We start from the raw sequence: 57671 nt of genomic DNA, 5'->3' as shown, positions 1-57671 counted from the left end.
TCCCGCTGCTGCTGGCGGGCGGCCTGCGCGGCCTTGACCGCGGCCTCCTGCTCAGCCTTCAGCGCGGCGGCACGCGCCTCCGCGGCCGCCACCTCGATGTCGTGGGCACTCGCCGGCTTGGCGACCGGGGCCGCCGACTGCGGCGCACCGGGCACCGGACCCTTGGGCTTCGGTCCGGGTACCGGCGCGGCCGGCCGCCGAGGCGGCATCGGCTTGGCCGAGACCCGGGGCGCGCCCGGGGTCGGGGACGGCGACGGGGTCGGCGTCGAGGCCGGCGACGGCGCGGGCGCCGACGGGGCGGCCGGCGCCGGAGCACCGGCGGACGCGACGAATGCGTTCCTCAGCCGTCGGGCGACGGGCGCCTCGACCGTGCTGGACGCGGACTTGACGAACTCGCCCATCTCCTTGAGCTTGGCGAGAACGGTCTTACTCTCGACCCCGAGCTCTTTTGCAAGCTCGTGTACGCGGGCCTTGCCTGCCACTGCACTCCTCACTCCGAGGTCGTGCGGGCAGCACCCGCAGCGACCTCACTCGTGCACTTGAAGCCTGGTCATTTCAGGGACTTCATCGTGTGCTCATGTCGGTCGTCCTACCCTGCTAGCGACCCTCGCCCGGTCGGGCTGACCGGACGTAGTGGTTGGCGCATCGACGTGCTCTGCCAGCACACCGTGGTCGAGGACCTCGGTGATGCGCAGCGCTCGCCCGAAGGCGCGGCGCCGCACCGCCAGCGCGAAGCAGGCCGGATCCGGGTGCATGTTCGCTCCCCGACCCGGCAGCCTGCGGCGCGTATCAGGCCGAAGGCTGTGACCAGCCTCGTCCCTCATCGCGACGATCCGCAGCAATTCGCTGGCCGGCGCACGTTGCCGACAGCCCACACAGGTGCGCTCCGGCTGCGCGCGTCGTACCACTGGAAGAAGTCTACCCCTAGCTGCCCGAGATCGCGCCGCCCGGCTCCGGCACCTGATCCGCTGTCCCACGCGCCGCCGGGGCGGTCTGCTCCGCGTCGGACCGAATGTCGATCCGCCAACCGGTCAACCGGGCAGCAAGGCGGGCATTCTGCCCCTCACGGCCGATGGCGAGCGAAAGCTGGAAGTCGGGGACGGTCACCCGGGCGGCCCGACCGGCCAGGTCCACGACCTCGACCCGCAGCGCCTTGGCCGGCGACAACGCGTTCCCGACGAAGGTGGCCGGGTCATCCGACCAGTCGATGATGTCGATCTTTTCGCCATGCAGTTCGCTCATCACGGCCCGCACGCGCTGACCCATCGGGCCGATGCAGGCGCCCTTGGCGTTCACGCCGGGAGTGGTGGAGCGGACGGCGATCTTCGTACGGTGACCTGCCTCACGCGCGATCGCGCCGATCTCGACCGTGCCGTCGGCGATCTCCGGCACCTCCAGCGCGAACAGCTTCTTGACCAGCGCCGGGTGGGAGCGGGACAGGGTGATCTGCGGCCCGCGCATGCCCTTGGCCACGTGCACCACCACGCACCGGATGCGCTCGCCGTGCGCGTACCGCTCGCCGGGCACCTGCTCGGACTGCGGCAGGACGCCCTCCAGCTTGCCCAGGTCGACGCTGACGATGCCCTTCTCGATCCGCGTCTCGTGCGCCTGCACCACACCGGTGACCAGGTCGCCCTCGCGGCCCACGTACTCGCCGAAGTGCACCTCGTCGGTGGCCTCCCGCAGGCGCTGGAGGATCACCTGCTTGGCGGTCATGGCGGCGATCCGGCCGAAGTCGTGCGGGGTGTCGTCCCACTCCCGCACCAGCGAGCCGTCAGCGTCCATCTCCTGCGCGTACACCAGGGCCGCGCCGGACTTACGGTCGATCTCCACCCGGGCGTGCGGCTCGGCGCCGTCAGTGTGCCGGTAGGCGGTCAGCAACGCGGTCTCGATCGCCGCGAGGATCGTGTCGAACGGGATCTCCCGCTCGCGCTCGAGTGCGCGCAGCGCCGCGAGGTCGATGTTCACCTCTCCTCGTCCTCCACATCATCGTCGTCGTCGATGTCGTCTGCATCGTCGTACTCGTCGGTCTCGTCCGCGTCGTCGAACTCGTCCGGCTCACCCAGCTCGGCGAGGCGGGTGAACTCGACCTGCACCCGCCCCGGGCCCAGCTGCGCGTACGCCCATCGGGCCTCGCCGCCGTCGGTCTCCAGCCGTACGCCCTCGTCGTCGGCCCCGAGCACCCGACCGGTCACCTGGCGGTCCCCGGAGGGCTGCTCGCCGCGTTGGCCAGGCAGCGCCGCGGCGCCCCGGACGGTGACCTTGACCAGCCGACCCACGTTGCGTCGCCAGTGCCGGGGCAGGGTGAGCGGCCGGTCCACGCCGGGCGAGCTGACCTCGAGCTGGTACTCCCCGGCGACGATGTCACCGTCGGCCTCCTCGGCCGCGTCCAGCGCCTTGGAGACCGCGCGGGACACGTCCGCGACGGCGTCCAGGTCGATCCCGCCGTCCGCGTCCACGATCACCCGCACCACGTGCCGGCGTCCGGCTCGGGAGACCGACAGGTCCTCCAGGTCGTAGCCCACGCCGTTGACCACCGGCTCGATCACGGCCCGCAACCGGGTACGCCGGGCCGCGAGATCACCGCCGCCGCGTGGACCGCGGGGGCCCGCGCCGTCGCGGGGTCGACCCGTCGACCTGGTGGCACGGCCACGCTGCGTCATGTACGCACCCTTTCCCTGGTCGATCGGGACGTCGTCCCGCCATGCCGGCACGCCACCGGAGCGGACGCGCCGGCGGCTGCGCAGAGCGTAACGCGCCTGCCGGGCGGTGGACCGGGCGGCGCACCGACGCCGGTGACGCCCGGACCGGCACCGATGGTGTTGACTTGCCCGGTGGGGATCGGCAGAACGACTCAGCGCGACCAAGTATTCGGACATTCCCGTCGAAAGCTCCTGCGCGCCGGAGCACTCCTGGCACTCGGCGGCGCGGCAGCGCCGCTGACAGGCTGTGATCTTTTCGACCGGGACGACGAGCCGGCGCCGCCGCCGGACCCGCTGCGGTCGATGGTGGACGAGTCACTGAGCCTCGCCGCGGCGTACCGGACGAGCGCCGCCGCCCACCCGGACCTGGCCGACCGCCTCAATCCCATCGCCGAGGCGCACACCGCGCACGCCACCGAACTCGCCCGGGTCGTCGGCATCACCCTGCCGTCCGCACCCGCCGTCGATCCGAGCGCCACCGCGGCCACCGAGCCGGCGGACGCACTCGCCGACCTGCGCGCCCGGGAGAAGGCCGCCCAGCAGTCCGCCACCGCCGCCTGCGCCGCCGCACCCGCCGCACGGGCCGCGCTGCTCGGATCGATCGCCGCGGCGCGGGCCACCCACCAGGAGGCACTGAAGTGAAGCAGCCCACCGCCGAGGAGGCCCTCGCCGCCGCGCTCACCGCCGAGTACGCGGCCATCTACGCGTACGGGCGGATCGGCGTCCGACTCACCGGCGCGGTACGCGACGCCGCCCACCAGGCCGAGGCCGCGCACCGCCGCCGACGCGACGCGGTGGTCGTGCAGCTGAGCACCGGAGGGGCCACCGTTCCACCGGGTCGGGCCGGCTACGCCCTACCGTTCCCGGTCACCAACCGGGCGAGCGCCCTGCGGCTCGCCATCGAGGTGGAGGAACGCACCGCGGCGCACTGGCGGGCCGCGTTGGCGTCCACCACCGGCGCCGACCGTGACCAGGCGCTGGCCGCCCTCGTCGAGTACGCGGTACGGGCCACCCGGTGGCGCAAGGCCGCCGGGGTGACCCCGGCGACTGTCGCATTTCCCGGCCGCCCGACCTGAACCGATCCGCCCCGGTTGCGCAGCCCATACCAGGTATGCATACTCCGTTGCCATGTCCATCCGTCACGGGCTGCTCGCCCTCCTCGAACGCGGCCAGATGTACGGCTACCAGCTGCGCGCCGCATTCGAGGAGTCGACCGGCTCGACCTGGCCGCTGAACATCGGGCAGGTCTACACCACGCTCTCCCGGCTGGAACGGGACGGCCTGGTGCGCCCGCTGCCGGAGAGCGAGGCCGGTCAGCGCCCGTACGAGATCACCGACGCCGGTCGAGCGGACCTCGCGCTGTGGTTCGCCACCCCGATCAGCCGTACCGACCGGCCCCGCGACGAGCTGGCGATCAAACTGGCCCTGGCGCTCACCACCCCCGGGGTGGACGTCCGCTCGGTGGTGCAGGCCCAGCGCAGCGCGACGATGCGCGCGCTGCAGGAGTTGACCCGGTTGAAGTACGGCAGCGACCGACCGGAGGACCTGCCCTGGCGGCTGGTCCTGGACTCGATGGTGTTCCAGGCCGAGGCCGAGGTGCGCTGGTTGGACCACTGCGAGAGCAGCCTGGTCCGGCATCAGCCCGGCGCCCCGCCGTCGCACCCGCCCCGATCGGCCCCCGCTGAGGTGCCCGACGCGGCTCGGTGGGCCGACGAGGAGGCCCGACGGTGAGCGACTCGGACGACGCGGTGCTCGAGCTGCGCGCCGTCCACCGCACCCACGGGACCGGCCCGGCGGCGGTACACGCGTTGCGCGGTGTCAGCCTCGTCGTCCGACCGGGCGAACTGGTCGCCGTGATGGGACCGTCCGGTTCGGGGAAGTCGACGCTGCTGGCCCTCGCCGGCGGACTCGACCGGCCGACCCGGGGTGACGTCCGGGTGGAGGGGCAGCCGCTCGGCACCCTGGACCGTCGCGGGTTGGCGCAGCTACGCCGCCGCCGCATCGGCTACATCTTCCAGCACCTCAACCTGCTGGGCAGTCTGAGCGCGTTGGAGAACGTCGCGCTCCCGCTGGAACTCGACGGCATCGGCGGCCGACGGGCCCGGGCGGCTGCCCTGGCCGCGCTGACCGAGGTGGGCCTGCCGGCGCTGGGTGACCGTTTCCCCGACCAACTCTCCGGTGGACAGCAGCAGCGGGTGGCCATCGCCCGCGCGCTGGTCGGCGAACGACGGCTGGTGCTCGCCGACGAACCGACCGGCGCGCTCGACTCGCAGACCGGCGAGGCGGTGCTGCACCTGTTGCGCCGCCGGGTCGACGCGGGCGCCGCCGGCATCCTGGTCACCCACGAGGCGCGGCACGCCGGCTGGGCCGACCGGGTGGTGTTCCTGCGCGACGGCGTGCTGGTCGACACGACCGCGCCGCTGGGCAGCGTCGAGCAACTGCTCTCCGGTAGCGAGCGTTGACCCTGCGTCGGTCGCCGGTGATGCCCGGTCGTGGCGACACCCCGACCGGGCCGCCGCCCACGCCGCCCGAGCGGTGGCGACGGATCGCCCAACTGGCCGGCTCGTGGCGGGCGGCGCTGCGGATCGCCCGCCGGGAGTCGCGGCGGGCGCGGCGACGTACCGCCCTGGTGCTCGCGATGATCGCGCTTCCGGTGCTGGTGCTGGCCTTCCTGGCGGCGAGCTACGACATGGCCGAGCTGACACCGCGGGAACAGCTCGACCGCCGACTGGGCGTCGCCGACGCGGAGCTGCGCTGGTTCGCCGACACCCCGGTCGTCCAGGACGAGAGGGGCGACACCTGGTATCCCCGGGACGACGGCCGGTCGGCGCTCGGCCGTCCGACCACCGCCGACGAGGTGACCGCGTTGCTCGGCCCCGGCAGCCGGGTCACCGAGATCCGCGCCGGGAGCCCGGTGACGGTGCGGGGCCCGCGCGGCGACGAGACCCTCCAGGCCTGGGTCCTCGACCTCGACGATCCGCTGGCCCGCGGCCTGGTCCGGTTCCGCTCGGGGCGAGCGCCGCGGCAACCCGGAGAGGTCGCGCTGAGTCCGACAGCGCTGCGCCGGCTGGACGGACGCCTCGGCGAGACGGTGCTCACCGCCGACCGGACCAGGACGTACACGGTGGTCGGTGTCGTCGAGTTCCCCGACGACCTCGGTCCGGTGATCGCGCTGCACCCGGCGGCCGTCGGTCGGGTGGATGCGCAGCCGGACAGCAGGTGGCTGATCGACGTGCCCGGCACCGTCGACGCGGCGATGGTCGCCCGCCTCAACGAGCGCGGAGTGGTGGTCGCGCGTCGCCACGTGGTGGCGTCGACGACGCCTTCCCGGAGCTTCCCCGGGTACGTCGGCCCCGCCGGCGCCGGCGACCTGAGCACGATGGTGCTGATCGCCGGGCTGGGACTGCTGGAGGTCGTGCTTCTGGTCGGGCCGGCGTTCGCCGTGGGGGTACGCCGTCGACGCCGGGACCTGGCGCTGGTCGCGGTGGCCGGCGGTGATGCGGCCCAGCTGCGTCGGGTCGTGCTCGCCGACGGCGTGGTGCTGGGCGTGTTGGGCGCCGCGGCCGGGCTGCTGCTCGGTGTCGGCGCGGCGTTCGCCGGTCGTCCCGTCGTGGAGCAGTACGTCTTCGGCGCCCGCTTCGGCGGGTACCGCTGCTGGCCGCTGGCCCTGGTCGTGCTCGGCGGCGTCGCGGTGCTGGCCGGGGTGCTGGCCGCGCTGACGCCGGCCTGGACGGCCGCCCGGCAGGACGTCATGGCCGGGCTCGCCGGTCGACGGACCCCGCCCCCGCCCCGGGTCCGCGCCCTCAGCGTCGGGTTGGCGCTGGTCGTCGGCGGGGCGGCGCTCGCGGCGTTCGGGGCCACCCGGACCTCACCGACGGTGATCCTGGCCGGCCTGATCCTCGGCGAGTTGGGCCTGGTCTGTTGCACACCCACCCTGATCGGCGGCCTCGCCCGACTCGGTCGGGTGCTGCCGCTGGCGCCCCGGATCGCCCTGCGCGACGCGAGCCGGAACCGGGCCGCCGCCGCGCCGGCGATCTGCGCCGTGATGGCGGCGGTGGCCGGCAGCGTCGCGCTCGGCGGCTACCTGGCCAGCGACGCGGTCCGCGACGCCCGCACCTATCAACCGCTGCTGCCCACCGGTCACGTCCTGGTCAACCGCGATGACCCGGCCCTGCGGCCGGAACCGACGTTGGAGCAGGTCAGCATCGCCGCCCGGGAACACCTCGGTGCCCGCGCCGTCGCCCTGGTGCAGGCCACGGCCTGCCCGTCGGCCGGCGGTCCGGCCAGCTACTGCTCCGTCGTACCGGAAGTCCCGCCGGATCGTGTCTGCCCCTTCCAGCCCGGGGACGACATGTCGACGACCCAACGTCGGCAGGCGCTGGCGGACCCGCGCTGCCGGGACCGCGCGGAGGACTACTTCGGGACCTACGTGCAGACGCTCGTGGACGACGGCAGCGCGCTGCCGCTCCTCACCGGCGCCGACCCGGCGACGACCACCGCCGCCACCGCCGTGCTGCACGCCGGCGGCGTGGTGGTGACCGATCCGCGCTACCTGCACGACGGGCTGGTGACCGTGCAGGTGAACGAGGTACGGGCCGGCCGGGACGAGGTGACCACCACGCGACGGGACCTGCCCGGGTACGCCCTGGCGCCGACGAACGGCCAGCCTCGCCTCCTGCTGTCCCCGACGGCGGCCCGGCAGATGGCCCTGAAGCCGGTTTCGAACGGCTGGGTGATCGACGCCTCGACGCCGCCCAGTCAACGTCGCCAGGACCGGTTCACCGCCGACCTGCGGGCCTTCGGAACGTTCTCCCTCCAGGTGGAGGAGGGCGCGGCCCCCCGGGACGACTCGCCGCTGCTGTTGCTGCTCGCGGCGGCGGCCGGAGTGATCACGGTGGGCGCGGCCGGGATCGCCACGGCGCTCGCCGCCGCCGAGGGCCGCGCGGAGCTGTCCACGCTCGCGGCGGTCGGCGCGGCCCCGGCCGTACGCCGGCTGCTGGCGATCTGTCAGGCCGGGGTGATCGCGGGTCTCGGTTCGGTGCTCGGCATCGTGGCCGGCCTCGGCACCGCGGCGATCGTGCTGTTCTCGGCCAACCGGGAGTACGCCACAGCCTGGCCGGCGCGGGAGCCGTATCCCTACCTGGTGCCGTGGCCGGCGCTGGGCGTCCTGGTGCTGGTGCCGGTGGTGGCGATGCTCGGCGCGGGCCTGTTCACCCGGGCCCGGCTGCCGATCGAACGCCGCCTGGACTGAGGTCGCCTCCGCCCGGCCGGAACCGGACCGTCCCGGGGGTGCCGCCGGGGCGGGGCAACCGGCAGACTGATCCGCGTGTCAGCGCTCGCTACCCTCACCCGCCGACTCGGCCACCACCGCTGGTTCGGGGCCGCCGCCCGCCTGCTGGTCCCGGCCGACCGGATCGTCGGCCGGCTCACCCGAGGGCGCGTGGTCGCGCTCGGTCTGCTGCCGTCCCTGGTGATCACCACGACCGGCCGCCGGTCCGGCAGACCGCGCAGCAACCCCCTGCTCTACGTGCCGGACGGCGACGCGTACGTGGTGATCGGCTCCAACTGGGGGCAGACCCACCAGCCCGGTTGGGCGATGAACCTGCTCGCCGACCCGGCCGCCGAGGTGGACGTGAAGGGCCGCCGACTCCCGGTGCGGGCCGAGCCGGCGTCCGGGGTCGAGCGGGACCGTCTGTGGGACCTGCTCGTCGCCGAGTGGCCGGCGTACCGCACCTACGTCGAGCGGGCCGGGGGCCGCGAAATCCGCATCTTCCGGCTGGTGCCGACCGGGCGCGGCGGCCCGGCCGGCCCGCCGTCGGCTGGCTAGGCTGAGGCCAGTCGCCCCAGGGGAGGTACCGCCCGTGCGCGCGATAGGTGACGACCGGCGGTGGTCGGTGGCTGAGCGGGTGGCCGAGGCGATCCAGCGGCGTTTCCCGGCCGATGTGCTGGCGATCGCGGTCCACGGGCCCCTGGCGCACGGCGACGACGACGGTGGCGGGGACGGCGAGGTCGGGATGCTGGTGGTCACCTACCGGCCGGGTGGCGGGCCGCCGCCGGCGACCCGGCGGGTGGACGGGGTGCTTGTCGACCTGACCGTGGCCGCCGCCGACGACTACCTCGGGCAGGCCCGGGTGCTCTCCCCGTTGTGGCCCCTGACCGCCGACCGGTACGTCACCACCCGATCGCTGTTCGACCCGACGGGCTGGCTGCGGACGTTGCGCGACGAGCACCTCGGCCGGCTCGCCCGGGCCCGACCGGCGGAGTTCAGCACGGCGGCGCGGCAGGCCTGGTACCGGGGCAGCGCCGCGCACGCGCGGGCAGCCCGGCTGGCCGAGTGGTACGAGACCGACCAGGCGCTGCTGATGCTCGGTGAGGCGCGATTGGCCGCGGCGACCGTGACCGGCCTGCTGGGCCGTACCTACTTCCGCGATCCGGGCGACGCGGTGCGGCGTACCGGTCTGGCCGGCGCGGACATGACCGAGGTCGGTGCCGTACTGGCCCGGCAGGCCGAGGATCTGGCGGCGCGCGGCCGCCCGGTCGACGGCACGATCGACGATCTGCTCGGCGGTTGACCGGGCGTCACAGCCCGCCCTGCACCCCGATCAGCGAACCGATGAGGTAGGTGGCCCCGGCCGCCGCGGCGCCCAGCACGAGTTGACGCAGGCCGCTGGTCCACCAGGGTCGGTTGGTGAACCGGGCCACCACCGCGCCGGCGGCGAACAGCCCGAGCCCGCCGACGGCGAGCGCCAGCCAGAGTTCGGTGGCGCCGAGCAGGTACGGCAGCAGGGGGATCAGCGCCCCCAGCGAGAAGAACACGAACGAGGAGATCGCCGCCGCCCACGGGCTCGGCTGGTCGTCAGGGTCGACGCCCAACTCCTCGCGGACGTGCACCCGCAGCGCCTCCTCCGGATCGCGCCGTACCGCCTCGGCGACCTGCATGGCGAGGTCCCGGGGCAGGCCCCGGGCCACCCAGGCGTCGGCCAGCTCGCGCGCCTCCGCCTCGGGGTGCCGTTCCAGCTCGCGCCGCTCCTTGGCGACCTCGGCGGCGACCTGCTCGTTGGCCGAGCGCACGCTGGTGTACTCGCCGAGCCCCATCGAGATCGCGCCGGCCACCAGGCCGGCGGTGCCGGTCAGCACGATGCTGTGCGGCGAGACGCCACCGCCGCCGACGCCGGCGATGAGGGCGATGTTGGTCACCAGGCCGTCCATCGCGCCGAAGACGGCCGGACGCAGCCAGCCACCGGAGACGTCCGCGTGGTGTGCCTCGCGCAGGGCGGCGGGGGTCTCGGTCACGGCAGGGTGAGGATCTCGTGGCCGTCGTCGGTGACGACGATGGTGTGCTCGAACTGGGCGGTCCACCTGCGGTCCTTGGTGACGACGGTCCACCCGTCGTCCCACATGTCGTACTGGTAGGTGCCGAGGGTGATCATCGGCTCGATGGTGAAGGTCATCCCCGGCTCCATGACGTCCGTCGGCCGAGGGCTGTCGTAGTGCGGCACGTAGAGACCGCTGTGGAACGTCTCGCCGATCCCGTGGCCGGTGAAGTCGCGGACCACGCCGTAGCCGAACCGCTTGGCGTACGACTCGATCACGCGGCCCACCACGTTGATCTGGCGGCCCGGCGCGACCGCGCGGATGCCTCGCATCATCGCCTCGTGGGTGCGCTCGACGAGGAGCCGGGCCTCCTCGCTGACCTCGCCGACGCAGAACGTGGCGTCCGTGTCACCGTGCACACCGCCGATGTACGCGGTGACGTCGACGTTGATGATGTCGCCGTCGGTCAGGACCGTGGAGTCCGGGATGCCGTGGCAGATGACCTCGTTGAGGCTGGTGCAGCAGGACTTGGGGTAGCCCCGGTAGCCGAGCGTCGACGGGTACGCGTCGTGGTCGCAGAGGAACTCGTGCACCACACGGTCGATCTCATCGGTGGTGACGCCGGGCTTGCAGTGCTCACCGGCGAGCTGCGTCGCCTGGGCGGCGAGCCGACTGGCGATCCGCATCTTCTCGATGGTCTCCGGCGTCTGCACGTGCGAGCCGCGCCACTGCTGCGGCGCCTTCTTGCCCACGTACTCCGGGCGGGGAATGTGGGCGGGCACCGGTCGCGTCGGGGACAGCGTGCCTGGGGTCAGCGGCGCACGGACGGTCATGCCGCCAAGCCTATCGTCGCCGACGCCGTGACCCGTGCCACGGCCGGTCGGGACCGGTTGTTGCCCTGCCTGGTCGGCTGTGCCATGGTGTCTGCGTGGATCAAGGGGGAGCACCACCCGTCTTCTCCGCCCGGGCGGAGATCGATGGGGAGCACCTCCACGTGGTGGTCACCGGCGAGGTCGACATGGCGACGGCCGACACGATGATCCAGACCGCCCTGCGCGAGCCCGCCAGCCGGCTCACCCTCGACCTGCGGGCGGTGACCTTCTTCGACTCGGCGGCCATCCACGCGGTCGTCCGGCTCGCCCAGCAGTTCTCCGGCACCCTGACCGTGCTGCCGTCCCGGCAGGTACGCCGCGTGCTGGAGATCTCCGGCCTGGGCGACCAGGCCTGGCTCGACCCGGTCTGAGCCCCGGCCCGCGCGCCCTCAGCCCTGCAACTGCCGGCGCAGCGTCACCTCGGTGCCACCGTCGGTACGCCGCACCATCAGGTCACCCAACGCCTTGATCAGCGACAGTCCGCGACCCCGGAAGCCGGAGTCGGTGGACTCCCGCCACTGCCCGGTGTCGCGCACGGTGACGATCACCGTGCGGTCCTCGATGGCCACCTCCACGCTGATCACCGCCTCGGTGGGTTGCACGGGGTGTTCGATGGCGTTCGCGGCGGCCTCCGAGACCGCCACGGTCAGGTCGAACAGGTCCGTCTCGCCGACGTTGTGCGCGACGAGGAAGTCCTCCAGCCGCTTGCGGAGCACACTCAGCCGGGTCGGGTCGGCCGGCAGCCGCAAGGCGAAGCGGTTCAGCTCCGCCGCCTCCACGGCGAGCACCGCCACGTCGTCGCGGCGCAGCCGTCCGGCGACCCGCTCGACCACCGTGTCGATCAGATCCGCCACGTGCTGGCCCGGGGCGGCGGCGTCGACCCGCAACTGTGCCAGCGCGGCGTCGATGCCGAGCTGACGGTCCTCGATCAGCCCGTCGGTGTAGAGCAGCAGTCGACTGCCCGCGGGCAGCTCGCCCTCGACGGTCCGGTAGGTGGCGCCGGGGATGGCGCCGACCGGCGGGCCGAGCGCACGGTCGTGCAGGAACGCCACGTCGTCTCCTCGGATCAGCAGGGGGGACGGGTGGCCGGCGCTGGCGAAGCGCAGGCGACCGGTACGAGGGCTGAACAGCAGGCAGACCACCGTCGCGAACGACGACTCCTCGGTGGACTGGACCAGCCGGTTGAGCCGGGTCAGCGACTCGCCCGGGTCGAAGCCCTCCAGCAGGTACGCCCGCAGCGCGTTGCGGAGCTGGCCCATGGCGGCGGCTGCCTGGACGCCCTTGCCGACCACGTCGCCGATGACCAGCACCAGGTTGTCGTCGTCGAGCGCGAGCGCGTCGTACCAGTCCCCACCGACCTCGACGTCGGCGCTGCCCGGCAGGTAGCGGCTCGCGACGACCGCGCCCGGCAGTTGGGGCAGCGACCTCGGCAGCAGACTGTGCTGCAACGTGGTGGCGATGTGGTGTTCGGCCTCGTAGAGCTGGGCGTTCTCCAGTCGGACGCCGACCAGCCGGGCCAGTTGGGTGAGCGCGGCGTCATCGGCCTGCGCGTCGTCGTCGGCGGCCCGCCAGACCCGCAGCTCGCCGAGCTGTTCCCGGGTGGTCCCGGTCAGCGGGGCCACGAAGGTCGGATCGGCGGCGGTGTCGCCGCCGCCGTCGGCCTCGAAGCGGGCGCCGGACGCGGTGACCACGACCCGGGCCGCCTCGGCGAGGCTGAGCGCGTGCCGGGCGGCGACCTGGAGCACGTCGCCGGTGGACCGGGCCGTGTTGACCGCCACCGCCGCGTCGGCCAGTGCCCGCAGACGACGGATGATCTGGCCGCGGAGCTGGCCCAGTTCGACGTTGGCCCGGACCCGGGCGATCAACTCCTGCCCGGAGAAGGGCTTGGTCAGGTAGTCGTCGGCGCCGACGGCCAGGCCGGCGACCGCCTCCGCGGAGCCGGCGCGGGCGGAGAGCAGCACGATCGGGACATCGCGGGTACGGGGGTCCGCGCGCAGCGCGCCGACCAGACCGAACCCGTCCAACCGGGGCATCATCACGTCGCTGAGCACCAGGTCGAACCCGCCCTCACGGGCCAGCGTCAGGGCCGCCAGACCGTCGCTCGCGGTGACCACCTCCCAGGTCGGCGAGAGCAACCGGGTGACGTGCTCACGCAGGTCGGCGTTGTCGTCGACGACCAGGATCCGACCGCTCGAGCCGACGTCGGTCGGCTGCTGGCCGGCCTCGCCGGTGGCGTCCTCGGCGGCCCACAGGGCGGTCTCCGCCACGAAGAGCCGGGCCTGCTCGGGCTCGCCCGTCGGCAGCGGCGCGAACGCGGCCACCCGGTCGGCGGGCAGATGCTCCGACCCGAACGGAATGGTCACCGTGAAGGTGCTGCCCTCGTTCACCTGGCTGGTCAGCCCGACCGTACCGCCGTGCATCTCGACCAGTTCGCGGACCAGTGCGAGCCCGATACCGGTGCCCTCGTGGGTACGGGCGCGTGCCCCGGGCACCCGGTGGAAACGCTCGAAGACGTGCGGCAGTTCGTCCGGGACGATCCCGACGCCGGTGTCGACGACATCCAGCCGGGCCACGCCGCCGTCGGCCCGGACCCGGACGCGGATCTCGCCGTCGAAGGTGAACTTCACGGCGTTCGACACCAGGTTGAGGACGATCTTCTCCCACATGTCCCGGTCGACGAAGACCGGCGCGGGCAGCGGCGGGCAGTCCACGACCAGCCGCAGGCCGACGCGCTGAGTGGCCGAGCGGAAGGTGCTGGCCAGTCGGGCGGTGTAGTCGGCCAGGTCGGTGGGCTGGTAGCGGGCCGCGAGCCGGCCGGACTCCAGCCGGGAGAAGTCGAGCACGGTGTTGACCAGCTTGAGCAGTCGCAGCGCGTTGCGGTGCATCACGACAAGACGGTCGGTGTACGTGGCGGGCAGCTCCGGGTCGGCCAGCATGTCCTCCAGCGGGCCGAGCACCAGCGTCAACGGGGTACGGAACTCGTGGCTGACGTTGGCGAAGAAGTTGGTCTTCGCCCGGTCCAGCGCGGCCAGCTCGGCGGCCCGCGCGCGCTCCTGCTCGTACGCCCGCTGGGTGCCGACCGCCCGGGAGACCTGCGCGGCCACCAGGTCGAGGAAGTCGCGGTACTCGTCGCCGAGCGGCAGCAGGCGGGCCACGCCGACGACCAGCGCGCCGACCGTCTCGTTGGTCGCCTTCACGGGCAGCACGAGCGCCACGTCGGAGGCGTCGGCCGGTCGCTGGGCGAGGAGATCGCGCACCTGCACGGTGGCGGAGGCGCCCTCCGCGACCAGTTCGGCGAACGTCGCCGGCGTGGCGCCGACCGCCGCCGGATCGACGCCGCTGGCCCCGGTCAGCTGGAACTCGCCGGTGTCGTCGGCGAGGTAGACGAGCGCGAAGGGTACGTCGGCGCAGTGTCGGCCGAGCACGTCGGCGGCGGTCCGGCCGAGCTCGCCGGCGCTGGTCAGATCGGCCAGCTCGGCGCCCAGTTCGGACAGCGCCCGCAGCCGACGTTCACCGACCACCCGGCCGGTGGTCTCGTTGACGATGCAGTAGACGCCGCTGACCGAACCGTCGGCGCCCCGGATCGGGTCGTACGAGACGTCGAAGTAGGTCTGCTCGACGAAACCGGAACGGTCCAGCAGGAAGGGGTGGTCCGCGCCACGGTAGGAGAGGCCGGTCCGGTGGACACCCTCGAGCAGCGGACCGAGGACGTCCCACGTCTCGGCCCAGTGGTGTCGGGCCGGCTGGCCGAGCACGTGCGGGTGCTTGCTGCCGATGGTCGGCCGGTACGCGTCGTTGTAGAAGGCGAGCTTGTCGTCGCCCCAGAACATGACGATCTGCGCGCTGGAGGAGAGCATCATGCCAACGGCGCTGGACAGCGCGGTCGGCCAGCGTGACGGGCCGCCCAGCGGGGCGGTGGACCAGTCGAAGGCGCGCAGGCGTTCGCCCAGCTCACCGCCGTTCGTGAAGGCGGCGGCCAACAGCGGGGGGATCTCCGGACCGTCCGCGAACGGACCCCCCGCGTCCGCGCCCCCCTGGGCCGAGCTCATACAGCCTCCCCGCCTCGGCCGGACCCCGCAGCCGTTGATCTTCAAGCGCCGTGCTCCGACTTGTACCCCGGCGGACCAGCAACGTAACGCATGACGCCCCGCGGACGCTGATTAGTGGCGCTCCGGTCGTCGGCGACCTGACAACGCGGGGCGGACGCGGCCCACCGACGAAGGCTGGGAGTGCCCTGAGCACTCAGAAAACCGGCAGGCCGTCGATGCTCGCGGCGTTCCTGGTGGCGCGATAGGTCACCAGATCATCGGCCGTACGACGGGAGTGTGAGGTGAGTAACAGGTCGCGTTCCGCGCGGTAGTCCATCAACGGCACCGCGTAGCCGCAGGAGTCACTGACGCGCTCCACGTCGACGGTGATGACGGCCCGTACGGCGTGCACGTCGGGCGGTGCGGGAAACTCGGCGAGCCGGTCGGCGAAGGTGGCCTCGGTCACCGGCACGCTCTGGCCCCTGCCGTGCAGGCGCACGATCTTCGGCGGTCCGTCGAAGGCGCAGAACATCAGGGTGATGCGGCCGTTGTCCCGCAGGTGAGCGATCGTCTCCGCCCCGCTGCCGTGATAGTCGAGGTAGGCGACCCGATGCGGGCCGAGCACCACGAAGGTGCCCGACATGCCCTTCGGCGAGACATTGACGTGCCCCTCGGGGCCGGACGGCGCGGTGGCCACGAAGAAGACCGGCTGGGCCGCGATGAACTCCCGCAGACGATCGTCGATCTCCGGATAGACCTTGCCCATGCGTCGATCCTCCCACCGCTCGACCCACGCGGCAGGGGCGACCTGCGTCACAGCACCGGTGACCCCGTCACGCGTACCCCCTCGTCGTGATCACCCACCGGCGGCCCGGAGCCCCGGGCGGCCCGGACCAGCGCCGCGATCGGAAGCGGGTCCGGCTCGTTCTCCGGATGCCACTGGACGCCCAGGACGAACGCACGGTCCGGATCCTCCACCGCCTCGATCACGCCGTCGCCGGCCCAGCCGGTGGCCGTGAGCCGCCCCGGGGTGGCGACCGCCTGATGGTGGTACGAGTTGACCTGCTCGACCCCGACCAGGGTCCGCGCCGCGAGGCTGCCCGGCGCGAACCGCACCGGATGGGTGCCGTAGACCCCCGGCGCCGGCCGGTGTGCCTCGGAGCCGAGCACGTCCGGCAGGTGCTGGTGCAGGGTGCCGCCGTAGGCGACGGTGAGCAACTGCATCCCCCGGCAGACGCCGAGCACGGGCAGGTCGGCGGCGAGGGCTGCCGCCAGCAGGGTCAGCTCACCGGCATCCCGGTCCGGTCGGTCCTCGGTCCGCGGGTGCGGCTGCTGGCCGTACCGCCCGGGGCCCACGTCGGCGCCCCCGGCCAGCAGCAGCCCGTCGAGAACCGCCACCACGTCGGCGTCGGCATCGTCCGGGGGCAGCACCACCGCCCGGCCACCGGCCGCCGTCACCGCCCGCACGTACGCCTCGGGCACCAGCACCGCCCGCACACCACGCCAGACGGCCCAGTCGACGGGCTCGGCGTACGCGCTGATCCCGATCAGGGGCCGCCTCATAGAGGTGTCACGTACGCGCCGGTGATACCGCCGTCGACCACGAACTGCGCGGCGGTCATGAACGAGGCGTCGTCGCTGGCCAGGAAGGCCACCGCGGCGGCGATCTCCTCCGGCTGCCCGAAGCGACCCATCGGCACGTGCACCAGCCGGCGGGCGGCCCGCTCCGGGTCGGCGGCGAACAGCTCCAGCAGCAACGGGGTGGCCACCGGGCCGGGGCAGAGCGCGTTGACCCGGATCCCCTCGCGGGCGAACTGCACGCCCAGCTCGCGAGTCATCGCCAACACTCCGCCCTTGCTCGCCGTGTACGCGATCTGCGACGTCGCCGCGCCCATCAACGCCACGAAGGAGGCCGTGTTGATGATCGACCCTTTGCCCTGCCGCCGCATGTGCGGGATCGCGTACTTGCAGCACAGGTAGACGCTCGTGGTGTTGACCCGTAGCACCCGCTCCCAGGCGTCCAGGCCGGTGTCCAGGATGGAGTCGTCGTCCGGCGGTGAGATACCGGCGTTGTTGAACGCGATGTCCACCCGGCCGTGCCGCTCGGCCACGCCGTCGAACAGGTCACGGACGGCCGACTCGTCCGCCACGTCGGTGGCCACGAACTCGCCGCCGCACTCCTGCGCGGCCCGCGTGCCGGCCTCCGCGTCGATGTCCACGCAGACGACCCGGGCCCCCTCGGCGGCGAACCGCCGGACGGTGGCCAACCCGATGCCGCTGCCCGCTCCGGTGACCACGGCCACCCGGTCCTGCAACCGACCCTGCACTGGTGTCACTCCTCGTCACTCCTTCGTCGCGATGAACACGTTCTTGACGTCGGTGAAGGAGTGCAGCGCGTCCGGGCCCAGCTCACGGCCGAGCCCGGAGCGCTTCATCCCGCCGAACGGGGTCCAGTAGCGCACCGAGGAGTGCGAGTTGACGCTGAGGTTGCCCGAGTCGACGGCACGCGCCATCCGCAGCGCCCGTCCGACGTCCCGCGTCCAGATCGAGCCGGAGAGGCCGTACTCGGTGTCGTTGGCGAGCCGCACCGCGTCGGCCTCGTCGTCGAACGGCAGCACCGAGACCACCGGCCCGAAGATCTCCTCCCGCCAGTGCCGGTCGGCCGGCGAGTCGGCCAGCAGCACGGTGGGCGCGTGCCAGAAGCCGGCGCCGTCCGGGCACGAGCCGGTGAAGGCGACCTTCGCGCCGGTCAGGTAACTGGCGACGCGGTCCCGTTGGGCGGCGGAGATCAGTGGACCCATCTCGGCGGTGTCGCGGGACGGGTCCTCGACCCGCACCGCCCGTACCGCTGGTTCGAGCAGCTCCAGGAACCTGTCGTAAACCGGTCGTTGGACCAGGATCCGCGACCGTGCGCAACAGTCCTGGCCGGCGTTGTCGAAGACCGCGCCGGGCGCGGTCGCGGCGGCGGTCTCCAGATCGGCGTCCGCGAACACGATGTTGGCGCTCTTGCCCCCCAGCTCCAGGGTGAGCCGCTTCACCTGGGCGGCGCAGCCGGCCATGATGCGCGTGCCGACCTCGGTGGAGCCCGTGAAGCAGATCTTGCGGACCGCCGGGTGGCTGACGAACCGCTCCCCCACCACCGCGCCCTCGCCCGGCAGCACGGTGAACACGTCCTCGGGCAGGCCGGCCTCGCGGGCCAGCTCGGCCAGGCGCAGGGCGGTGAGCGGGGTCAGCTCGGCGGGTTTGAGCACCACCGTGTTGCCGGCGGCGAGGGCCGGGGCGAACCCCCAGGCGGCGATCGGCATCGGGAAGTTCCACGGCACGATCACGCCGACCACGCCGAGCGGTTCGTGGAAGGTGACGTCGAGGCCGCCGGGCACCGGGATCTGTCGGCCGGTCAGCCGCTCCGGCGCACCGGCGTAGTAGTCGAGCACGTCGCGAACGTTGCCGGCCTCCCAGCGGGCGTTGCCGATGGTGTGCCCGGAGTTGCGCACCTCCAGCGCGGCCAGCTCGTCCAGGTGCGCGTCGACGACGGCGGCGAACCGCCGCAGCAACCGCCCCCGATCCCCCGGCGCAACGTCCCGCCACGTTTCAAAGGCCTCAGCAGCCCGCAAAATCGCGCCGTCAACATCAGCAAGAGACGCCGCCCGGACGTCCCGAAACCCCACCCCAGAAGCCGGATCAACAACTACTGTCACGCGCCCCACCCTCCGCCCATTCCCCGCGATCTTGCAGTTTCTGTGCCGACATATGCCATGAGCTATCCCAAATCAACGACACAAAGTGCAAGATCGCGGAGGACGGCGTAGCGCTCACAGGCGTTCGAAGCCACGGGTCAGCTCCCAGTCCGTCACCGCCGCGTCGTACGCCTTCAGCTCCACCCTCGCCTGGTTGGCGTAGTGGGCTACCACCTCGTCGCCGAAGGCGCTCCGGGCCACCTCGGACTCCTCCCACAGGGCCAGGGCGTCGCGCAACGTGGTGGGGACGCGCTCGGCCTCCGGGTCGTCGTACGCATTGCCCGTGCACTCCGCGCCCAGCTCCAGTTCCTGTTCGATGCCGTGCAGCGCGCCCGCGACCAGCCCGGCGATCGCCAGGTACGGGTTGACGTCGGCCCCGGGCACCCGGTTCTCCACGCGCATGCCCTGCCCGTGCCCGACCACCCGCAGCGCGCAGGTGCGGTTGTCGACACCCCAGCGCAACGCCGTCGGGGCGAACGAGCCCGGCTGGTAACGCTTGTAGGAGTTGATGTTCGGCGCGAACAGGAGGCTGAACTCCCGCATGGTGGCGAGCAGTCCGGCGAGCACCTGCTGCCCGGTGGACGACAGGTGCGCCGGCCCGTCCCCGAGCATGGCCGACGAGCCGGACGCGTCCCGGAGCGAGAAGTGGATGTGGCAGGAGTTGCCCTCCCGCTCGTTCGGCTTGGCCATGAAGGTGATCGACATGCCCTCCTGGGCGGCGATCTCCTTCGCGCCGTTCTTGTAGATGACGTGGTGGTCGGCGCAGGCCACCGCCTCGTCGTACCGGAAGGCGATCTCGTGCTGGCCGAGGTTGCACTCGCCCTTGGCGCTCTCCGGGGTGAGCCCGGCGCCGGCCATCTCGGTGCGGATGCGGCGCAGCAGCGGCTCCACCCGGGCGGTGCCGAGCAGGGAGTAGTCCACGTTGTACTGGTTGGCCGGAGTGAGGTCGCGGTAGCCGCGCCGCCAGGCGTCCTCGTACGAGTCGCGGAACAGCACGAACTCCAGCTCGGTGCCGGCGTACGCGGTCAGCCCGCGCTCGGCCAGCCGGTCCAGTTGCCGGCGCAGGATCTGCCGGGGCGAGGCGACCACGTCACCGGAACCGTCCAGCCAGGCGAGGTCGGCCAGCAGCATCGCCGAGCCGGGCTGCCACGGCATCCGGCGCAGGGTGGCGAAGTCCGGCACCATGGCGAAGTCGCCGTAGCCGCGCTCCCAGCTCGACATCGCGTACCCGTCGACGGTGTTCATGTCGACGTCCACCGCCAGCAGGTAGTTGCAGCCCTCGCTGCCGCCCTCGACGACCTGGTCGAGGAAGAAGGGCGCGTGGAATCGCTTGCCCTGCAACCGGCCCTGCATGTCGACCAGGGCCAGCACCACGGTGTCGATCTCGCCCTCACCGACGGCGACCCGCAGTTGTTCCAGCGTGAGCGGCGCATTCCTCATGAGCGGGCCTCCATCACCAAGGTCTACTGGCAAACCGGATCACCGTCAATGCCCCCGGTGACGCGGGTGGCAAACCCGACGGGACGGCCGCGCGGACCGTCCCGTCGGGCGCGAATCAGGCCGGGCCGTCGACGGGCGCCGGGTCGGCCGCCGCACGCTCCTCGACGGTACGGACGGGGCCGGTGAACCACTTGCGGGCCGAGGCGTACCACCAGACGGCCACCACCACCAGCACCCCGCCGACGGCGAGGGGCGCGTAGTTCACCGCCGACCAGGTGAACTCGTCGTTGCCGGGTACCCCGGCGGGCACGATCGGCAGCACGAAGTAGACGGCGATGACCGCGATCTCGATGACGGCAATCCAGCCGAGCAGCTTGTACCTGCGTCCCAGCGTCCACGGGCCGGGCACGAAACGGTCGCCCATGCGCAGCCGCAGCGCGATCGGGATGAGGAAGGACAGGTACAGGCCGAGCACCGCGACGGAGACCACCGCGTAGAAGGCGATCGGGATGCCGGCCGAGCTCTCGTAGAGCGCCGGCAGGGTGAGCACCAGACCGGCGATCGTGGCTCCGATGATCGCGTTGACCGGCGTGCCGTTGCGGTCGACCTTCGACCAGAGCCGCCAGCCCGGCACCGCCCGGTCCCGGCTGAACGCGTACGCCATGCGGCTCATCGACGTCACACAGCTCATGCCGCAGAAGAACTGCCCGATGGTGGAGATGATGATGACGATCTTGAAGAAGACCGGGGTCAACGCCGACTCGAAGATCGCGCCGGAGAAGCCGCCCGCGGCGTTGACCGCCTCGACGTCGGTGGCCGCGAACAGGAAGGCCAGCAGCAGGATCCAGCCACCGACCGCAGAGTAGAAGATCGACTGCCAGAGCCCCTTGGCGGCGGCCTGGGATGCGCCCCGGGTCTCCTCGGAGACGTGCGCGCAGGCGTCGAAGCCGGTGATCGTGTACTGGGTGAGCAGGAAGCCCAGCGGCAGCACGTAGAACCAGAACGTCAACCCGCCGGTGTCGCCGTCACCGAAGCCCGAGTTGTTGAACCGCTCGGTGAACACGAACTGGAAGCTCTGGTGGTTGTCCGGGACGAACACCAGGATGGCCACCACGACGGCGGCGCCGGCCACGTGCCACCAGACCGAGACGTTCTGGAGTACGTCGATGATCCGGTGCCCGTAGATGTTGATGAGGCCGTGCAGCGCCAGGATGATCACGAACAGGACGAACGCCTGCCGGAGCGTCCCGGCCCAGCCGTCGAAGAGCGCCGACAGGGTGAGGTTGAGGAAGGTCGCGCAGCCGTAGTCGACCGACGCGGTGACCGCGACCAGGCCGATCAGGTTCAACCAGCCGGTGAACCAGCCGTGCGCCGGGCGACCCATGGTCGCCGCCCACCAGTAGATGCCGCCCGCTGTCGGGTACGCCGACACCAGCTCGGCCATGCAGAAGCCGATGATCAGGATGAACAGTGAGATCAGCGGCCAGCCCCAGGAGATGGCGACCGGTCCGCCGTTGTTCCACGCCTGGCCGAACGTGGTGAAGCAGCCGGCCAGGATCGAGATGATGGAGAACGAGATGGCGAAGTTGGAGAAGCCGCTCCACTTGCGGCGCAGTTCCTGCTTGTAGCCGAGCTCGGCGAGTCGCCGGGCGTCGTCGTCCATGGGTTGCTCTGCGGTCGGAACGGGCGTCGTGGCCACTGCGCACCTCCCTGAGGTGGTTCCGTCAACGAGTGCGCAAAGTGTCGTCCCGTTGATCACGGCCGGTCAATACGTCACGGGGTTATTGCGTTGCCGCAGCGGCCCGTGCGGGGCATGCTCAACCATGACCGGGCCCCATCGGGAGGGGGCCGCCTACCGGGCGCTCGGCAACGCCCGGTCCGCGTCCGCGCGCGGCGTCCAACTTCTCTCTCACTGACGGCGATCCCGCCGCATCCCGGACGCCCGAGCCGCCGCCTTCCGCCGGCGGTACCGCCGGGCCGGCCCGCAAGGGCGGCCGGGCTCGTCGTCGACGAGCCCGGCCGCGCCACAGGAGCGTCAGCTGATCCGGTCGAAGCTGCCCCAACTCACACCGATTCGCGTCGGTGAGGACAGGACACGGTTGGTTGTGAAGGAACCCGTGCCGGGGTAGACCCAGAGAGTGCGGTCCGTGGTCTTTCGACCGACGATGTCCGACTTGCCGTCCCGGTTGAAGTCGCCAGTGGTCAACGCGTCCATGATGTTCCAACCGTGGCCCATCGCGATGGACGTGCCGACCACCCCGTCTGCGGTGAGCGATCCGGTGCCCGGGTAGAGCCACAAGATGCCTTCGCTCGGGCGCCGGGCGACGATGTCCGACTTACCGTCCTGGTTGAAGTCCCCAGCGGTGAAGGCATCGAAGCTGTTCCACATAATGCCGATGCGGGTCGAGGTCCGGACAACCCCGTCGGTGACGAGCGAACCCGTACCCGGGTACACCACCAGGCTGCCGTCGGAGGGTCGACGCGCGACGACGTCGGAGATGCCGTCCTGGTTGAAGTCACCGCTGAAGATCGCGTTGAACTGGTTCCAACCCGTGCCGACGCGCACCGGGGGGTAGTTCAGCACCCGGTCGGTGGTGAACGATCCGGTGCCGGAATAGACCCAGAGCGATCCATCGGCAGGCCGCCGGCCCACGATGTCCGACCGGCCGTCCCGGTTGAAGTCCCCACTGAAGATCAGATCGTACTGACCCCAGCCCGTGCCGATCCGGATCTTTGACCCGAGAACCGCGTCGGTCGTCAACGACCCGGTGCCTGGGTAGAGCCACAGCTCGCCGGTGCTGGCGCTCCGAGCGACGATGTCGTCCTTGTCGTCGCCGTTGAAGTCGCCGGAGACGCCGGAAGACGGGCCGGAGCTGGTGCTCTCAAGAATGTTGTCGTAACGGACCGGTGTGTAGTCGCTCGCCTTGCTGGCTGACCAGGCGTCCTCGACGGTGTTCTGGCTTCCGGTCTGCTCGATCACCCGAGGTTGGGTCTTGCCGGAGTCTTCCCACCGGAGGAACAGTGCGACGTGATTCTCGTCGGGGTCCCCCGTATGGCGAAGCAGCGCATCACCCGGCTTCAGATCGCTCCGCGCGATGGTGCGGGTCCTCGTGTCCAGGTTGCCCGTCCAGAAGGCGTCACCAGAGCCACCGAGGCCCCAGGCCATCGAGACGAAACCGGAGCAGTCGGTGCGATAGTCGCCGTACTGGTTCTCGTAACACCGCTCCTGGCTGTAGGGAATGCCTACGGCAAGCCAGGTGCGTGCACGGGTGATCGCCTCGTCGCGGGTGACGGACCTGTCCTCGCCGTTGTCGTCACACGGGAGGGGGGTGGTGGCCACCGCAGCCCGCGTTTCGACACGGTCGGCCAGACCCGAATAGTTTGGCAGCGCCGGATCACCCGGGTTCGCCGCGCTGGCGATGCCCGCCGCCCGTATCGGCGACGAATCAGCAGCCGCCGCCGGCGATGATGTCGCCGTGGCAACGCCGACCAGCAGGATCAGCGGTGGCAGCAGCCGAGCGGCAAGCCGCAAACGTGCTCGAGCGGAAGTTCGCATAGGTCTTCTCCCCGTGTCGGGCGGGCTTCGGCCCGCGTCGCAGAGAAGTGTGTGCAGCGGGGCTGGCAGCTCGCTGGTGGCTCGAATCCCGCACTCCGCCCGTACCCAGCGGAGCCTGCGCCTACGTCGTTGATGAGGGCCGACACGGATGTCGGCCGTCGCCTAGACTGCGAGCTCACCTCCTCGCCATGACGATTTCGGGGTCAGTTATGGGCGCTCGAGAGCATGTGAGTATCGGCCGTCTGATCAAGGACATGCGGGTGAGCCGTGGCCTGACACAGGCGGCCCTCGCCGGCCGGGCCGGGCTGGGTATCGGTACGGTCCGCGACATCGAGCAGGGGCGCTGCGGGCTCCCCAGGCCGCGCTCCCTCCGAGCGCTCGCCGAGGCCCTCGATCTGTCCCGCCACGACCGTGCCCGCCTCACCACACTTAGCCGCCGGGACGGGGTGGACCCACCCGAGCCCGAGGGACCGGCACACATCTCGGTCCTCGGGCCACTGATGGTCACCCGAGCGGAACGAGCGGTCGCCATCGGCAGCGGGCGACACCGCGTGGTCCTGGCCCGATTGGCGCTGACCCCTGGCCGTCCCGTCGGTCGAGACGAGCTGATCCAGCTGATCTGGGGAGACGACCCGCCGCCAGCTGCGCCCAATGTGGTGCAGACACATGTGAGCCGGCTGCGCCGAATCCTCGACCCGCAACCGCCCCGGCCGGGCCGGCCGCCGACCGTGACACTGATGCCCGGTGGCTACCAGTTGAACGTGGACCGCGTCCGACTCGATCTGCTCAGCTATCGGGCCCGACTGAGCGAGGCGCAGTCGGAGCGTGCGCCGCAACGAGCGTTCGATTTGATTATCGACGCCCTCGACCTGTGGCACGGCGACGATGTCGTCGAGGACGTGCCGGAGCTGAGCGGTGACCCGCTGGTGGTCGCACTGGCCCAGGAACGGGTCGAGGCCACCGTTCTGCTGGCCCGGCACGGCGAGGCGTTGCGGCGACAGCGACAGGTTCTACCGCTGCTGCGGCGGCTGGCTGAGCGGCACCCGTGGCACGAGTCCGTGCATGCCCGGCTGATCGTCGCACTCGCCGCTGCGGGGCAGCAGGCCGCCGCTCTCGAGGTGTTCGACAAGATTCGCCACCGACTGGTCGAGGAGTTGGGCATCGACCCCGGCGCCGAGCTGCGCGAAGCCCGACAGGCGTTGCTCGCGGGGCAGCCGGAACCGCGTAACCGGATTTCCACGACGAGCCGGCAGATCGTACGGCCCTGGCAGGCGCCGGCGCCACCGCCCGACTTCTGCGGCCGGACCGCCGAGCTGCGCAGCATCGAGCGCGCTCTGCGCTACCCCGCTGCGGCGCCGGGTGCTCGAACGAGGGTCGTCTGCGTGGTGTCGGGCATGGCCGGCGTCGGCAAGACCAGTTTTGCACTGAGCGTGGCCCAGGCAGTACGACGTGACTACCCGGACGGCCAGGTTTACCTCAACCTGCGAGGCGCCGAAGACCGACCTGTTCCAGTCGGGTACGCGCTCGCCCGGCTCCTACGAGCACTCGGCGTCCCGATGCGGGCGATTCCCGCCGACGAGGACGAGGCAGCCGCCCTCTACCGCAGCACACTCCATGATCGACGGGTACTGGTGCTCCTCGACAACGCGCACGACGCCCTTCAGGTCCGCCCGCTGTTGCCCGGTCCGGGCGACAGCGCCGTCGTGGTCACCAGCCGTAACAGGTGTGCGGGACTCGACGGCGCCGTCCTGACCGAGCTGCCCGTCCTCGCTCGGAGTGACGCCCTGACCCTGTTACGGGGGCACATCGGGACGGCTCGACTGGAGGCCGAACGCGAGAGCGCCGAAGCGGTCGTGGAGGCATGTGGGAGGTTGCCCCTCGCGCTGCGGCTCGTCGCCAGCCGACTGGCCGCGCATCGTCAGCTCACCATCGCCGACGCTCTCAGACGGCTCTCGGACGAACATTCACGGCACGAGCTGTTCAGCGACGGCCCGGAGAGTGTGATGCACAGTTTCGCGCTCAGCTGCCGCGACCTGCCACACCTCTCGGCTACGGTCTTCCGCGACGCCGCGCTGGTCCCCGGCGACACCGTCTCCGTCGCCGCGGTCGCCGCTCTGGTCGATGCCGAGCCGCGGCTCGTCGGTCAGGCCTTGGACAACCTCGTCGCCATGAACCTCCTGCAGCCCGCCGGACCGGGCCGCTACCAGTACCACGACCTGCTGCGCCTCTATGCGGTCCAATCCGGTTCGCGCGAACCGGCCAATCGACCCGCCGCGCTTCGCCGCCTGTACGACTGGTACCTGACCCGGACCGCAGCGGCGATGAAGCTCGTCTATGCCGACATGGTGCGGCTTCCGCTCGACGGCGACCTCGACGACGACGCATGTTTCCCGACCGCCGACGCCGCCCTCGAATGGTTGAACGAGGAGATCGGCAGCCTCGTCGCCGCGGTCGAGGCCGCCGCGCTCGACGGCGACCGAAACCGGTCATGGCAACTCGCGGATCAGCTTCGCGGATACTTCTTCGTCCGCGGGGACGTGCCGGCCTGGCAGGCGACGGGGCACGCCGGCCTTGCCGCCGCGGAGGCCGAGGCCGACATCCGGGCGCAGGCGGCCATGCACCAGACCATCGGCCAGGCACACTGGGCAGCCGGTCGGCACCAGCTGGCCGAGACGCACTACCGCCGCGGCATCGACGCCGCACGCCGGAGCGGCTGGTTGGTCGGTGAGGCGTACCTGTCGCACAATCTCGGCCTGGTGCGGGCCGAGCTGGGCCGAGTGGATGAGGCAGAGCTGCTCTACCAGCGCGCCTTGCATCTTGGGACGGAACCCGAATTCGACCACATCCGGGCGGTCACGCTCAACGACCTCGCCACGTTGTGTCATGAGCGTGGCCAGCTCATGGCGGCTGTCGATCACCTGCACGCCGCTCTTCGGTTGAACGATACGACTGCCCGCCACGCATCGGCCATGGTAAACCGGTCCAATCTGGGCATGGTTCTGCGGCAGTTCGGCGACCTCGACGCGGCGCGTACCCACTTCGACTTCGCGCTCGCCTACTACCGGCGCACCGGTGCCGTGATGAATGAGCTGTCCGTCCTCGACGAGCTGAGCCAGCTCAACCGCCAGCGCGGTGAGTGGCTGCCCGCGGTGAACGACGCCGCAGAGGCGTTGCGGCTCGCGCGGTCGCAGGGCAACCTACGGGCCGAGGCCGCCACCCTGAACACGCTGGGCTTCGCTCTGCTGGGCAGTCGTGCAGTCAACGACGCCGAGGCCCGGTTCGCCGAGGCACTGCTGATCAGCCGCGACAACGGCTACCGGTATTTCGAGGCGCAGGCGTGTATCGGCGTCGCAGAGGTGTTCCTGCTCGACGGAGCGGCGGATGAGGCATACCGGGCGGCAGGCGAGGCGCTGGACAAAGCCGCACCCAACGGGTATCGAGGGCTGCACGGCGACGCCCTGCTGGTGCAGGCCAAGGCGGCGATGACCTTGGGCGACCTGGCGACGGCCGACGCCCTCTCACGCGCGGCCGGCGCGCTGCTGCTCACCGTGAACCTGCCCGACCGGCTGCGCGAGCACGAAGCCGTTCGGGCCCAGCTGGAGAGCGAGATGCAACGAGCCCTCGCGGAGTTCAGGGGTTGAACCGTCCAACATGGTGGTGCGACGCGGGCTTGGGCGACCTGGACCGATGGCGGGCGGGGTCACGCGAGCAGGAGGCCGCCGACCCAGAGGGCGCCGATGGTCAGGCCGGCCAGGAACTCCACCAGCATGGACAGGCCGACCGCCTTGAGGGCCTGCACGGTGGACGGCCAGGCGAGCCGATTGCTGCCCAGCCGCAGCCGCTCGGCCGCCCACACCCCCAGGACGAAGCCCAGCAGGAGGCCGACCACGGGGATCACGAAGAACCCCACCAGCCCGAGCGCTCCCCCGGCCAGCAGGGACGACGTCGGCACACCGGTCCGCTTGAGGTTCCGCCCCGGCCAGAGATACTTCACGATCATGCCGCCGACCGCGACGAGCGTGGCGGCGGCGAACACCGCCCAACCCACGGGCCCGGCGCCGCCGAAGATCGCCCAGACCAGCACCCCGCCCCAGCACAGGGGCAGCGCCGGCAGGCCGGGCACCACCACACCCGCCAGTCCGGCAAGGATGGCCAGTGCGGCCACCACGGTCACCACCGTCTGCGAGTCGTTCAGGCTCACGCCGTCGCCTTCCGTCGGCACCTCACGGACCGGACCGGCCCGCCGTTTCCGCCTTCACCGTCCGTCGCCGGCCAGCCCGCGCGGCTCACGTCGTAGCCTGCCGGAGCCGAGCCGTGATGTCCTGTGCCGGGACCGGCGCGCCGAAGTACCGTCCCTGCCCGGTGTCACAGCGCAGGGCCCGTAGCCGCTCCGCCTGCACGCCGGTCTCCACCGCCTCGGCCGTGACCCACAGCTCCAACGCGTGCGCCAACCTGACCAACGCGTCGACGATCCGCTCGTCGCGGTGGTCAGCCGCCTCGTCCGTACCGTCGGCGCGGATGCCCTCGACGAACGGGCCGGCCAGCTTCAGGCAGTGGATCGGCAGCCGGCGCAGGTAGGCGAGGTTGGAGTAGCCGGTGCCGAAGTCGTCCACCGCCAGCCGGACGCCCAGCGCCGCGAGCCGGTGCAGGCTGCGCAGCGGCTCGCCCGCGCTGCCCATGACGGCGCTCTCGGTCAACTCCAGTTGCAGCAGCTCCGCCGGCAGACCGGTGGTGGCCAACGCGTCGGCCACCGTCGCGACGATCGCCGGGTCGTCGGCCTGCCGGGCGGCCAGATTGACGCTGACCACGACCCGTGCCTCGGGGAACTCCCGCCACCAGCGTTCGGCGTCGAGGCAGGCCTGCCGCAGCACCCACTCGCCGAGCCGGACGATCAGACCGGTCTCCTCGGCGAGGCCGATGAACCGGTCCGGGCCGATGAGACCGAGCTCCGGGTGCTCCCAGCGGACCAGCGCCTCCACGGCGAGCATCGTGCCCTCCAGCAGCGAGACGATCGGCTGGTAGTGCAGCACGAACTCACCCCGGTCCAGCGCGGCCGGCAGTCCGGCGACCAGCGCCGACCGGGCGAGGTCACGGGCGCTGCGCTCCGGGTCGTACACCGCCCACCGGCCCCGCCCGGCCGCCTTGGCCCAGTAGAGCGTGGTGTCGGCGGCCTTCATCAACTCCGAGGCGGTGGTCTCCGCGGCCGGGCAGTCCACGATCCCGACGCTGGCGGAGACCGCCAACTGCTTGTCGCCGACGTGCACGGGCGCGGCGACGGCGGCGAGCGCGGCCTCCGCCACGGCCACCGCGTCCTCGACGTCACCACCGCCGTCGACCAGGATGACGAACTCGTCGCCGCCCATCCGGGCGACCAGGTGACCCCGGTCGGCCACGCACTCGGCGAGCCGCCGGCCGATCGTCACCAACAGCCGGTCACCGAGGTCGTGGCCGAGGCTGTCGTTGATGGTCTTGAAGCCGTCCAGGTCGAGGAAGCACACCCCGACCCGGCGGCCGGGGCCGGCGGCGTCGAAGACCCGGCCCAGCGTCTCGAAGAACAGGGTGCGGTTGGGGAGCCCGGTGAGCGGATCGTGCAGCGCCTGGAAGCGCAGCCGCTGCTGGAGCTCGTACCGCTCGGTGATGTCCTCGATCATCGCGACGGTGAACCGCGGTCGGCCGTCGTCGTACCGGATCAGCGACACGGCCAGGTCCGTCCACACGACGCTGCCGTCCTTGCGGTGGTAGCGCTTCTCCACCCGGGCCGAGTCCTGCTTGCCCTCGATCAGCTCCTGGTACAGCTCCCACATGCCGGCGGCGTCATCGGCGTGGAACAGCGCCGCCACGTTCATCCGGCACAGCTCCTCGATCGAGTAGCCGAGCATGTCGGCGAACGCCGTGTTGACGTCGATGATCTGCCCGTCGACCCCGGCGATGCCGATCCCGATGGCGGCGCCCGTGAAGACCGCCCGGAACCGCGCCTCGCTGTCGCGCAGCGCCTGCTCGACCTCGTCCCGCGCCTGCCACGCCGAACGGGCGATGCGCTCCTGCTGGGCGAAGGTGCGGTCGCGCAGCGCACGGGCGAATCCGGCCGCCAGCGCGCCCTGCGCCGCCGCGATCCGGTCGCCCAGATCGGCCGGCCGGCCGCCGGCCAGCACCCGGTCGGGGAATTCGTCGCCGAGCGCGCGCAGCGACCACTCCAACGCCCGGGGCTCGGTCAGGTGCGCCTCCACCAGGGCCCGCCCGACCTCCTCAGCGGGACGGGCACTGAACGGCTCCGCGCGTACGACCTCCGCCAGCCGGACGGTGTGCAGCAGCAACAGCCGCTCGGTCTCGGCCGCGCTGAGCGGCACGAAACCGATGCGGCGTACGGCACGGGCCCAGTCAGCGGCGTACGCCTCGACACCGGTCCGGCCGACGTCGACCCCGGTGGGGTCCGGGACGGCGGCCATCGGGTCAGCCGGCGGGCTGGTCGTACCGGGCGACGCCACCGAAGGCGCCGAACCGCTCGGGGTGCTCGTCGACGTCCTCCGGCGAGTCGGGACGCCACAGTGGCATGTGCACGACGCCCGGTTCGAGGACCGTCCAGTCGCCGAAGAAGCCGGTGACCTGCGCGCGGGAACGCAGGGTGATCTCGGTGTCGGTCCGGGAGGAGAGGCGCTGGGCGTCCAGCATTTCCTGCGGCTGGTCCTCGAAGGTGGAGTGCGAGATGACCAGGAAGCTGCCCGGTGCGGCGGCGGCCCGCAGGGTCGCCAGGATGTCGTCGGGACGGTCGGCGTCCGGAACGAAGTGCACCACCCCGGCCAGCAGGATGCCCATGGGACGCCCGAAGTCGATCAACCCGAGCCGCCGGGTCTCGTCGAGAATGCGCTGCGGGTCGCGTAGGTCGGCGTGGATCACGCCGGTCAGGTCGTTGCCCGCGAGCAGTTCCCGGCTGTGCGCGACCGCCACCGGGTCGATGTCGACGTAGACGACCCGGGCCTTGGGGTTCGCCGCCTGGGCCACCTCGTGCACGTTGCCCACGGTCGGGATGCCGGAGCCGATGTCGAGGAACTGGTCGATGCCGGCGTCGAGCAGCGCCCGGACGGCCCGGCGCAGGAACTCGCGGCCGGAGCGCATGGTGGCGGCGAGGTTCGGGGTCATGCTGGCGATCTGCTCGGCCAACTGCCGGTCGATCTCGAAGTTGTGCGCCCCGCCCAGAAAGTAGTCGTACACCCGGGCCGCGCTCGGCCTGGTCAGATCAATCTCGGTCGGCAGTGCGTCCGGCATCGGTGTGCCCCCAGTTCGTCGCCGCGGCGCGAGGCGGCACCGGCGTCGACGGGCGTACGCGGCCGTCGGCCGACCCCGCGGGTCGTGTGGTGTGGACCACTCTAGGCCGCCGGCCACCGCGTACGGGAGATCCCCTCACGTAACTTTCCGCACTCAGGCGGCAGATTCCAGCAGCAGCGAGATGCCCTGCCCGACACCGATGCACATGGTGGCGAGAGCCCGGCGGCCGCCCCGGCGGCGCAGCTCCAGGGCTGCGGTCAGCGCCAGCCGCGCACCGCTCGCGCCCAGCGGATGCCCGAGCGCGATCGCGCCTCCGTTGGGGTTGACGTGCTCGGCGTCGACAGGCAGTCCCAGTTCGCGCAGCACCGCCACGGACTGCGCGGCGAACGCCTCGTTCAGCTCGACGACGTCCACCGCGGTCAGGTCGACGCCGGTCCGGTCGAGCAGCTTGCGGGTGGCCGGCACCGGGCCGATCCCCATGATCCGGGACGGCACGCCGGCGGCCGCCGCGCCGACGACGCGGGCCAGCGGGGTGAGGTCGTACCGCCGCACCGCGGCCTCACTGGCCACCAGCAGCGCGACCGCGCCGTCGTTGACGCCCGACGAGTTGCCGGCGGTCACCGTGCCGCCGTCGCGGAACGGGGTGGGCAGCGCGGCCAGCTTCTCCAGCGACGTCTCGCGCGGGTGCTCGTCGACCTCGACCAGTCGGGTCTCGCGACGGCCGGCAGGAACGGACACCGGGACGATCTCCTCGGCGAACCGGCCGTCTGCCTGCGCCCTGGCGGCGCGCTGCTGTGAGCGGTACGCGAAGGCGTCCTGCTCGGCGCGGTCGACTCCGTACTCGGCGGCCACGTTCTCCGCCGTCTCGGGCATCGAGTCGATCCCCCAACCGTCGCGCATCAGCGGGTTGACCAGCCGCCAGCCCAGGGTGGTGTCGTACATCTCGGCCGAGCGGGAGTACGCCGAGGTCGCCTTCGGCACGACGAAGGGCGCCCGGCTCATGCTCTCCACCCCGCCGGCGATCACCAGCTCGGCGTCCCCGGCCACGATGGCCCGGGCGGCGGTGGCGAGGGCGTCCAGACCGGAGCCGCAGAGCCGGTTGACCGTGCTGCCCGGCACCTCCTCGGGCAGCCCGGCGAGCAGCGCCGCCATCCGGGCCACGTTCCGGTTGTCCTCGCCGGCCTGGTTGGCGCAGCCGAGCACGACGTCGTCGACGCGGGCCCAGTCCACCGACGGGTGCCGGGCGACCAGCTCGCGGATGACGTGGGCGGCCAGATCGTCGGGGCGGACGCCGGCCAGCGCGCCCGCGTACCGGCCGATCGGGGTACGGACACCGGCCACCAGGTATGCCACGGTCATCGCGAGTCCTTCAGGGGTGCAGACGGCGGGGGTGGGGGCACACCCACCGGATCGCGGGGGCTGCCGGCCGCCAGGATATCCACGCCGGCAGCGGATAGGTTGACGGCATGGCCCGGGCCCAGTTCAGCGCAGAGACCAGCCGTGACGGCGCGTTCGTCCGTCAGCCCAACCGGTTCACCGGTCGGGTCACCGCCGACTCGACCTCACCCCCGGGCGGCGGTCCGGACGAGCAGGGCCGCTGGCCGCTGGAGGCGGGCCGGTACCGGCTCATCTGGTGCCGCGCGTGCCCGTGGGCACACCGGGCGAGGATCGTGCGTGGCCTGCTCGGGCTGGACGACGCGATCTCGCTGGGCACCGTCGACCCGATCCGGGACGAGCGGGGTTGGGCGTTCGCGCTCGACCCGGACGGCTTCGACCCGGTCCTCGGCGTCAGTTTCCTCTCCGAGGCGTACCTGGCCACCGACGAGGACTACACCGGTCGGGTGACCGTGCCGGCGCTCGTCGACACCCGGACCGGCCGGGTGGTCACCAACGACTACCCGCAGCTCACCCTCGACTTCTCCACCGAGTGGCGGCCACTGCACGCCCCCGACGCCCCGGATCTGTACCCGGTCGCGCTGCGCCCCGAGATGGACGCGCTGATGGCCGAGATCCACACCGACGTCAACAACGGCGTCTACCGGTGCGGCTTCGCGACCTCGCAGGAGGCGTACGACGAGGCGTTCCGGGCGCTCTTCGCCCGGCTGGACGCGCTCTCCGAGCGGCTGGCCGGGCAGCGTTACCTGATGGGGGACGCGATCACCGAGGCCGACGTGCGGCTGTTCACCACGCTGGTCCGCTTCGACGCGGCGTACCACGGGCACTTCAAGTGCAACCGGAACAAGCTGACCGAGATGCCGGTGCTCTGGGCGTACGCCCGGGACCTGTTCCAGACGCCGGGCTTCGGCGAGACGGTGGACTTCGACCACATCAAGCGGCACTACTACGGCACCCACCGGGAGATCAACCCGACCGGCATCGTGCCGTTGGGGCCCGACGAGTCCGGTTGGACGACGCCGCACGGACGTGGCTGAGCCGGGTCGGGCCGGCACCGCCACGAGACCCACCGGCCGCCCGAGCGTGGCCCGCCGGGTCGCCGGGTCGGCCGCCGCCGGCTGCGCGGTGGCCGGGGCGGTCGCGGTGACGGTCGCGGTGGTCGCCGGTCCCGGTCCGGGCCTCACCGGGTACGTGAGCGAGGCCGGTATCGCCGGCAGCGCGCACGCCGTGACGTACCGGATCGGGGTTCTGGCTCTTGCCGGCGCGTTGCTGCTGATCGCCGCGGCGCTGCCGCCCGGGGTCCGGGTCGCGCCGGCGCTGCTCGCCGCCGGCGCCGTGCTCACGGCGGTCTCCGGGGCGGTGACCTGCTCCGCCGGATGCCCGCTGCCACCGTTCGAGCGCACCACGGTGGCCGACCTGGTGCACGGTGGCGCGAGCATCGCGGCGACCGCGGCGGTGGTCCTCGCCATGGTCGCGTTGGCCGTGTCCGGGCCGGCCGGACCGGTGGTACGCCGTCTGGCGGCGGGGACGGCGGCGCTCGCCCTGCCGGTGTGCGCCACCATCGGCCTCGCCATGCTCGTGGTCGGCCGAGGCTCGCTGGTCGGCGTGGCGGAACGGGTGGTGCTCGCGCTGGCCGTGCTGTGGGGCGTGGCCACCGGCACGGCGCTGGCCCTGGCTTGCCATGAGCGAAGCCTGTAAGGAGCATCACGAGCATCACACCTTGCAGATCGAACTTATCGGCGTATCGTCGACCAACGATGACCAATGTCTGGTGCCTCACCGTCCGCCTGTACGTCGATCTCCGACTGCAGGCCAGCGGCATCTGTCCGGCGTAGCCGTCCTCCACACGCCTACTCCGACCAGATCACGACACTTGGACATCCCATGCCCTTCGGCCTGCGCAAAATTCCCTTCTCCGTGCAGATCCTGCTCGGCCTCGTGCTCGGCGTGGCGCTCGGCTTCCTGGCCCGCAGCAACGACCTGAGCTGGCTGACCAGCACCCTGCACACCGTCGGCTCCCTCTTCGTCCAGCTCCTCAAGCTGGCCGTACCGCCGCTGGTCTTCACCGCCATCGTGGTCAGCGTGGTCAGCCTGCGCGGCGTGACCAACGCGGCCCGGCTCGCCCTGAAGACCCTCATGTGGTTCGGCATCACCGCGCTGATCTCGGTGACCATCGGCATCGGCCTCGGCCTGCTCGTCGACCCCGGCCGGGGCGTGACCCTCGACCTGGGTGGCGCGACCGCGCCCAAGAAGACCGGCTCGTGGACGGACTTCCTGACCGGCATCGTGCCCACCAACCCGGTCGGCGCGTTCGTCGAGGGCAACGTCCTGCAGATCGTCTTCCTCGCCGTCGTCATCGGCGCGGCGGCCCTGCTGGTCGGCGAGGCCGCCGAGCCGTTCGTGGCACTGAACCGCTCGCTGCTGGAGATCGTGCAGAAGGCCCTCTGGTGGGTCATCCGACTCGCCCCGATCGGCACGCTCGGCCTGATCGGCAACGCCGTCGCCTCGTACGGCTGGGACCTGCTGGCACCGCTGGCCAAGTTCACCACCGCCGTCTACGTCGGCTGCGCCATCGTGCTGTTCGTGGTCTACCCGCTGGTGCTGATCCTCGCCGGCCGACTCAACCCGCTGCGCTTCTTCGCCGGAGCGTGGCCCGCGATCGAGCTGGCCTTCGTGTCCCGCTCCTCGGTGGGCACGATGCCGGTGACCCAGCGCTCCGTCGAGCGCCTCGGCGTCCCCCGCGAGTACGCCTCGTTCGCGGTGCCGTTCGGCGCTACCACGAAGATGGACGGCTGCGCCGCGATCTACCCGGCACTCGCCGCGATCTTCGTGGCCCAGGTGTTCGGCGTGCAGCTCGGCCTCACCGACTACCTGCTCATCGCCTTCGTCTCAGTGGTCGGCTCGGCGGCCACCGCCGGCCTGACCGGCGCGATCGTGATGCTCACCCTCACCCTGAGCACGCTGGGCCTGCCGCTGGCCGGGGCCGGCCTGCTGCTCGCCATCGACCCGATCCTGGACATGATGCGCACCGCCACCAACGTGGCCGGGCAGGCGCTGGTGCCGACCGTCGTCGCCGCCCGGGAGGGCACCCTCGACCGGGCCGCGTACGAGTCGGCCGGCCGACGTGACCTCACCGACCCGGAGACCGTGGCCGCCGACACCCGCCCGGAGCTGAACCCCGTACCCGCCTGACCCGTTTTTCCACGGCGACGGACCCCTCGACAGCGGGGTCCGTCGCCGTACCGAGAGGATGAGTACATGAGTTCCCTGTTCACGCCGCTGGCCCTGCGCGGGGTCACCCTGCCCAACCGGATCGCCATGGCACCGATGTGCCAGTACTCCGCCGGCCCGGACGGCCTGCCCACCGACTGGCACCTCGTCCACCTCGGCACCCGCGCGATCGGCGGGGCCGGGCTGGTGCTGACCGAGGCGACCGCCGTACTCCCCGAGGGTCGGATCTCCCCGCAGGACACCGGGCTGTGGTCCGACGCGCACGTGGACGCCTGGCGTCCGGTGACCGCGTTCGTCGCCGCGCACGGCGCGGTGCCGGCCGTCCAGCTCGCCCACGCCGGGTTCAAGGCCTCCACCTACCGGCCGTGGGACGCGGGCAACGGCGGAGTGCCGGACGCCGAGGGAGGTTGGACGCCGGTCGCCCCGAGCGCCGAGCCGTTCACCGCCAGCTACCGGACGCCGACCGCGCTCGACGCGGCGGGCATCGCGGGCGTCGTCGAGGCGTTCGCCGCCGCCGCCGAGCGGGCCCTCGCGGCCGGCTTCGCCGCCGTGGAGGTGCACGCCGCGCACGGGTACCTGCTCAACGAGTTCCTGTCGCCGCTGACCAACCACCGCACCGACGCGTACGGAGGCGACCGGGCCGGCCGGATGCGGCTCACCCTGGAGGTCGCCCGCGCGGTACGCGCCGCCGTCGGCGAGAGCGTGCCGGTCCTCACCCGGATCTCCGCCACCGACTGGGTCGAGGGCGGCTGGACCGTCGAGGACAGCGTGGTGCTCGCCGGCGAGCTGGCCGCCGTGGGCGTCGACCTGGTCGACACCTCCTCCGGTGGCGTCAGCACCGAGCAGCGCATCCCGCTGCTCGGCCCCGGCTACCAGGTGCCGCTGGCCGCCCAGATCCGCCGCGAGGCCGGCGTACCCACCGGCGCGGTCGGCCTGATCGTCGAGCCGGAGCACGCCGAGCAGATCATCGCCAACGGTGAGGCCGACCTGGTGCTGCTCGGCCGGGAACTGCTGCGCGACCCGTACTGGCCGCGCCGCGCCGCCGCGAAGCTCGGCGTCCCGTACAGCGGTCCCGCGCAGTACGCCCGCGCCTGATCCGAACCGGTACGGGCGGCTGCCGTTGTCGACAGCCGCCCGTACCGTTTCTCAGCCGGCGAGGTGCGACCAGTCGCCCTCCAGCTCCCGCCAGGTGCCCTGGGCCGCCACCGTGCCCGCCCGCAACACCACCACGTGGTCGGCGCGGACCAACGCGGCACGCTTGGCGGTGGACCCGACCACGGTCACCCCGTGCGCCCGCAATGCCTGCCACAGCGCCAGTTCCGTCGTGACGTCCAGCGCCGACGACACGTCGTCCGCGACGAGCAGTTCGGTACGCGGCGCCAGCGCCCGGGCCAGGGCCAGGCGCTGAAGCTGCCCACCGGAGAGCCGGGTGCCCTTGTGCCCGATGAGCAGGCCCAGCCCACCCCCGGCGGCAGCCAGGTCGTGGTCGAGCTGGGCGGTGCTGACCGCGTCCGCCGCGTCCACCTGGTGGCCGAGAGCGATGTTCTCGACCACCGTGCCGGAGAGCACCCGGGGTAGCTGACCGACGTAACCGACCTGGTTCGGGCGCAGGAACAGCTCGGGCTCGGTGACCGTGTCACCGTTCCACCGCAGCTCCCCGGTGTGGTGCACGATGCCCGCAAGCGCCCGCAGCAGCGAGGACTTGCCCGAACCCACCGGCCCGACGACCAGCACCAACTGCCCGCGCTGGACCGTCAGGTCCACGTCGCGCACGGCGACCGTGCCGTCGGAGTGCACCACCGAGAAGCCGCGCAGCTCCAACCGGCGCAGCGGGCGGCGGGGCGGCGGCGTCGGCGCGGGCGCGGTCCCGCCGGCCAGGTCGACCGCCGCCACCCCCACCGAGTACGCCCCCACTCCCGTCATCGCCACCGTCCGCCGGGTCCACACCCGCGCCGACGGCAGTTGGGAGATCAACGACGCGGTGGTCCAGGAGAACCACCGGGCCGCCCCCAACGTGGAGACCGCCACCAGCACCGCGCCGGCCGACAGTTCACCGCCCAGGTAGAGGGCCCACGCGCCGATAGGCAGCAGTCCGCTCGCCACCGCCGGCGTCGACCGGGACCACACCTGCACCGCGATCTCCCGTCGCTGCCGGTCGCTGCGCAGCACGTCCAGGTCCGCCAGGTGACGCAGCACCGCCGACGTCGCGCCGGCGAGCTTGACCGTCCGCGCCGCGGAGAGCGCGGAGACCAGCGCGGTGGCGAAGGCGGCGCGCGCCGCCACGGTCGCCCGCGCCGCGCGCTCCAGCTTCGGTCCGAACAACGTCGCGGCCAGCCCGGAGACCACCATCGTGCCGAGGAAGAACAGCCCGGGTACGACGCTGCCGGTGACCGCCGTCATCGCGACCACCAGCACCAACGCGACGGCCTGGTCCAGGACGTTGTCGGCGAGCTGCACCACCCGCTCGGTGTCGCCCCCCTGGGCCACCACCTCCGCCGGGGTGTGCGAGCTGACCCGACGAGGTCCGGTCTGGCCGTGCACCAGCCGAAGGCCGATCCGCAGCATCTGCCGCACCCACCAGTGCGGGAACCACACGTGCGTGTAGAACGGCAGCGGCAGGGTGACCAGCAACCCGGCCACGATGCCCAAGGCCGGCAGGTACGGACTGCCGGTCTCGTCGACCAGGTCGGCCCACAGCCACGGCAGCACCGGACCGTCGAGCCCGAGCAGGCTGAGCCCGAGGAAGAGCACGATCGCGGCCGCGCCGTACCGGGGATCGTTCGTGCAGAGCCGGATGATCTCCCGGAAGGTCCGCGCCGGCGGCGTCGGCGGCAACGGCGGCGGGTCGGTACGGGCCGCCGCCGGCCCGCCGTCCACCGCCGCGTCGACCGGCTCAGCGGCGTCCTGACCGGTGGTGTCCCGACCGGCGGCGTTCGGGCCGGCCGGACTGGGGTCGGTCAGCACGTCCGTGCCGGCCTTGCGCGGGCCGGTCAGCAGGTCGACGTCGGTGGTGTTCGGGCCGGTCAGGAGGTCGGTGCCGCCGCCGGTGCGGGACGCCGACGCCCCGCCGGCGTAGACGGCGGCGTGACTGGTCGCCAGCAACTCGGCGAACCGCGTCGACGTCTCCAGCGGACCGGCCTCGACCACCGCGCCGTCGGCGAGCACCACCACCTCGTCGCACCGGCGCACCGAGGAGAGTCGGTGCGCGATGACGATGCCGATCCGGTCGCGCAGCAGCCGCTCGGTGGCCCGCTGCACCCGAGCCTCGGTCACCGGGTCCAACCGGGCGGTGGCCTCGTCGAGGATCACCACGTGCGGGTCACGGACCAGGATCCGGGCGAACGCCACCAACTGCTCCTGGCCGGCGGAGAGCACGTGCCCGCCCTCCCCCAGCCGGGTCGCCAACCCGTCGGGCAGCTCGGCGATCCAGCCGGCCAGGCCCAGTTCGTCGAGCGCCCGGGCCGCGGCGTCCAGCAGCTCCGGGTCGTAGAGCGCGACGTTCTCGGCGAGCGTGCCGGCCACGATCTCGGTGCGCTGCGGCACCAGCGCCACCCAGCGGCGCAGCTCCTCGACGTCGAGGTCGCACAGGTCGGTGCCGCCGAGGAAGACGGTGCCCGGCGGCACGTCCACGGCCCGGGTGAGCACCTTCGCCAGGGTCGACTTGCCCGACCCGGTACGCCCGATCAGCGCGTACGAGCGCCCCCGAGCGAAGGTGAGGCTGAGCCCGCGCAGGGCCGGCCCCCGCCCACTCTCCGGGCCACTCACGTCGTACCCGAACGTCAGGTCCCGGATGCGCAGGTCACCCTCGACCGGGGTGGCCCCGCCGACCGGTTCCTGCCGAACCTTCTGGAGCAACTGCACACGGGCCCACGCGCCGAGGGCCTCCTGTAGCTCGGGCACCATCCGGCCGACGTGCTCGGCGGTGGCCCCGAAGGCCAGGGCGAGCAGCCAGATGGCGGTGAGCCGGGCGGCGTCGACCCGGCCGGTGGCCAGGGCCCAGGCCCCGCCGAGCACCACCGCGCCGACGCCGACCCGGATCGTGGCGGTGGCGATCGTCGCCACCTTGGCGGAGAGCACCCAGACCCGATGGCCACGGGACAGCACGGCGGCGGCCCGCCGGGCGTAGAGCCGCAGCACGTACGGCTGCGCCAGGCTGGTCCGCACGTCGTCCTGGCCGTGCACCGCCTCCTCCATGACGGCGGCCAGGTCGGACCAGGCCTCCTCCTCGATCATGCGGGCCGGGCCGATCTTTGCCGTGGGCCGGCGCAACCCCACCCCGAGCACCACCGTCAGCAGCAACATCGCGATGCCCGCCGGCCACCACACGGCGAGCGCGACGACCATCGACAGCAGACCGACGCAGAGCCCCTGGGCGAGCCGCGAACCCTGGTTACGAATCGCCGACGCCACCTGGTAGACATCCCCGTCGATGCGGTCCAGCAGCTCGCCCACCGGGGTGGTCTCGAGGCTCGGCAGGTCCTGCCCGAGCGCGACCCGACAGAGCCGCCTGCGGATGTCGGCGGACCAGTCGGCGGTCAGCCCGGCCATCACGAGGCTCACCACCAGGTCGCTGAGCACCACGGCGGCCAACGCGGCGGCAAGGACGGTGAAGGAAAAGGCCGACCGGTGTACGAGCACCGCGCCGGCGAGCGCGGACGCGCCCGCCTGACCGGCGGCGCCCAGCACGATCAGGACGGCGACGAGGGTCAGACGGCGTGGCGAGGTGCCCCACAGGTCACGGAGCAGGCGCATGGAAGTTCCTCCGGAACGTGGGTGGCGGAACACCCAGCGTGCCGGCAGCGACCCGGTCCCCTCAACCGATTTACCCGTCCTGAGCAGGTCATCCCCCGGTGCCCGGTCCGCCGGCAACGGGGACGCGAGACCCCCGCGCCCCGGGATCGACATGATCGACACGACGTCGCCGACCTGGGGGCATCGAGGCCGACCACGCCAGCAAATCGGCATGATCGACACGACTTCACCGACCCGGGGGCATCAACCCGCCCCGGATACCCCAACTTCGGCGACCTCGCGTGGATCACCACGCCGACCACGCCCGCCCGAACACCCCCGCCGACACGAGACGGGCACCATGCCCGGCCGACCACGCCAGCAAATCGGCATGATCGACACGACATCACCGACCCGGGGGCATCAACCCGCCCCGGACACCCCAACTTCGGCAACCTCGCGTGGATCACCACGCCGGTCGCGTGCCGCCCGAACATCCGCCGGCACGAGATGGGCACCATGCCCGGTCAAACCTCGCCAGGAATCGGCATGATCGACACGACTTCACCGACCCGGGGGCATCAACCCGCCCCGGATACCCCAACTTCGGCGACCTCGCGTGGATCACCACGCCGACCACGCCCGCCCGAACACCCCCGCCGACACGAGACGGGCACCATGCCCGGCCGACCACGCCAGCAAATCGGCATGATCGACACGACTTCACCGACCCGGGGGCATCAACCCGCCCCGGACACCCCAAGTTCGGCGACCTCGCGTCGATCACCACGCCGACCACGGTCGCGCCGAGCGGTATGTCCGCTTGTGGGGTCTTCGCGGGGTGACGGGATGCACTCTGGGGCCGGAATCATGGCCGGCCGGGGCTCGTCACACACCCCGGCGATCGCAGGAGCACGGGCCAGCCCGCCGGCTCGATGAGCGGATGGGAATCGGCCGCCCGGCCCGGTCGTTGTGCCTGCCTCGGACGACCGCAAGACCCCGGGAATGCCCCCCGGCCCCGGCTCGTTACACACCGACCGGCCGCCGCGAGGCATCCGCCCGCAGGCCGCCAGGCCCCGGGAATGGCCCCGGCCGCCAGGTGGTTACACCCGGACCGGCCGCCGCCGCGAGCGACACCTGCTCGCAGGCCGCGAGCCCCAGGAATGACCCCGGCCAGCCGGTCGTTACACCCAGACCGCCACGGGCCCCCCGCCTGCGGGAATGGCCCCCCAGGTCGTTACACCCGGCCCGGCCGCCGCGAGCGACACCTACTCGCAGGCCGCCAGGCCCCCGGGAATGAGCCCAGCCGGCCGGTCGTTACACACAGACCGCCACGGGCCGCCCGTCTGCGGGAATGGCCCCGGCCCCCGGGTCGTTGTACCCGGTCCGCGGCGCCCGAGCCCCCCGGGCTCGCAGGCCGCCGCCCCCTAAGACTTTGCACGCGCCGGACGAGGTGCGCACACCCCCGTCACCTGATCCCCCCGACGGTGACATCTGGGTGTTTCCTACCCCCGAAGGAGCAACCCCTCATGAACACGATCTTCCGTAAGAGCATGCTGTCCGTTGCTGGTCTCGCGTTCGCCGGTGGCGTCTTCGCCGGCCCGATCGCCGCCCACGCCAACCCGGCCGTCGACACCAAGCCCGCCACCGTGGCGGTGCAGGCCGCGGCGCCGAAGCCGCAGGGCGACCAGTCGCACATCACCCTCAACGACGAGCAGACCGCCAACGCCAAGGCCATCATCGCCGCCACCAAGAAGGCCGGCCTACCCGAGCGCGCCGCGGTCATCTCCATCGCCACCAGCCTGCAGGAGTCGAAGCTGGAGAACCTGGGCCACCTCGGCGACGCCAACGACCACGACTCCCTCGGCCTGTTCCAGCAGCGCCCGACCAGCGGCTGGGGCACCCCCGAGCAGATCACCAACCCCGAGTACTCCACCACCGCGTTCCTCAAGGGCCTGCGCCAGGTCGACGGCTGGCAGGACATGCCCCTGACCGACGCCGCGCAGACCGTGCAGGTCTCCGCCTACCCCGACGCGTACGCCCAGTGGGAGCAGCAGGCCGCCGACCTCGTCGCCCACCACTGGAACAGCTAAGAACCACCGATGGCCGGCACCCGACAACGGGCGCCGGCCATCGCCGTACCTCCAGATCTTGGACAGTTACCGTCCCGACCTGACGGTAACTGTCCAAGATCTGGAAGCGCGGGCCGTCTCAGAAGAGCACCGTCGCGAGGGTGCCGACCGGTTGGAAGCCGCAGCGTTCGTAGACGCGGCGGGCTGGAAGGTTGAAGTCGTTGACGTACAGGCTGACCGTGGGAGCGACCCGGGCCAGCGCGTCGCAGACCACGGCGGCCATCGCGGCGGCGGCGATGCCACGACCCCGCCACTCCGGCGCGACCCAGACGCCCTGGACCTGGGCGGTCCGCTTGGTCACGACGGCCAGCTCGGCCTTGAAGACGACCTTGCCGTCGACGAACCGGGCGTACGCGCGACCGGCCCGGACCAGGTCGTTGACCCGGCGTCGGTAGCTACGGCCGGCGTCCTCGGCGAGCGGGGAGACGCCCACCTCTTCGGTGTACATGGCGACGGCCGCCGGAAAGAGACGGTCGACCTCACCGGAACGGACGCGGCGTACCTCTGGATCGGCCGGCACCGCCGGCGTCGTGTCGGTGGCCAGCAGCGGCTGGTTGGGGCGGACGTCGCGGGCCGGGCCCCAGGTGTGGGAGAGCTGGTCCCAGAGGGGAAGGACGGCGTCCGCGCGACCGACGATCGAGGAGCAGAGCCGATCCTCCCCGGCGAGCAGCTCGGCGAAGGCGGACACGGCGGCGTCGCTGGCGAGCACGGGTGTCAGGTTGCCGCCGAGCCAGCACAGGGATTCGAGGTTGCGCCGGGCGCCGTACCCCAGGATCCGCCCTTCGGCCCGCCACCAGGACAGGCCGCGCGCGGCGATGCGCTCGGCGACCTGCGCGCCCGCGTACGGGTCACGGTCGAGCAGGCGCTCGACCGCGCGGCGCTCCGATTCCCCCAGTTGCCGTACCGGCACCGTCAGCACGACTACCAGCCTGCCAGATCGACCCCCCGCCTCGCCGGCCGAGTGGCGAGCCCGACCGCAAACGGCCGATTTGCTCGCCGCCACTTGTCGCCGATGCATTGCCGATATATCGTTGATGCATCAGCGACAGTACGCAGAGAAGGAGAACCCGATGAGGTTCCATCGACAGCACCACCCGATGCACGAGGCCCGGATGCGGGGCTTCGGCTTCCCGCCGGTCCCGCCCGGCCCGCACGAGCACGGCCACGAGCACGGCGGACGAGGCCGCGGTCGCGGGCACGGCCGCGGCCGGGGGCGACGTCCCAACGTCCGTGGCGCGGTGTTGGCCCTGCTCACCGAGCGGCCGATGCACGGCTACGAGATGATCCAGGAGATCGACTCCCGCACCGGCGGGGCCTGGCGGCCCAGCCCGGGTTCGATCTACCCCACCCTCCAGCTCCTGGAGGACGAGGGTGTGATCGCCGCCAGCACCGAGGAGTCCAGCGGCGGACGGAAGCGGTTCACCGTCACCGAGGCCGGTCAGGCCGAGGCCACCGCCGCCGCGCAGACGCCGCCCTGGGCGGACGTCGCCCAGGACACCGTGAGCAGTTGGCATGACATCCGCGACTCCGGCGCGCAGGCGATGAACGCCCTGCGGCAGGTGATGATGAACGGCACCGACGACCAGCGTGAACGGGCCGCCCAGGTCCTCGACGAGACGCGACGCAAGCTGTACGCGATCCTCGCCGAAGCCGACTGACCGGGCTCGGCCGCCGCGCCCGGCGTCGCCGCACACTCGGCGGACCGGCAGCCGCGCGGCCACCGACGCCGCCCCCTGACGTCGGGGCGCGCCAAGATCGCAGCAGAACGGAAGCGGGCCGCTCCCCGAGGGGAGCGGCCCGCATTCGTCGAAGCGACTCAGTGCACGGTGACCGTCGGGCCGGTGACCAGCCCGCGCAACTCCTCGGGCAGCTCGGCGCCCATCTCGTCAGCGATGCGCAGCGCCTCTTCGATCAGCGTCTCCACGATCTGCCCCTCGGGCACGGTCTTGACGACCTGCCCCTTGACGAAGATCTGGCCCTTGCCGTTGCCGGAGGCGACGCCGAGGTCGGCCTCGCGGGCCTCGCCCGGACCGTTGACGACGCAGCCCATGACGGCGACCCGCAGGGGCACCGGCAGCCCTTCCAGGCCGGCGGTGACCTCCTCGGCGAGCTTGTAGACGTCCACCTGGGCCCGCCCGCAGGACGGGCAGGAGACGATCTCCAGGCCTCGCTCGCGCAGGCCGAGCGACTCCAGGATCTGGTTGCCGACCTTAATCTCCTCGACCGGCGGCGCGGAGAGCGACACCCGGATGGTGTCGCCGATGCCCTCGGCCAGCAGCGCACCGAAGGCGACCGCCGACTTGATCGTGCCCTGGAAGGCCGGCCCGGCCTCGGTGACGCCGAGGTGCAGCGGGTAGTCGCACTGCTCGGCGAGCTGCCGGTACGCCCGGATCATCACGACCGGGTCGTTGTGCTTCACCGAGATCTTGATGTCGCGGAAGCCGTGCTCCTCGAACAGCGAGCACTCCCACAGCGCCGACTCGACGAGCGCCTCGGCGGTGGCCTTGCCGTACTTGGTCAGCAGCCGCTTGTCCAGTGAGCCCGCGTTGACGCCGATCCGGATCGGCACGCCGGCGTCCCCCGCCGCGCGCGCGATCTCCTTGACCTTGTCGTCGAACTGCCGGATGTTGCCCGGGTTGACCCGGACGGCCGCGCAGCCGGCGTCGATGGCGGCGAAGACGTACTTGGGCTGGAAGTGGATGTCGGCGATCACCGGGATCTGCGACTTCTTGGCGATGGCGGGCAGCGCCTCGACGTCGTCCTGGGACGGCACGGCCACCCGGACGATCTGGCAGCCGGACGCGGTCAGCTCGGCGATCTGCTGAAGGGTCGCGTTGACGTCGGAGGTGAGGGTCGTGGTCATCGACTGCACGGACACCGGCGCGCCGCCGCCGACCGGCACCGAGCCGACCATGATCTGGCGGCTGGCCCGGCGGGGCGCGAGCGGCGGGGGCGGCACAGCTGGCATGCCGAGACTGATAGCGGTCACTTCAGCACTCACCTTGGGAAGAGCGTGATCGGGTTGACGACGTCCGCGGTGATGGTCAGCAGCGTGAACACGCCACCGATGAGGATCACCGCGTACGTGAAGGGCATCAGCTTGAGGTAGTCCACCCGCCCCGGGTCGGCCCGACCGATCCGCGCGTAGAGCCAGGAGCGGGCCCGCTCGAACCAGGCGATGGCGATGTGGCCGCCGTCCAGGGGGAGCAGCGGGAGCAGGTTGAACACGCCGATGAAGAAGTTCAGCGAGATGAACAGCATCACGAACATCAGCCAGGCCTTGTTGGCGAACGCCTCGCCGCCGAGCCGGCTGGCCCCGACCACGCTGATCGGGGTGTCCACGTCACGTTCGCCGCCGGTGATGGCGGTCCACAGGGCGGGGACCTTCTGCGGCAGGCGCTGCAACGCCTGGACCGTGCCCACGGCCAGTTCGCGGGTGAAGTCGCCGGTGGCGCCGAACGCGGCGGCCGGCCCGTACGTCACCCGGTTCGGGGTGGTGATGGTGAGGCCGACGCCGAGCGCGGCGACCGGGCCGACGGTGCCCTTCGGGTTGTCCAGCGGCGGACGCTCCGTCTGCGCCAGCACGGTGCTGGTCTCGGCGGGCTGCCCGTCGCGGACGTACCCGATCTTCACGGTCTCGCCGGGCTTCAGCGCGCGCAGGCCGGTGAGCATCTCGCCGTAGTTGTTGACCGGCGTGCCGTTGAGCGAGGTGATCCGGTCGCCGTCGCGCAGCTGGGCCTGGGCCGCCGGGCTGGCCGGGTCACCCGGGGCGCAGGCGCGCTGATCGATCTTCGGCATCACGCAGTCGGACAGCGAGATCACCGCCGGCTCCTGCCGGACCTCCGCGTCGTTCGTGGGGAACTTGGGGTTGGGCAGGCCGAGGGTGACGGCCGCCAGCCAGATGGCGACGAGCGCCAGCCCGAAGTGGGTGATCGAGCCCGCGGACATGACGATCGTGCGCTTCCACACCGGGTAGCGCCACATCGCGCGCGGCTCGTCGGCGGGGTCGACATCGTCGTCGTGCGGCGTCATTCCGACGATCTTGCAGAAGCCACCGAGGGGGATGCCCTTGAGTCCGTACTCGGTCTCGCCCCGCTTGAACGACCAGATGGTGGGGCCGAACCCGACGAAGTACTTCGTGACCTTCATCCCGAACGCCTTGGCGGTCAGCATGTGACCGGCCTCGTGCAGACTGACCGAGATGAGAATGGCCAGGGCGAAGAGGACCACCCCGAGCAGGTTAGACATCAAGCTCCTTTCACCGAACCCGCGATGATCTCCTGCGCGTGCGCACGCGCCCACGACTCCGCCGCGAGCACGTCCTCGACGGTACCCGGTTCGGCGAAGTCCGGAGCGTCCTCCAACACGCGTTCGAGGGTGTCGACGATGCCGAGGAACGGCAGTCGCCCGGCCACGAACGCCGCCACGCACTCCTCGTTCGCCGCGTTGTAGATCGCCGGACGGCAACGTCCGGCGACCCCGGCGGCCTTGGCGAGCGCCACGGCCGGGAACGCCTCGTCGTCCAGCGGTGCGAACTCCCAGGTGTGCGCGGCGGTCCAGTCGACGGCGGTGGCAGCCTCGGGCACCCGGTCCGGCCAGCCGATGCCGAGCGCGATCGGCAGTCGCATGTCCGGTGGGCTGGCCTGGGCGATCGTCGACCCGTCCACGAACTCGACCATCGAGTGGATCACCGACTGCGGGTGCACCATGACGGTGATGTCGGCGTAGGGCACGTCGAACAGCTCGTGCGCCTCGATCACCTCAAGGGCCTTGTTGACCATGGTCGCCGAGTTGATCGTCACGACCGGTCCCATGTTCCACGTCGGGTGCGCGAGCGCCTGCTCCGGTGTGACCTGCGTCAACTCGTCCCGCCGCCGACCCCGGAACGGGCCGCCGCTGGCCGTGACGACCAGCCGCCGTACCTCACCGCGCGACCCGGACCGCAGACACTGCGCGAGCGCCGAGTGCTCCGAGTCGACCGGAACGATCTGCCCCGGCCGCGTCACCGCGGCCTTGACCAGCGGGCCGCCGGCCACGAGCGACTCCTTGTTGGCCAACGCGAGAGTACGACCACCGCGCAGCGCGGCCAGCGTAGGAGCGAGGCCCAGCGAGCCGACCACCCCGTTGAGAACGATGTCGCACGGCCACTGGGCCAGCTCGGTCATCGCGTCCGGCCCGGCCACGATCTTGGGAAGCTTGAAGTCGCCGGTGGCCCAGCCGCGCCGGCTCGCCTCGGCGTAGAACGCGAGTTGCAGGTCCTGGGCGGCGGACGCCTTGGCCACCCCGACCGCCTCGACGCCCAGTTCGAGGGCCTGCGCGGCGAGCAGTTCGACGTTGCCGCCGCCCGCCCCGATCGCCACCACCCGGAACCGGTCCGGATTGCGCCGGACGATGTCGATGGCCTGCGTGCCGATCGAACCGGTGGACCCGAGCAGAACAAGATCGCGGGGGGAAGTCACGATGCCATTCTCCCCCACGGCCGCTGTAAGCCCGCTGGGAGCCTCAGCCCACCCCCGCGCGCCGCTTCCGGCCATGATCCACACGAGTTCGCCGATCTCGGGCTATCCACAGCTCTCGGACACCCCCATATCGCCGAACCCGAGTGGATCAAGCGTCGCCGGCACCCGGATCGGGCGTCACTGGTCCGGTGCCGCTTCATCGAGCAGTTCGGCGGGGTCGATGGAGAACTCGAACGGCTCCCGCATCGCGAAGGTGCTTCCCGCCACCGAGGAGGAAGAACGGGACCTTGGCGGCGGCGTACTCCCACGGCCGGTCGATCACTCCCCTTCGCCGGGTACCCGGCGAGACGATCTCCCCCAACAACACCGCGTGCCCGATGCCCATCGCCGTTCGCCCGCCGCCGGAAACCTTCAGCACGGCGATGTCGGGGATGAACAGGTCATCGTTCGAGACGACGTTCACGTCGTGATAGAGCCACAGCCCCCGCCCGGCGGGCGGCCTGCTTCAGCAGGTAGCCGAGTTCGCGCTGCGCCGTCCGTTCATCAAGGCCGGGACCCGGCGTGATCACGACACAACCGCGCAGCACCTCCACTAGTGCGCCGTTGTTCTCCGGCAGAAGATCGAGCGCAGTGCTCGCTGTCCAGGCAGACCTGTGGCGGCTCAACACGTCGAACGACTTCGCGGGCACGTCGTGAGACTGGCAGGGCTCGACTCTGGCGCACCGCACCACAGGTCCGGCGGTTCTCAGGTCCCTGGCACCGGAGCCATCTGGGCCGGTTCAGGCCCGATCACTCACCTTTCCCGCGGGTCGACGCGATGAAGTTCGTCCAGGCCGAGGGGGCGAAGGCCAACACCGGCCCCTGCCGGTCCTTGCTGTCGCGCACGCCGACCAGGTGCGACAGATTGGTGGCCACCTCCACGCAGGTCGAGCCCCCGTTGTCGCTACGGGTGGACGTGCGCCACACCGCACCGGTCAGGTCCATGACTTCGCCAACTCCCGCACGAGATCCCGTGAGGCCCGCCGGGGCAACGCCTCGCCCCGCAGGCTCTCCCATCTGCGCCGAAGGTTATCAACGTCCTCGGGGCGGTCGGTGACGTGCGCGCGTACCGCGGTGTCGAGGTGCGCGACCTCACCGCTGTCCGGTGTCCGGGCCAGGATGAACGGGCCCGCCAACCCGGCGTGCATGCCGGCCTCGGCCGGCACCACGTAGAGGTCCACGTGGGGTTGCTCGGTGATCTGGAGCAGGTGCTCGAACTGCGCCACCATCACGGCCGGTGCGCCGATCGCCCGTCGTAGCACGGCCTCGTCGACCACTGCCACGAACTCCGGCGGGTGCTCCCGGCTCAGCACCGACTGCCGGTCCATCCGTGAGCCCACCCGCTGTTCGACCTCCGGCTCCCGCAGCATCCCCCCGCCGCGCAGCACCGCCCGGGCGTACGCCTCGGTTTGCAGAAGCCCGGGGATCAACGACGGCTCGAACCAGCGGATCATGGTCGCCTCCCGTTCGACGGTGATCCACTCGCGCAACCAGGGCGGAGCCGCGTCGGCCCGGACCAGGGTGAGCAACCGCTCGAACAGCCCACCGGCCTCCAATATCCCGTCGACCCGGGCGATGAAGTCCTGCGAGGGAGTGCGGTGACCGATCTCCACCATCCCGACCAGGGACGACGAGTAGCTGATGCGCTGGGCCAACTCCTCCTGACTCAGCCCGCGCTCGCGGCGAGCCCGTCGCAGCTCCGCCCCGAGGAACTCCAGCGTCGACACCGGGCCGCTGTCCATCACACCTCCACCACACCTCGCCCACCGATCACCACCGGCGACCACCGCGTCCCGTGGGATCGGCACATCCGGCGCTGAGGGCACTCGCCACCTTCCGACCGTAGTCGCGTCCACACCAGAGTGTGAACAGGCGCGAGGAAGGTGGGCGTGATGGGCAAGCAGATCGGGTTGGTGCCGCTGACACCGAGGCATCGCCGCAACTGGGCACGGTGGGGTCGGTACTGCACCTGTGGGCTGCGCTGGCCGTGCCCGGATCGCCGGCGAAGCGCGGCCCGGCCGGTGTGGCCCGGCCGGTGGACCCGATGACCGCGCCACGGTGGATCATCCACCTGCCGACCACGCTGACCAGCCTCGACGAGGTCACCGCCCTGGCCGTGGCGCTGCGCGACTCGCTCGGTCACGTCACCGTCGTCGACTTCGGGGAAACCACGCTCAGCGAGGAGGACGCGCAGTTCCTCCGTACCCGAGTGTTCTGTGACGCCCGGCTCGACGACGCGGGCCGGTGCCGGCGGCCCGACGCCCACGACGGCCCCTGCGCAATGGCGATCGACTCGGGTTCATGAAAATCGGGGTGTCCGCGAGCCGCGGACACCCCGATTTCATTGAAACCGTGTTGATCAAGCGACGGGTCAGCCGCCGTTGATGACGAACTGCGAGCCCGGCTGGATGACGATGTTGCCGTCGGCCGAGTTCGTGATGGTCACGCTCGTCAGGTTGGCGTTGCCGCGTGCGCCGCTCATCGCGAGGATGCCGGCGCCGTTGTTCGACTTGTCGATCCGCACGTTGGTGATGGCGACGTTCGGCATGTTGCCGCCGCCGTTCTTGAACTGGATGCCGTCGAACGTCGAGTCGACGATGTCGGTGTCCCGGATCGTGACCCCGACGATGTCCCGGGTCGAGGGGAACAGGGTGATGGCGCCGAACTCCTGGTCCTCGTTCCAGAACGCGCCGCCGGTGCGGTAGAGCCCGTTGTTGGCGATCAACGTCGTGCCGGAGAACGGCAGCGGGTCGTGGTCGGTCGCCAGCATGATGCCCGGGTAGTTGGCGGTGTCGTAGATCAGGTTGTTCTCGATCGAGTTGTCGTAGCCGCCGTAGATGGCGATGCCGTTCGCCCGCCACGGCAACTGGATGGTGTTGTTGACGAAGTGGTTGTCGTGGGCGATGTCGACGCTGCGGTCCTTGACGTACGGGTTGGCCCAGACGGCGAGCGCGTCGTCACCGGTGGTGCGGAAGGACGAGTTGAACACCCGGGAGTTGCGCGTGCCGTTGCTGAAGTTGATGCCGTCGGCGTACGTGTCGCGGATCCGCATGCCGCTGAACTCCAGCCCGTCGGCCGGCCCCCACAGGTCGGGGATGTTGTCGTAGTCGCGGCCCACCCAGACGCCGACATTCGCGTGCTCGATCCAGACGTTGCTGATCTTCGTGCCGGTGCCGAACCGGCCGTTCAGACCGACGCCGCCCTCGGCGTTGCCGTCACCGCCCCGGATCCGGCCGGAGCCGAAGATGGCGATGTCGGAGATCTGGGTGTTCTTGTCGATGTCGAAGCCGAAGTTGCCCTCGTGCGGGTGGTTGATGCCGCCCACCACGTTCTGCGGCTCGGTCAGCGTGTAGAGCTGCGAGTGCCACATGCCGGCGCCCCGGATGGTGACGTTGCTGATGCCGACCTGGTTGTACATGCCCCGGTTTAGCGGGTCGTCGGTCAGGATCTTCTGCTCCTGCCGCCACTGCCCGGCGGGGATCCAGACGCAGCTGATGACGCCGTTCTGGTCGTCGGTCACCGCCCGCTGGATGGCGGCGGTGTCGTCGAGCCCGTCGTTCGGGATCGCGCCGTACTGCGTGATCGACGTGCAGCCGGACGGTTGGCTCAGCGGCGGGGCCACCTGCTCCAGGTCGATCATGTCGATGACGTAGAAGGAGGCGGTGTCACCCGAGTCGCGCTGCAACTTGAAGCGGGTGCCCGCCGGGTACGACTGCGACAGCAGCGCGTTCGACTCGTCGAACAGGCGACGAGCGTCGGCCTGCGGGGTGTTGGTCAGCGCCTCCGGCCCATCGGTGTTGCCGTAGAGCCAGCTGTGCTTCGACGACAGGGTCAACTTCCGGGAGAAGACGTCGTTGACGTAGAGGCTGATGGTCGCCTCGATGCCGCCCCCACCGGGCGCGTCCGGGATGGAGTTGCGCACCACGATGGCGTTGGCCTGGTTGGCCGAGGTGAACTCGACGAACTGGCCGGTGCTGTTGAGGCGTACCGACTTGCGGCCCGAGGACTCGCTGGCGAAGTTGGTGTGCCCGAAGGTCCGCAGCGCGTCGGCCTCCAGCAGCGTGCCCGAGTAACGGCCGGCCTCCGCCTCGTACGAGACGTACGGCACCGCCGCGCCGCGTCCGACCACGATGGACTGGCTGAACGTGTTGTTGCTCTCGTTGGTCTCGGCGACCACGTTCGTGGCGTCGGCGGTGGCGGTGATGGTCGCGCCGCCGCTGGTGGCGGTCCAGCTACCGCTGACGGCCACGGTGGCCGTCGCGCCGGCGGCGATCGAGGCGGTGTTGGTGTTGAGCGTGGTGCCGCCCACCACCAGTCGGGTGACGGTGGTCGCGCCGGTCGCCGTGGTGCCCCGGTTGCGGACCGCCACGGTGAAGCTGACGGACGCCCCGACGGCCGGGTTCGGCGGGTTCGAGGCGATGCTCAGCACCTGGAGGTCGGGCCCCGGCGCCTGCGCCACCACCAGCGGCGACGCCGCCGTGAAGCTGTTGTTGCCGTTGTTCTGCTCGACGACCGTGTTCGCCGGGTCGACCACCGCCGAGACGGCGTAGCTGCCCATCGGCCGCGTACCGGCGTTGAACGACACGGTGGTCGAGGCACCGGCGGCGAGCGCGCCGACCGAGGCGCTGCCGACGACCGCGCCGGCCAGGCTGAAGTTCACGGTCGTCGCAGCGGCGGACGCCGAGCCGATGTTCTGCACCACGGCCGAGAGGGTGACCTGCGAGACCTCGCTGGGCGACGTGGGCGACCAGGTCACCGAGCTGACGACCAGGTCCGGGTTGGGGGCCGGCGTGCCGCAGACCTCCAGCTCGGCCACCTGGCCGGACGGTGCGCCGGTGTTGCCGGTGAACCGCAACTGCACGTCCGCCGTGGTCGCGCTGACTCCAATGGTCACCGTGTTGACGCCCTGGACGAACTGGTAGGCCGCGGCCGAGACCAGGCTGGTGTACGACGACGACGCCTGGTCGCGGCCGAGGACCTGGATGGTCTGGGTACGGGTGCCCCAGGACGCGTCGGGGTTGAGCTTGACGGTGACGCTGGAGATCGAGTGGTTCGCGCCGAGCGCCACGGTGAGGTTCTGCGGGTAGCTGGCCGCGCCCTCCCAGTAGGTGCCGAGCTGCCCGTCGTTCGCCTTGTCCGGCGTGAAGGTGAAGGTGGAGCCGCTCGCCGTCATGCTCTTGCCCTGCGCCACGTTGGTGCAGGCCGGGGGGTTGCTGCCGGTCCGGGTGACGGTGTTGCTGTTGCCGGACAGGTTGCCGGCGCCGTCGCGGGCACGGACGTAGTAGGAGACGGTGGCCGTCGCCGGCTGGGTGTCCTGGTAGGTGAGGACCGTGCCCAGCGTGGCGATCAGGTTGCCGCCCCGGTAGACGTTGTAGCCGGCCAGGCCGCTGCCACCGGAGTCGGTGGAGGCGCCCCAGGTGAGGGTGATCGTGCTGCCCGAGGTGCTCTGCGACAGCGTCCCCGGGACGCTCGGCGCGGTGGTGTCACCGCTGCCGGTACGGGTCACCGTGTTGCTGTTGCCGGAGACGTTGCCGGCGGCGTCGCGCGCCCGGACGTAGTAGGACACGGTCGCCGTGGTGGGCTGCGTGTCGTTGAAGGTGGTCACGTTCCCGACCGACTGGAGGAACGCGCCGTTGCGGTAGACGTCGTAGCCGGCTACACCGCTGCCACCGGAGTTGTCGGTGGAGGCGACCCAGGCGAGGCTGATGGTGGTGCCCGACTGGGTGTACGAGAGGTTGGCGGGGGCGCTCGGCGCGGTGGTGTCGGGGGTGGAGCCGCCGCTGCCGTACACCTCCAGCTCGGAGAGCTGCCCGGCCGGCCAGCCGCTGTTGGCGGTGATGGTGATCCGGACGTAGCGGGTGGAGGCGGCGCTGAAGTTGATCGTGACGGTGCTGCCGCTCGCCGGGTTGAAGGTGTAGGTCTGCGACCCGACCAGGTCCGTGAACGACGAGCCGTCGGCGCTGCCCCGCACGCTCAGCGTCTGCGTCCGGGTGCCCCAGCCCGAGGTCGGCAGCTTCAGCACGACGTGGTTGACCGACTGTGACGAGCCGAGGTCGACCTGCACCCACTGGGGGAACGAGTTGTTGACGCTCTCCCAGTAGCTGCCCGCGTTGCCGTCGACGACCTTCGACGAGTCGTAGACGTCGGCGTGACCGCTCTCCTGGGTGGGACGACCCTGGGCGAGGTTGGTGGCCGCGGCGGCGAATCCGCTGCTGGCGGCGGCCGGTTGGTCGGCGGGGCGGGCGGCGGAGGCCGGGGTGGCGAGGGCCGGGTTCGTGAGGGCGGTCGCGATCAGCGTGGTCGCGACTGTCGCCGCCACCATCCTGAACAGTGTCGCTCGTCGTCTCATGACTGTCCTGTCTCGGGGGACGGTTGCCGCGGGCGGGGGTGACCACGGTGGGGGTGGAGGTGGTGGTGCGGCGACATGCAAGAACCGACTAACGAGGATTTCCGAGCCGGTGCACGAAACCGAGCACTCGTTTGTCGAAATCTTGCATTAGTTTGGCCAAAGGTTACTGACGTGCTACGGGAGCGTCAACACTTCGACCCACGTGACTATTGACGGGCGTCCCCGCAGTCAGCCCCGGGCACGACGGTGAGCCGTATGCCTCAGAGTCATCAAGATGACCGTGAGGCATACGGCTCAAGGTGGCGTGCGGCTCGGGCAGGCGCCGTGCGAGGCGGCGCGGGGGTCAGCCGCCCGGCGCGGTCAGGACGAAGGTCTCCAGCACCTCGCCGCCGTACCAGTCGGTGCGTCGGCCCACGTGCGCCATGCCGAGTCGCCGGCAGACCGCCATCGACGGCTCGTTGCCCGGCGACACGACCGCGTAGATCTCCGGGGTGCCGGTGGCGAACTCCCGGGCGATGAGCGCACGGGCCGCCTCGGTGGCGTAGCCGTGACCCCACGAATCCGGGTGCAGGTGCCAGCCGGTCTCGATGTCATCGGTGAGCTGCTCCTCGTCGCGCCCCGGCAACGGCTTGAGCAGCGCCGTACCCACCACCACGCCGGTCTCGCGCACCTCGATCGCCCAGGTGCCGTACCGACCTCCGTCGGCGGCGTGCCGGTCCCGCCACATCTGCAGCCGCTCGGCCGCCTGACCCGGCTCCACCATCGGCAGACCAGGTGACACGCCCAACCAGCGGGTGATCTCCGGGCGCCGGTAGATGTCGTAGATCCGGGCCAGGTCCGCCGGTTCGTCGGTCCAATCGCGCAGGATGAGGCGTTCGGTGGTGACAACAGTCATGACCGGCGATCTTAAGGAGTGACCGCCCCGACGACAGGGAAGGAGAAGCCGATGGGCAGCGGATGGCAGCGCGCGAAGCGGATCATCAGTGCCGCGTTCCGTCCGGTACGCGGGCGCGACCTGTCGCTGCACGCCGCCGCGATCACCTTCTACGGGGCGATCGCCGTCGTCCCGGTCGCTCTGCTGGCCCTCTGGCTCACCTCGCTGATCGCGGGCGACGACCGGGTACGCCGGCTCACGTCGTACGCCGTGGAGGCGCTTCCCACGGCAATCGGCGCGCCCCGGGCGGTGGCCGCCCTGGTCGACGCCGGGGTGCAGTTGACCCCGCTGTTGGCGCTCGCCTCACTGCTGCCCGCGTCGCTCTACGGCGAGGGGCTGCGCCGGGCGTTCGTGTCGGTGGCGGCGCCCCGTACCGACGAGCACCTGGTGGGATGGCGGGGTCGGCTGCTGTTGCTGCCGCTGCTCGCGCCGGCACCCGCGCTGCTGCTGTCGATCCTGTTGGCGTTGCCGCTCACCACCCGCCTGGTCCGTCAGGGCGGCTGGGTCGGCGCGCTGGGGATCGTGCTGTCCTTCCTGGCGGTCTGGCTGGTGCTCACACCGGTGCTGGTGTGGGTGTTCCGGGTGGTCGGGCCGGCGTCGCCGGACTGGCTCTCCACCCTCGCGATCGGGTCGTTCACGGCGGCCAACCTCTCCGGGTTCCTGCACGGTTTCGTGCTGTTCGCGTCCCTGCCGCTGGACCTCGGCGTGCCGTTCGGCGGCTTCGACCCGATCGGCGCGGGCGTGGCCGTGCTCCTGTGGCTGTACGTGTTCCACGTGATCATCCTGGCCGGCTACTCCGCGACCCTGGCACTCTCCCGTTGGCGCGCCCAGCGGCAGAGCTGATCATCCGGCGGCGAGCGCCTCGGTGGGGGTGAGCCGGGCGGCACGGATCGACGGGTAGACACCCGCCACCATCCCGACCAGCAGGGCGCCGGCGATGCCGCCGACCACCGAGATGACCGGGATCGTCGGCGGCCAGCCCTGGTAGCCGGCGTACCCGACCGTCGCGAGCACGCCGAGGACGGCTCCGGCGGCTCCACCGAGCACCGACAGCAGCACCGACTCGGTGAGGAACTGCACCCGGATCTGCCCACGGTTCGCGCCGAGCGCGCGGCGCAGACCGATCTCCCGGCGGCGCTCCAACACCGAGATGACCATGGTGTTGGCCACTCCGATCCCGCCGACCAGCAGCGCCACGGCGGCCAGCCCGAGGAACAGCGCGGAGAAGGTGTTCTCGGTCGCCCGCTTGGCGGCGAGCGCGTCCGAGGGACGGCTGACCTGGATCAGTCCGGGCAACTGCGGGTCGAGGGTGGCCGGCAGTACCGCGCGGACGTCCTCCAACGCGGCCTCGCGGGCCCGCACGTACACGACGGTGGGATGCCCGTCGAAGCCGAGCAGGTCCCGGGCCGCGTCCCAGCCGACCAGCACCGACCGGTCCAGGTCGGGGGCGATGGGCAGCGGATCGAGTACGCCGATCACGGTGAACCACCGTTCGCCGACGAGCACCTGGGGCGGCTGGGCCGGGTCGACGGTGGCGAACCCGAGCCGGCTCGCGGCCACGTAGCCCAGGACGGCGGTCGGTAGCCGGGCCGTGCCGTCGTCGAGGAACCGGCCGACACGGACCCGTCCGTTGACGGTGTCCAGCAGATCCGGGCGCGTGGCGAGGGTCGTGAGTCCCGAGGTGTCGTACGGATCCATGGCATCGCTGCGGCGGACCGTGCGGTGGGTGTTCGCGACCGCGCTCACCGTCTCGACGGGCCCGATCCGGTCCACCATCGCCACCGACTCCTCCGGCAGCAGCACGGGCGGGTCCTGATCCGGCACGGGTTCGGCACGCAGCAGGTTGGTGCCGAGAGCCGAGAGCTGGTCCATGAGGTCGCGCTGGCTGGACGCCGGGATGCCGACCACGACGATCATCGTGGCGATGCCGATGGAGATGCCCAGGGCGGACAGGGCCGCGCGCATCCGCCGGCTGGTCAGCCCGAGCAGACCGAGCCGGAGTACGTCGCTCGGGGCGAGCCGGGGCGGTCGGCCGCCGGGCGTCGCTGTCGGTGTGGTCATCGATGCGTCCTGTCGAGGGTGTCGGAGACGATCCGCCCGTCGCGGATGTCCACCTGCCGAGGGGTACGGTCGGCCAGGTCCCGATCATGGGTGATCATCGCGATGGTGGTGCCCTCGGCGTGCAGGCTCAGCAGCAGCGCCAGGACCGCCTCGCCGTTGGCGGTGTCCAGAGCGCCGGTCGGCTCGTCGGCCAGGACCAGCGCCGGGTCGTTGACCAGCGCCCGCGCGATGGCGACCCGTTGGCGTTCCCCGCCGGAGAGCTGATGCGGCAGGTGGTCGACCCGGTGCGCCAGGCCGACCCGGGCCAACGCGTCGATGGCCGTGCGGCGACGGCGACGACGGGGTACGCCGGCGTAGAGCAGCCCGGTGGCGACGTTCTCCGCGGCGTCGAGCCCTGGGACGAGGTGGAACTGCTGGAACACGAAGCC

The 57671-nt window shown here is 71.7% G+C and carries 48 protein-coding genes (2 of these 48 only partly in view); 17 read left to right on the top strand and 31 right to left on the bottom strand.

What is annotated here, in order from left to right; translation table 11 throughout:
- The 4 genes from infB to rimP all read right to left on the bottom strand — a co-directional run.
- Window positions 1–482, bottom strand: the beginning of a protein-coding gene (gene infB / locus ACQPZK_RS07205) for a translation initiation factor IF-2 (protein WP_433537534.1). The gene continues 2527 nt to the left of window position 1, outside the view; 482 of the gene's 3009 nt are visible here — the first part of the coding sequence; it begins with the start codon at window positions 480–482; the stop codon falls past the left edge of the window.
- 93 nt (window positions 483–575) lie between these two features.
- Complete coding sequence (locus ACQPZK_RS07200; protein ID WP_433537533.1) at window positions 576–908, bottom strand: YlxR family protein; 333 nt, start codon at window positions 906–908, stop codon at window positions 576–578.
- Window positions 909–924: 16 nt separating this feature from the next.
- Window positions 925–1968: a transcription termination factor NusA gene (gene nusA / locus ACQPZK_RS07195; RefSeq protein ID WP_433537532.1), complete on the bottom strand. Its 1044-nt coding sequence runs from the start codon at window positions 1966–1968 to the stop codon at window positions 925–927.
- A complete protein-coding gene (gene rimP, locus ACQPZK_RS07190) occupies window positions 1965–2663 on the bottom strand; it encodes a ribosome maturation factor RimP (RefSeq protein ID WP_433537531.1) in 699 nt (232 codons plus the stop codon). Before rimP ends, nusA begins: the two co-directional genes overlap by 4 nt.
- Before the next feature lie 153 nt (window positions 2664–2816).
- On the opposite strand from rimP, the gene ACQPZK_RS07185 reads away from it, so the two are divergent.
- From ACQPZK_RS07185 to ACQPZK_RS07155, 7 genes are all read left to right on the top strand, one after another.
- Complete coding sequence (locus ACQPZK_RS07185) at window positions 2817–3344, top strand: hypothetical protein (protein WP_433539133.1); 528 nt, start codon at window positions 2817–2819, stop codon at window positions 3342–3344.
- A complete protein-coding gene (locus ACQPZK_RS07180) occupies window positions 3341–3778 on the top strand; it encodes a ferritin-like domain-containing protein (protein ID WP_433537530.1) in 438 nt (145 codons plus the stop codon). The genes ACQPZK_RS07185 and ACQPZK_RS07180 overlap by 4 nt, the downstream gene beginning before the upstream one ends.
- Before the next feature lie 52 nt (window positions 3779–3830).
- Window positions 3831–4433, top strand: a complete 603-nt coding sequence (locus tag ACQPZK_RS07175) for a PadR family transcriptional regulator (RefSeq protein WP_433537529.1) — start codon at window positions 3831–3833, stop codon at window positions 4431–4433.
- On the top strand, window positions 4430–5164 hold the full coding sequence (locus ACQPZK_RS07170) for an ABC transporter ATP-binding protein (protein WP_433537528.1): 735 nt from the start codon (window positions 4430–4432) through the stop codon (window positions 5162–5164). Before ACQPZK_RS07175 ends, ACQPZK_RS07170 begins: the two co-directional genes overlap by 4 nt.
- Window positions 5161–7953: an FtsX-like permease family protein gene (locus tag ACQPZK_RS07165; protein WP_433537527.1), complete on the top strand. Its 2793-nt coding sequence runs from the start codon at window positions 5161–5163 to the stop codon at window positions 7951–7953. The genes ACQPZK_RS07170 and ACQPZK_RS07165 overlap by 4 nt, the downstream gene beginning before the upstream one ends.
- 75 nt (window positions 7954–8028) lie before the next feature.
- Window positions 8029–8529, top strand: coding sequence for a nitroreductase/quinone reductase family protein (locus ACQPZK_RS07160; protein ID WP_433537526.1), 501 nt, complete (start codon window positions 8029–8031; stop codon window positions 8527–8529).
- Between the two features lie 67 nt (window positions 8530–8596).
- Window positions 8597–9274, top strand: a complete 678-nt coding sequence (locus ACQPZK_RS07155) for a nucleotidyltransferase domain-containing protein (RefSeq protein WP_433537525.1) — start codon at window positions 8597–8599, stop codon at window positions 9272–9274.
- 7 nt (window positions 9275–9281) lie between these two features.
- Here ACQPZK_RS07155 and ACQPZK_RS07150 read toward each other — a convergent pair whose 3' ends face one another.
- Both ACQPZK_RS07150 and map read right to left on the bottom strand, forming a co-directional pair.
- Window positions 9282–9995 (bottom strand): VIT1/CCC1 transporter family protein, encoded by a 714-nt coding sequence (locus ACQPZK_RS07150; protein ID WP_433537524.1) that lies wholly within the window; start codon window positions 9993–9995, stop codon window positions 9282–9284.
- The gene (gene map, locus ACQPZK_RS07145; RefSeq protein WP_433537523.1) at window positions 9992–10849 is read right to left on the bottom strand and encodes a type I methionyl aminopeptidase; all 858 of its coding nucleotides are present in this window, start codon (window positions 10847–10849) and stop codon (window positions 9992–9994) included. Before map ends, ACQPZK_RS07150 begins: the two co-directional genes overlap by 4 nt.
- A 95-nt stretch (window positions 10850–10944) precedes the next feature.
- Here map and ACQPZK_RS07140 point away from each other — a divergent pair, with 95 nt between their 5' ends.
- Window positions 10945–11259 (top strand): STAS domain-containing protein, encoded by a 315-nt coding sequence (locus ACQPZK_RS07140; protein WP_433537522.1) that lies wholly within the window; start codon window positions 10945–10947, stop codon window positions 11257–11259.
- 18 nt (window positions 11260–11277) lie between these two features.
- On the opposite strand, the gene ACQPZK_RS07135 is transcribed toward ACQPZK_RS07140, so the two are convergent.
- The 8 genes from ACQPZK_RS07135 to ACQPZK_RS07100 all read right to left on the bottom strand — a co-directional run bounded on the left by ACQPZK_RS07135 (window position 11278) and on the right by ACQPZK_RS07100 (window position 23649).
- Entirely contained in the window at window positions 11278–14937 is a 3660-nt protein-coding gene (locus tag ACQPZK_RS07135; protein WP_433537521.1) for a SpoIIE family protein phosphatase, read from the bottom strand.
- A gap of 193 nt (window positions 14938–15130) precedes the next feature.
- Complete coding sequence (locus ACQPZK_RS07130) at window positions 15131–15682, bottom strand: pyridoxamine 5'-phosphate oxidase family protein (protein ID WP_433537520.1); 552 nt, start codon at window positions 15680–15682, stop codon at window positions 15131–15133.
- A 47-nt stretch (window positions 15683–15729) separates the two neighbouring features.
- Window positions 15730–16479: a gamma-glutamyl-gamma-aminobutyrate hydrolase family protein gene (locus tag ACQPZK_RS07125; protein ID WP_433537519.1), complete on the bottom strand. Its 750-nt coding sequence runs from the start codon at window positions 16477–16479 to the stop codon at window positions 15730–15732.
- The gene (locus ACQPZK_RS07120) at window positions 16476–17243 is read right to left on the bottom strand and encodes a 3-oxoacyl-ACP reductase (RefSeq protein WP_422738825.1); all 768 of its coding nucleotides are present in this window, start codon (window positions 17241–17243) and stop codon (window positions 16476–16478) included. The genes ACQPZK_RS07125 and ACQPZK_RS07120 overlap by 4 nt, the downstream gene beginning before the upstream one ends.
- A gap of 15 nt (window positions 17244–17258) precedes the next feature.
- On the bottom strand, window positions 17259–18614 hold the full coding sequence (locus ACQPZK_RS07115) for an aldehyde dehydrogenase family protein (RefSeq protein ID WP_433537518.1): 1356 nt from the start codon (window positions 18612–18614) through the stop codon (window positions 17259–17261).
- Window positions 18615–18728: 114 nt separating this feature from the next.
- Entirely contained in the window at window positions 18729–20093 is a 1365-nt protein-coding gene (locus tag ACQPZK_RS07110) for a glutamine synthetase family protein (protein WP_433537517.1), read from the bottom strand.
- 115 nt (window positions 20094–20208) lie between these two features.
- Window positions 20209–21756 carry an amino acid permease gene (locus tag ACQPZK_RS07105; protein ID WP_433537516.1) on the bottom strand — a complete coding sequence of 516 codons (1548 nt, stop codon included), beginning with the start codon at window positions 21754–21756 and terminating at the stop codon, window positions 20209–20211.
- A 372-nt stretch (window positions 21757–22128) separates the two neighbouring features.
- Complete coding sequence (locus ACQPZK_RS07100) at window positions 22129–23649, bottom strand: FG-GAP-like repeat-containing protein (protein ID WP_433537515.1); 1521 nt, start codon at window positions 23647–23649, stop codon at window positions 22129–22131.
- A gap of 260 nt (window positions 23650–23909) precedes the next feature.
- On the opposite strand from ACQPZK_RS07100, the gene ACQPZK_RS07095 reads away from it, so the two are divergent.
- Entirely contained in the window at window positions 23910–27290 is a 3381-nt protein-coding gene (locus ACQPZK_RS07095; RefSeq protein WP_433537514.1) for a BTAD domain-containing putative transcriptional regulator, read from the top strand.
- A gap of 59 nt (window positions 27291–27349) precedes the next feature.
- On the opposite strand, the gene ACQPZK_RS07090 is transcribed toward ACQPZK_RS07095, so the two are convergent.
- From ACQPZK_RS07090 to pcaF, 4 genes are all read right to left on the bottom strand, one after another.
- Window positions 27350–27850 (bottom strand): DUF456 domain-containing protein, encoded by a 501-nt coding sequence (locus tag ACQPZK_RS07090; RefSeq protein WP_433537513.1) that lies wholly within the window; start codon window positions 27848–27850, stop codon window positions 27350–27352.
- Between the two features lie 85 nt (window positions 27851–27935).
- Complete coding sequence (locus tag ACQPZK_RS07085; protein WP_433537512.1) at window positions 27936–30095, bottom strand: putative bifunctional diguanylate cyclase/phosphodiesterase; 2160 nt, start codon at window positions 30093–30095, stop codon at window positions 27936–27938.
- Window positions 30096–30099: 4 nt separating this feature from the next.
- On the bottom strand, window positions 30100–30912 hold the full coding sequence (locus ACQPZK_RS07080; RefSeq protein ID WP_433537511.1) for an SAM-dependent methyltransferase: 813 nt from the start codon (window positions 30910–30912) through the stop codon (window positions 30100–30102).
- A gap of 153 nt (window positions 30913–31065) precedes the next feature.
- Window positions 31066–32271, bottom strand: coding sequence for a 3-oxoadipyl-CoA thiolase (gene pcaF, locus ACQPZK_RS07075; RefSeq protein WP_433537510.1), 1206 nt, complete (start codon window positions 32269–32271; stop codon window positions 31066–31068).
- Window positions 32272–32378: 107 nt separating this feature from the next.
- Here pcaF and ACQPZK_RS07070 point away from each other — a divergent pair, with 107 nt between their 5' ends.
- The 4 genes from ACQPZK_RS07070 (at window position 32379) to ACQPZK_RS07055 (ending at window position 36633) form a co-directional block, all read left to right on the top strand.
- Window positions 32379–33344, top strand: a complete 966-nt coding sequence (locus ACQPZK_RS07070) for a glutathione S-transferase family protein (RefSeq protein ID WP_433537509.1) — start codon at window positions 32379–32381, stop codon at window positions 33342–33344.
- Window positions 33337–34005: a DUF998 domain-containing protein gene (locus tag ACQPZK_RS07065; protein ID WP_433537508.1), complete on the top strand. Its 669-nt coding sequence runs from the start codon at window positions 33337–33339 to the stop codon at window positions 34003–34005. Before ACQPZK_RS07070 ends, ACQPZK_RS07065 begins: the two co-directional genes overlap by 8 nt.
- Window positions 34006–34203: 198 nt before the next feature.
- A complete protein-coding gene (locus ACQPZK_RS07060; RefSeq protein ID WP_433539132.1) occupies window positions 34204–35499 on the top strand; it encodes a dicarboxylate/amino acid:cation symporter in 1296 nt (431 codons plus the stop codon).
- Window positions 35500–35565: 66 nt separating this feature from the next.
- Window positions 35566–36633 carry an NADH:flavin oxidoreductase/NADH oxidase gene (locus tag ACQPZK_RS07055; protein WP_433537507.1) on the top strand — a complete coding sequence of 356 codons (1068 nt, stop codon included), beginning with the start codon at window positions 35566–35568 and terminating at the stop codon, window positions 36631–36633.
- 51 nt (window positions 36634–36684) lie between these two features.
- Here the strand turns inward: ACQPZK_RS07055 and ACQPZK_RS07050 are convergent, their stop codons facing one another.
- Window positions 36685–40290: an ATP-binding cassette domain-containing protein gene (locus ACQPZK_RS07050; protein ID WP_433537506.1), complete on the bottom strand. Its 3606-nt coding sequence runs from the start codon at window positions 40288–40290 to the stop codon at window positions 36685–36687.
- Between the two features lie 1508 nt (window positions 40291–41798).
- Between ACQPZK_RS07050 and ACQPZK_RS07045 the strand changes: the two genes are divergently transcribed.
- Window positions 41799–42362 (top strand): hypothetical protein, encoded by a 564-nt coding sequence (locus tag ACQPZK_RS07045; RefSeq protein WP_433537505.1) that lies wholly within the window; start codon window positions 41799–41801, stop codon window positions 42360–42362.
- Window positions 42363–42480: 118 nt separating this feature from the next.
- Here ACQPZK_RS07045 and ACQPZK_RS07040 read toward each other — a convergent pair whose 3' ends face one another.
- A complete protein-coding gene (locus tag ACQPZK_RS07040; RefSeq protein ID WP_433537504.1) occupies window positions 42481–43320 on the bottom strand; it encodes a GNAT family N-acetyltransferase in 840 nt (279 codons plus the stop codon).
- A gap of 151 nt (window positions 43321–43471) precedes the next feature.
- Between ACQPZK_RS07040 and ACQPZK_RS07035 the strand changes: the two genes are divergently transcribed.
- Window positions 43472–44059, top strand: coding sequence for a PadR family transcriptional regulator (locus ACQPZK_RS07035; protein WP_433537503.1), 588 nt, complete (start codon window positions 43472–43474; stop codon window positions 44057–44059).
- 158 nt (window positions 44060–44217) lie between these two features.
- Here the strand turns inward: ACQPZK_RS07035 and ispG are convergent, their stop codons facing one another.
- From ispG to ACQPZK_RS07000, 7 genes are all read right to left on the bottom strand, one after another.
- Window positions 44218–45390: a flavodoxin-dependent (E)-4-hydroxy-3-methylbut-2-enyl-diphosphate synthase gene (gene ispG / locus ACQPZK_RS07030; protein WP_357122317.1), complete on the bottom strand. Its 1173-nt coding sequence runs from the start codon at window positions 45388–45390 to the stop codon at window positions 44218–44220.
- Window positions 45391–45398: 8 nt separating this feature from the next.
- Window positions 45399–46649 (bottom strand): M50 family metallopeptidase, encoded by a 1251-nt coding sequence (locus ACQPZK_RS07025; RefSeq protein ID WP_433537502.1) that lies wholly within the window; start codon window positions 46647–46649, stop codon window positions 45399–45401.
- Window positions 46649–47860, bottom strand: a complete 1212-nt coding sequence (gene dxr / locus ACQPZK_RS07020) for a 1-deoxy-D-xylulose-5-phosphate reductoisomerase (protein ID WP_433537501.1) — start codon at window positions 47858–47860, stop codon at window positions 46649–46651. The genes ACQPZK_RS07025 and dxr overlap by 1 nt, the downstream gene beginning before the upstream one ends.
- Window positions 47861–48056: 196 nt before the next feature.
- Window positions 48057–48323, bottom strand: coding sequence for a hypothetical protein (locus ACQPZK_RS07015; RefSeq protein ID WP_433537500.1), 267 nt, complete (start codon window positions 48321–48323; stop codon window positions 48057–48059).
- Window positions 48301–48549: a hypothetical protein gene (locus ACQPZK_RS07010; RefSeq protein WP_433537499.1), complete on the bottom strand. Its 249-nt coding sequence runs from the start codon at window positions 48547–48549 to the stop codon at window positions 48301–48303. Before ACQPZK_RS07010 ends, ACQPZK_RS07015 begins: the two co-directional genes overlap by 23 nt.
- A 100-nt stretch (window positions 48550–48649) precedes the next feature.
- A complete protein-coding gene (locus ACQPZK_RS07005) occupies window positions 48650–48844 on the bottom strand; it encodes a DUF397 domain-containing protein (RefSeq protein WP_433537498.1) in 195 nt (64 codons plus the stop codon).
- Entirely contained in the window at window positions 48835–49641 is an 807-nt protein-coding gene (locus ACQPZK_RS07000) for a helix-turn-helix domain-containing protein (RefSeq protein ID WP_433537497.1), read from the bottom strand. The genes ACQPZK_RS07005 and ACQPZK_RS07000 overlap by 10 nt, the downstream gene beginning before the upstream one ends.
- A gap of 209 nt (window positions 49642–49850) precedes the next feature.
- On the opposite strand from ACQPZK_RS07000, the gene ACQPZK_RS06995 reads away from it, so the two are divergent.
- Window positions 49851–50204, top strand: a complete 354-nt coding sequence (locus ACQPZK_RS06995; protein WP_433537496.1) for a hypothetical protein — start codon at window positions 49851–49853, stop codon at window positions 50202–50204.
- Window positions 50205–50270: 66 nt separating this feature from the next.
- Here ACQPZK_RS06995 and ACQPZK_RS06990 read toward each other — a convergent pair whose 3' ends face one another.
- Both ACQPZK_RS06990 and ACQPZK_RS06985 read right to left on the bottom strand, forming a co-directional pair.
- Window positions 50271–54221, bottom strand: coding sequence for a CARDB domain-containing protein (locus ACQPZK_RS06990; RefSeq protein WP_433537495.1), 3951 nt, complete (start codon window positions 54219–54221; stop codon window positions 50271–50273).
- A gap of 370 nt (window positions 54222–54591) precedes the next feature.
- A complete protein-coding gene (locus ACQPZK_RS06985) occupies window positions 54592–55143 on the bottom strand; it encodes a GNAT family N-acetyltransferase (protein WP_433537494.1) in 552 nt (183 codons plus the stop codon).
- Window positions 55144–55194: 51 nt separating this feature from the next.
- Between ACQPZK_RS06985 and ACQPZK_RS06980 the strand changes: the two genes are divergently transcribed.
- A complete protein-coding gene (locus tag ACQPZK_RS06980) occupies window positions 55195–56025 on the top strand; it encodes a YhjD/YihY/BrkB family envelope integrity protein (protein WP_433537493.1) in 831 nt (276 codons plus the stop codon).
- Here the strand turns inward: ACQPZK_RS06980 and ACQPZK_RS06975 are convergent, their stop codons facing one another.
- On the bottom strand, window positions 56026–57243 hold the full coding sequence (locus tag ACQPZK_RS06975; protein ID WP_433537492.1) for an ABC transporter permease: 1218 nt from the start codon (window positions 57241–57243) through the stop codon (window positions 56026–56028).
- Window positions 57240–57671 carry the 3' portion of an ABC transporter ATP-binding protein gene (locus ACQPZK_RS06970; protein WP_433539131.1) on the bottom strand. 270 nt of this gene lie beyond the right edge of the window, so only the last 432 of its 702 coding nucleotides appear in the window; the start codon falls outside the window, past its right edge — the gene reads right to left on this strand; its stop codon occupies window positions 57240–57242. The genes ACQPZK_RS06975 and ACQPZK_RS06970 overlap by 4 nt, the downstream gene beginning before the upstream one ends.

The organism is Micromonospora sp. CA-249363 (genome assembly GCF_050950185.1).
Lineage (GTDB): Bacteria > Actinomycetota > Actinomycetes > Mycobacteriales > Micromonosporaceae > Micromonospora.
The sequence above is the reverse complement of the archived record's forward strand: the minus strand, read 5'-3'. Positions and strand labels throughout refer to the sequence as shown.

What these genes read in the sequence shown, in the direction of transcription:
- rimP (WP_433537531.1), bottom strand. Translation starts at nt 2,663, where the DNA reads ATGACGCAGCGTGGCCGTGCCACCAGGTCGACGGGTCGACCCCGCGAC.
- ACQPZK_RS07185 (WP_433539133.1), top strand. Translation starts at nt 2,817, where the DNA reads ATGGTGTTGACTTGCCCGGTGGGGATCGGCAGAACGACTCAGCGCGAC.
- ACQPZK_RS07175 (WP_433537529.1), top strand. Translation starts at nt 3,831, where the DNA reads ATGTCCATCCGTCACGGGCTGCTCGCCCTCCTCGAACGCGGCCAGATG.
- map (WP_433537523.1), bottom strand. Translation starts at nt 10,849, where the DNA reads ATGACCGTCCGTGCGCCGCTGACCCCAGGCACGCTGTCCCCGACGCGA.
- ACQPZK_RS07135 (WP_433537521.1), bottom strand. Translation starts at nt 14,937, where the DNA reads ATGAGCTCGGCCCAGGGGGGCGCGGACGCGGGGGGTCCGTTCGCGGAC.
- ACQPZK_RS07130 (WP_433537520.1), bottom strand. Translation starts at nt 15,682, where the DNA reads ATGGGCAAGGTCTATCCGGAGATCGACGATCGTCTGCGGGAGTTCATC.
- ACQPZK_RS07125 (WP_433537519.1), bottom strand. Translation starts at nt 16,479, where the DNA reads ATGAGGCGGCCCCTGATCGGGATCAGCGCGTACGCCGAGCCCGTCGAC.
- ACQPZK_RS07110 (WP_433537517.1), bottom strand. Translation starts at nt 20,093, where the DNA reads ATGAGGAATGCGCCGCTCACGCTGGAACAACTGCGGGTCGCCGTCGGT.
- ACQPZK_RS07105 (WP_433537516.1), bottom strand. Translation starts at nt 21,756, where the DNA reads ATGGACGACGACGCCCGGCGACTCGCCGAGCTCGGCTACAAGCAGGAA.
- ACQPZK_RS07100 (WP_433537515.1), bottom strand. Translation starts at nt 23,649, where the DNA reads ATGCGAACTTCCGCTCGAGCACGTTTGCGGCTTGCCGCTCGGCTGCTG.
- ACQPZK_RS07085 (WP_433537512.1), bottom strand. Translation starts at nt 30,095, where the DNA reads ATGGCCGCCGTCCCGGACCCCACCGGGGTCGACGTCGGCCGGACCGGT.
- ACQPZK_RS07080 (WP_433537511.1), bottom strand. Translation starts at nt 30,912, where the DNA reads ATGCCGGACGCACTGCCGACCGAGATTGATCTGACCAGGCCGAGCGCG.
- pcaF (WP_433537510.1), bottom strand. Translation starts at nt 32,271, where the DNA reads ATGACCGTGGCATACCTGGTGGCCGGTGTCCGTACCCCGATCGGCCGG.
- ACQPZK_RS07070 (WP_433537509.1), top strand. Translation starts at nt 32,379, where the DNA reads ATGGCCCGGGCCCAGTTCAGCGCAGAGACCAGCCGTGACGGCGCGTTC.
- ACQPZK_RS07055 (WP_433537507.1), top strand. Translation starts at nt 35,566, where the DNA reads ATGAGTTCCCTGTTCACGCCGCTGGCCCTGCGCGGGGTCACCCTGCCC.
- ACQPZK_RS07050 (WP_433537506.1), bottom strand. Translation starts at nt 40,290, where the DNA reads ATGCGCCTGCTCCGTGACCTGTGGGGCACCTCGCCACGCCGTCTGACC.
- ACQPZK_RS07045 (WP_433537505.1), top strand. Translation starts at nt 41,799, where the DNA reads ATGAACACGATCTTCCGTAAGAGCATGCTGTCCGTTGCTGGTCTCGCG.
- ACQPZK_RS07035 (WP_433537503.1), top strand. Translation starts at nt 43,472, where the DNA reads ATGAGGTTCCATCGACAGCACCACCCGATGCACGAGGCCCGGATGCGG.
- ACQPZK_RS07025 (WP_433537502.1), bottom strand. Translation starts at nt 46,649, where the DNA reads ATGTCTAACCTGCTCGGGGTGGTCCTCTTCGCCCTGGCCATTCTCATC.
- ACQPZK_RS07005 (WP_433537498.1), bottom strand. Translation starts at nt 48,844, where the DNA reads ATGGACCTGACCGGTGCGGTGTGGCGCACGTCCACCCGTAGCGACAAC.
- ACQPZK_RS07000 (WP_433537497.1), bottom strand. Translation starts at nt 49,641, where the DNA reads ATGGACAGCGGCCCGGTGTCGACGCTGGAGTTCCTCGGGGCGGAGCTG.
- ACQPZK_RS06990 (WP_433537495.1), bottom strand. Translation starts at nt 54,221, where the DNA reads ATGGTGGCGGCGACAGTCGCGACCACGCTGATCGCGACCGCCCTCACG.
- ACQPZK_RS06985 (WP_433537494.1), bottom strand. Translation starts at nt 55,143, where the DNA reads ATGACTGTTGTCACCACCGAACGCCTCATCCTGCGCGATTGGACCGAC.
- ACQPZK_RS06980 (WP_433537493.1), top strand. Translation starts at nt 55,195, where the DNA reads ATGGGCAGCGGATGGCAGCGCGCGAAGCGGATCATCAGTGCCGCGTTC.
- ACQPZK_RS06975 (WP_433537492.1), bottom strand. Translation starts at nt 57,243, where the DNA reads ATGACCACACCGACAGCGACGCCCGGCGGCCGACCGCCCCGGCTCGCC.